This window comes from Synechococcus sp. CCY 9618, assembly GCF_019038415.1.
In the GTDB taxonomy this organism is placed as follows: domain Bacteria; phylum Cyanobacteriota; class Cyanobacteriia; order PCC-6307; family Cyanobiaceae; genus Cyanobium.
Genome location: NZ_JAFKRG010000042.1, coordinates 1 through 45,909 on the forward strand (window position 1 = coordinate 1; position 45,909 = coordinate 45,909).

The following is a 45,909-nucleotide window of genomic DNA, read 5'->3' on the forward strand; positions in this document are numbered from 1 at the left end:
CGACGTAGAGACGGTTGTTGGTGGAGGTGACCCACTCGCAGAACTGGTTCCACACCGAAGCGCCGGAGCGCTGTTGGAGAGTGGCGGTCATGAGTGCAGAGAAAGTTGCCGTCAGCTGGTCACGCCGGGGCGTGGTCTGGGGCGTAAGTAATGGCGATGGTTCGCCTTCAGCCACTGTAACACAATGTTGCGGTACATGAGCGCCACTTCATGAAGACAAGCCAAGGCACTTCCCTGGCCTGCCCCCCTCGCCCCTGCTAGGAGGTGAATTGCCCCCGGTCATCCCGCCTGCCGCCGATGGTCCTGCGTTCGCCGCTCCACCCCCAGCACCGGCGGCCAGCCGGCTTCCGCCTGGGCCGGCTGATCCCCGCTCTCCTGATCGCGCCCCTGGTGCTGGCCGGCTGTCAGAACCGTCCGAACGCCGACCGCCAGCGCATCAACCAACTGGAGCTGAAAGTGCAGCAGCTCGAGCAGCGCCTCAACCAGCCTGACCTGCGCCCCGATCCGGCGGACAAGGCGGGCAACCCCCCCGCAGGTGTGGTCAAGTCGCTGACCCTCCGCACCGAAAGTGAAGACGACCGGTTGCGGATCTACTGGGCCGACGGCAGCAAGACCGATCTTCCCTGCACCAAGGAACAGACCACCCTCGTCTGCGGATGACCATGACGCTCTCCCGATTCCGGCCCCTGCTCGGATGCCTCACCCTGCTGCTGGCCGCGCCCCTGGCGGGCCCGCTTCCCGCCCAGGCCCAGATCACCCAGGAGCAGGCCTACCAACGGGGCCGCGCCGCCAACCTGGCCCGCATGCGGGCCGAGGCGCTCAACGGCGGCCTGGGCGTCTACCGGGCCGCGGCCTGCATGTACCAGCTGAGCGGAGGCCCCTGCCTGGTGGGGTCCGCTCCGAACGGCCTGCTGTTCCGCTTCTACGGCGGTCCCCCGGGAGCCGAACAGCAGGGCAAGCCGCCGACGCTGGAAACCGAGATCCTGATCTCTCCGGACGGCCGCCAGGTGGTGGAGGTCCTCTACAACGGCCCGCCCCGCTCATCCGCCACCCCAGCGGGTTCCTGAGCCGCGCTCAGCCGGCGGACTGCAACCCCCGGGCCAGGTCCCGCAGGGCCCGACCCCACGCCGGCTGCACCGGCCAGACCTCGCGCCGGGTGAGGCTCAGGGCGATGCCCTTCTCGCCGTACGCAGCTTCGTTGATGAACACCGCCCAGACCGGTTGATCCGCCAGATCCCCCTCGGGATGAAAGCCGATCGTCGTACCCTCCGCCGTCAGGAACAGGGGCTCGCCGGCGCCGATCCGATGCCAGTCGCGATGCTGCCGCTGGGGATGCACCACCGCCGCCGGGGAGCCATCGCCATGACGGGGCAGATCAAGGCTGCCCAGGTGACGATGCACCACCAGCTCCTGCGGCTGCTGCAGCTCGCCCGCCCGGGCCCCCGCCAGCACCGCCAGGGCCGCCTCCAGGGCCAGCTGGGTCTGGCGGCAGATGGTGGCATTGATCACGCCCTGGGGCACCGGACCGACTTCCAGCACCAGGCCACAGGGCCAGGACTCCACCAGGTAACCGGTCTGGGCCGCATCGTGCTCATGCAGGTAGACCGGCAGACCCAGGCGCTGCTGCAGCCCCGCCGCCAGCGCCAGATCCGCCGGCCGACGGCCGTAGACCACCAGGCTGTTGCCCATGGCGGCCGTGGTGCTGTGCAGGTCAAGGGCCACCAGGCAGGGGGCGGTCCCCTCCGGACCATGACGATGCAGCAGCTCCCTGGCCCGCCGGAGCTCCCGGTCGCCCGGTTCCGCCGCGGCCAGCAGGGACGGGACGAAACTGCGGTTGAGATCCCGATCCAGATAGCGATGGCCGGCGGCGTGGGCCTCGGGGTTGCCCAGCACCAGCTCCAGGGCGAGGCCGCTGCTGCGCAGCAGTGTGGGGTGTCGCTGCCAGGCCCCCAGCAACCAGGGCGCGTTGCGCTCGTTGCCGTGGGTGCCGCCCACCACCATCACCCGCCCCGCCGCCATCGTCAGCCAGATCACGCCGGCACCAGCCTGGCGCAGAGTCGTGGCAGGACACGCTGACTCCCATGGCCCCTCCAGCCCCCCTGGTGCGCTCCGCCCGGCAGCTCTGGCAGTGCCAGTGGCGCCTGCTGATGGGCGGGCTCGGTCCGGCCGACCGGCAGGGCCGCTACCGGCGCCCCGCCGCGGCCTTCACCGCCCTGCCGCCCCTGCCCGAGGACGCCGCCGAGCCGGGGGGGCATGTGCTGATCGTGGGCCGCAGCTGCCCCTGGGCCCACCGGGCCTGGCTCACCTGGAGCCTGCGGGGGCTGGCGCCGACGATCGAGACCCTGATGGTGGTGCCCGACCCGGCCGCCGGCCGCTGGCGCTTCAGTCAACCGTTTGAGGGCTGCGACACCCTGATCGAGCTCTACCGGCGCAGTGGGGCCGATCCCCGGGCCCGGGCCACCGTGCCGGCCCTCTATTCGCGGCGCCAGGGAAAGATCCTGGTGAACGAGAGCGCCCGCCTGATCGAGCTGCTCAATGGCTGGCCGGCACCGGCCGACGCGCCGGACCTGGCCCCTGACATCGACAGGGCCGCCATCGCCGCCTGGCGGGAGAGGCTGCAGGGAGACGTCAACGACGGGGTGTATCGCTGCGGCTTCGCCCGCACCCAGGCGGCCTATGACGAGGCCGAGACGGCCCTGTTCGCCGCTCTGGATGCCGTCGAGGCGAGCCTGGCCGACCAGAAGGGAACCGGCTGGCTCTGCGGCGGCCCGGTGCCCAGCCTGGCGGATGTGGTGCTGTTCCCCACACTCATACGGCTGGAACTGGTCTACGCCCCCCTGTTCGGCTGCAGCCGGACGCCCCTGTGGCAGCTGCCCCACCTGTGGGAATGGCGGCGCCGTTTCCACGGCCTGGAGGGGGTGGCGGCCACCTGCTTCCCGGCCGCCTGGCGGGCCGATTACTTCGGGGCCCTGTTTCCCCTGCACCCCTCCGGCATCGTTCCGGCGGGACCCGACCTGGCCACACTGGTGGCAGGCCCGTTTCCTGCCGCCCCCGGCGGCCGCCCCCGATGAGCAGCACCCTGGCCACCCCCTCCGACCCCGTTTTCGAGGGGGTGTACGGCCACTTCACGATCACCGCGCTGGATCGCCGCGAGGTGCTCGGCTACCGGCTCGCCCTCACCGCCGTGGCCGTGGCCCAGCTGGCCCTGCTGGTGCAGTGGCGCCAGCTCGGTCCGCAGCTGCTCTGGCCCTGGCTGCTGGTCATGGCGGCGGGGCTGGGCCTGGCCCTGCGCTGGATCCACATCTACCTGCGGCCCCTGCACCGGGCCCTGCAGCTGTTCTGGCTGGCGGGCTGCCTGGGCGGTGTGATCCTGGCGGTGCAGGTGGGGCCCGGCGCCATGCTCACCACCCTGGTGGACCAACCCCTCTGGATCCTGGCGGTGGGTCCCTTCTTCGCCGCCCTGACCGGCATCGGCTTCAAGGAGTTCGTCTGCTTCCAGCGGGCCGAGGCGATCGGCGTCACCCTGCTGCTGCCGCTGGCCCTGCTGGGGCGGCTCGCCGGCCTGCTGAGCCCGGCCGCCACCGCCAGCCTGCTCAGCGCCGAAGCCCTGCTGCTGCTGCTGCTCTGCCTGCGCAAGTTCCCGATGCCGGCGGCGGCGGACGTGGGTGACAAGAGCGTCTTCGCCCATCTGGAGCGGCAGCGCCAGGGCCAGCCGGTGGAGGCCCCATGAGCCTGATCAGCCTGGTGGGAGCGGCCAAGGACTTCGGCCTGCGCAGCCTCTTCGCCGACCTCGACCTGCACGTGGGCGAGCGGGACCGGCTGGGGCTGATCGGCCCCAACGGCGCCGGCAAGAGCACATTGTTACGGGTGCTGGCGGGCCTCGAACCCCTGGATCGGGGCGAGCGCCGCTGCTCGGCCCGCACCCGGGTGGTGCTGCTCGACCAGGAACCGCGGCTGGATCCGGATCTCACCGTGCTGGAGCAGGTGTTCGCCGGCGACGGCGAGGCCATGTCCCTGCTGCGGGCGTTCGCCGGGGTGAGCCACCAGCTGGCCGCCCAGCCGGAGGATGGCCAGCTGCTGGCCCGGCTCAGCGACCTGCAGCACCGCATGGATGGCTGCCAGGCCTGGGACCTGGAGCGACGCTGCCGGGAGGTGCTGGAGCGCCTGGGCATCGACGCCGCCAACCAGGAGCGGACCATCGGCGAACTCTCCGGCGGCAACCGCCGCCGGGTGGCCCTGGCGGCGGCCCTGGTGGCCGAGCCGGAGCTGCTGCTCCTGGATGAGCCCACCAACCACCTGGATGCCGAAGGGGTGGAGTGGCTGCAGAGCTACCTGGACCGCTTTCCCGGCGCCCTGGTGCTGGTCACCCACGACCGCTACCTGCTGGATCGGGTCACCCGCCGGATCGTGGCGGTGGAGCGGGGCGAGGCCCGCCCCTACGAGGGCAACTACGGCACCTACCTGGCCCTCAAGGCGGCCGAGGAGGAGGCCGAGGCCTCCAGCGCCGCCAAGCTGCGGGGCACCCTGCGGCGGGAGCTGGCCTGGCTGCGCCAGGGCCCGAAAGCCCGCAGCACCAAGCAGAAGGCCCGGCTGCAGCGCATCGACGCCCTGATGGAGGCCCCCGCCCGCCAGGGCCGCGCCAGCCTGACCATGGCGGCCACGGCCCGGCGCATCGGCAAGCGGGCGATCACCGCCGAGGGGCTGGGGGTGGCGGTGGGCGAGCGCTGGCTGCTGCGCGACTTCAGCTACGACTTCAGCCCCGAGGACCGGGTCGGAATCATCGGGCCCAACGGGGCGGGAAAATCCAGCCTGCTGGAGGTGATCGCCGGACGGCGCCCCCCCAGTGCCGGCGCGCTGGAGCTGGGAGCCACGGTGAAGCTGGCCTACTTCGACCAGCACAGCGACGTGCTGCTGGCCCGGGATGGCAAACGCAAGGTGATCGAGGTGGTGCAGGAGGCCGCCAGCCGGGTGCAGGTGGATGGGGTGGAGCTCACGGCCTCCCAGCTGCTGGAGCGGTTCCTGTTTCCGCCGGCCCAGCAGCACCAGCCGGTGGCGAAGCTCTCCGGCGGCGAACGGCGGCGTCTGCACCTCTGCCGGCTGCTGATCGAGGCCCCCAACGTGCTGCTGCTGGATGAGCCCACCAACGACCTCGACGTGCACACCCTGGGTGTGCTGGAGGAGTTTCTCGACGACTTCCGCGGCTGTGTGGTGGTGGTCTCCCACGACCGCTGGTTCCTGGACCGGACCGTCGACCGCCTGTTTCACTTCGAAGCGGGCCGGCTGGAGCGCTTCGAGGGCAACTACAGCACCTGGCTGGAGCGCCAGGCGACGGCCCCCCTGCCTGCCCCGACCCTGGAGCCGGCCGCGGCCCGGAAGCAGGCGCCGGCCGGCCCCCGCCGGCGCAGTTTCAAGGAAGGACGCGAGCTGGAGCGCATCGAAGCGGAACTGCCCGACCTGGAGCAGCGGCGGCGGGAGCTGGAGCAGCAGCTGGCAGCCCCCTCCGGCGGCACGTACGCCAGGCTCGAAGACCTCACCAGCGAACTGGCGGCCCTGGTGGAGCGGATCGCCGCCGCGGAGGAGCGCTGGCTGGTGCTCAGCGAGCTGGCGGCCTGAGCCTGAGCGCCGCCGCCGGTGGGGGTGGGGCACCTCCAGCAGGCCTGTCGCTGCGGCGGCGCGAGGGGGCTGACCGCACACCGGGCCCACGGGCTCCGGCCTGACGCATCGCCGTGGGTTTGTAGTCGTCGACACAGCGATGGGCGGCCAACTGGTCGCCCATGCGGCGCAGGTAGAGATCCTGGAACCATTGCACCGCATCGCTCTGGAAGGCCCGCAGGGCCTCGTCGAGGCTGGCGAAGCGCTGGCTCACCAGAGCGCTGGGAGCGCACTGCTTCCAGAGGAGCACCTGCTCGAAGCTCAGTCCCGGGCGCCAGCGGCGCTGCTCCGAGAGGTAACCGTGGTCGTCGATCCGTGGTCGTCGATGAAGTGCCGCTCCCGCCGCTTGCTGATGCGCGTCATGGGCCAACCGGGGAATTGTCCATCCCGCGCTGAGCTACGGACCCGTGGCGCACGCAGCACGGATCGGCAGAATTACCGCGGAGCAGGTCGGCGCCGGCCCATGTGCGGGATCCCACAGGAAGCAGCGCCTCCGTGGCCACGACCGTATGGTGTCTTCGGTGAGTTCCGGTTGGTCACGGCCGGTTTTTGCATGAAGACGATCGACGATCACATCGAGAAGGACAAGGTTGAAATCGAGTCGGCCAAGGCCGACGGCAACCTGGGCAAGGTGCGCCATCTCGAGGAGGAGCTCAAGGCCCTCAACGAGTACAAGGAGCACCATCCCGAGGACAGCCACGACCCCAGCCCTCTTGAGGTGTACTGCGACCTCAACCCCGAGGCGCCCGAATGCAGGGTCTACGACGACTGAGGGCCAGCCGTCCCCAGTGCTTCTGACTCCAGTTCAGACGATGCCCAGCTGCTGCCATACGGCGGCCAGCAGGGCATCAAGACCCCGGTTGGTAGCAGCAGAAATCACCAAGGGCTTCTGGCCGGTGTGCTCTTCGAGCTGCGCGACCAGGCTCTCCAGCCGGCCCTCCTCACACAGCTCCCTCTTGGTGAGCACCACCAGACGGGGTCGTTCCACCAGTCCGTGGCCGTAGGCGGACAGTTCGGTCTCCACCACCTTCAGATCCCCAGCCACGTCCTCGGCGCCCGCATCCACCAGGTGGAGCAGCAGCCTTGTCCGTTCGATGTGGCGCAGGAATTCATGGCCCAGGCCCGCGCCCCGGGCAGCTCCGGCTATCAGGCCGGGGATGTCGGCGAACACGGTGCCATCCCCACTGGGCCTGCGCACCACCCCCAGATTGGGCACCAGGGTGGTGAAGGGGTAGTCGGCGATCTTGGGACGGGCGGCGGAGAGCACGGCAATCAATGTGCTCTTGCCCGCGTTGGGCAGGCCAATGATGCCCACCTCGGCCAGCAGCTTGAGCTCCATCTGCAGCAGCCACTCCTCCCCCTCCTTGCCCTCGGTGAACTTCTCCGGGGCCCGGTTGCGGTTGCTCAGGTAGTGGGCATTGCCCAGCCCCCCCCGGCCGCCGGCCGCCACGAGCAGTTCCTCCCCGGGAGCGGTGAGGTCCCCCAGCAGGATGCCGGTGCGGCGGTCGCGCACCTCCGTGCCGCAGGGAACCCGGATCGTGAGCGTGTCGGCGCTGGCCCCTGTGGAGCGGTTCGGGCCGCCGCGACGGCCGTCGTCGGCGGCGAACAGGCGCCGGTATTTGAAGTCCAGCAGGGTCTGGAGATTGGCGTCGGCCACCAGCAGCACATCGCCGCCGCGGCCGCCGTCGCCGCCGGAGGGACCGCCGGCAGGGACGTACTTCTCACGACGGAAGGCCACGATCCCATCGCCGCCGCGGCCGGCGCGCACGGCGATGCGGGCCTGATCGATGAACTGCAAGGGGGGGTGTCGGCCGGGGCGCGGATGAAGGTCAACCCTAGGATCCTCCGGTTGCAGCGCTGGATTGGCCGACGTCCGCTTCCACCAGGTCAGCAAGACCTACCCTCCCCGCCGTGGCGGCAGCCCGGTGCAGGTGCTGCGGCAGCTCGATCTTCACATCGAGGATGGTGAATTCCTGGTGCTGGTGGGCCCCTCCGGCTGCGGCAAGAGCACATTGTTACGGCTGCTGGCGGGCCTGGAGGCCACCACCAGCGGCGAGATCTACGTGGGCGATCGGCCCGTCAGCCACCTGCGGCCGGCCCAGCGCGACGTGGCGATGGTGTTCCAGAGCTACGCGCTCTACCCCCACCTGAGCGTGGCCGACAACATCGGCTTCGGCCTGCGGCGCAGCCGCCCCCGCAGCCTGCCCCAGCAGCTTCAGGACGGCCTGCACCGGGCCAGCCGCCGTCTGCCGGCGGCCCTGCGCATCGACTCCGAGCGGGAGCGGCGCATCGAGCAGCGCATCGCCGAGGTGGCCACCACCCTGGAACTGGAACCGCTGCTGGAGCGCCGACCGAAGGAACTCTCGGGAGGCCAGAAGCAGCGGGTGGCCCTGGGCCGGGCCATCGCCCGTCAACCGGCCGTGTTCCTGATGGATGAGCCGCTCAGCAACCTCGACGCCAAGCTGCGCACCGGCACCCGCACCCAGATCGTGGAACTGCAGCGGCGCCTGGGCACCACCACCCTCTACGTCACCCACGACCAGGTCGAAGCGATGACCATGGGTCACCGCATCGCCGTGCTCAACGAGGGCCATCTGCAGCAGCTGGGCACGCCGATGCAGCTCTACCAGTGGCCGGCCAACCTGTTCGTGGCCCAGTTCATCGGCAGCCCGGCGATGAACCTGCTGCCGGTGGAGGTCGCCGGAGCGGGCCAGCTGCTGCTCGGGGGGCGGCGTTTCCCGGTGGAGGGGCCGATGGCTGAACTGCTGGGAGAGTGGACGGGCCACCGGATCACCGGCGGTCTGCGGCCCGAACACCTGCGTCTGGCCCCCGCCACCAACCGCAACCTGCCGGCTGAGGTGAGCCACTGCGAGGCCCTCGGCAACGAGCAGCTGGTCACCTGCCGGCTGCTGGAGGGAAGCCACCTGGTGCTGTTGCGGGCGGAGCCGGACCAGAGCGTGAGTGCGGGCCAGACGGTGCACCTGGAGGTGGATCCCACGGGCTGGCGCCTGTTCGACGGCCTCGGCGCGGCCCTGCTGCCGGCGGAGGTGCCGGCGTCGCCGCGGCCGGAGCCCCAGCTGCCGACGATCAGCCTCTGAAGCACCCATCCCAGCCCCCGCACACTCACTTCACCCAGATCACGCTGCAGCCCGGACCTCCGTCCCCCTGCTCGGCATCGCTCACCCGCTCCACCCAGGCCAGGCCGGAGAGCCACTCCCGCAGGCCCCGCTTGAGCTTGCCTGTGCCGATGCCGTGGATCACCCACACCGGCCCGTTGGCCCCCCGCAGGCGCTCTTCCACCGCGGCCTCGGCCTCGTGCACCCGCAGGCCACGCACGTCCACCGTGTTGCCCTCGGTGCGCACCTCCGGTCCTCGGCTGCCGGGGGAGCGACGGCTGCGGATGCGCACCTGGGGCGGCGGTTCGGGCAGCGCCGGCTTCTCGCCGTGCAGGCCCTCAATGGCCGCCAGCTCCACGGTGAGCCGCAGCACGCCGCAGCGCACCGTGAGTTCGCTGCCATCGTCGGCGATGGCCAGCACCTCGGCCGCCTTGCCCAGGGCCAGCAGGCGGATGCGGTCACCCACCGCGGGGCGCCAGCCGCCATGGTCGCGACGCTCCGCCACCGGCCGATGCTGCCGCTCCAGGCGACGTAACCGCTGACCCGCCTGCCGGGCCGTCTCTCCCGCGTTGCGGCCACCGGCATGGGCCTCCCGCCCCACCGCCCGCAGCCGGCGGATCAGACGCCTCACCTCCCCCTGCCCCTCGCGGATCGACACCTCCAGTCGCTGACGCCGCTGCTCCTGCAGCTCCGCGGACTGCTCCTTCTGCTGCGACCAGCGCTGCAGCAGTTCCTCGTGCAGCAGCTCGGTGCGGGCCAGCAGCGCCGCCGCCGCTTCGGCCGCCTCCTGCTGGCGCTGACGCTCCTGCTCCAGCCCCTCGATCACCCGGTTCACATCCCCCGCCCCACCGGGCTCCAGCTGGTCGGCGGCCGCCTTCAGCACGCCGGGATCGAGCCCGAGCCGCGACGCGATCGCCAGGGCACTGCTGCGGCCGGGGATGCCCCACTGCAACCGGTAGGTGGGGGAGAGGGTCTCGACATCGAAGGCCACCGAGGCGTTCTCGAAGCGGGCATCGGCGTACTTGAGCGCCTTCAGCTCGCCGAAGTGGGTGGTGGCCACGGTGAGCCGGGCCCGATCGGCCAGATGGCGCAGCAGGGCGGCGGCCAGGGCGCTGCCCTCGGTGGGGTCGGTGCCGGCTCCCACCTCATCCAGCAGCACCAGGGCCGCCGGGGCCGCCCCCTCCGGCAGCGCCTCCCCTTTGGCCAAAGCCTCCAGGATCCGGGCGATGCGGCGGATGTGGCCGCTGAAGGTGGAGAGGTTCTGCTGCAGCGACTGCTCATCGCCGATGTCGGCCAGCACCTGGCCACACCAGGGCAGCCGGGGGGTACCGCTGCAGGGCAGGAACAGCCCGGCCCGGGCCATCAGGGCCGCCAGGCCCAGGCTCTTGAGGGTGACGGTCTTGCCGCCGGTGTTGGGGCCGGTGATCGCCACCACCCGCAGCTGGGGGCCGACGGTGATGGTCACCGGCACCACGGGGTGGCCCTCCTCGCGCCGTTCCTGCCACAGCAGCAGGGGATGGCGCAGATCCCGCAGTTCGAAGGGAGCATCGGCGGCCTCCGCCAGTTCGGGACGCACGGCCCCCAGCCACTGGCCGTAGCGGGCCCTGGCCAGACCGGCGTCGAGCTGCACCAGCACCTGCTGGAGGTGGGCCAGCGCCTCGGCCTCTTGCCCCACCAGGCCACTGAGCTCGCCCAGCAGCCGGCGCTCCAGCTCCCGCTCCTCCCCCTCCGCCGCACGGATGCGATTGCCCAGGGGGATCACCGCCTGGGGCTCAACGAAGACAGTGCTACCGGAGGCGGAGCTGTCGTGCACCAGGCCGCCCACCTGGCCGGCGGCGCCGGCCTTCACCGCCAGCACCGGTCGGCCAGCGCGATCGCTGATCACCGTGTCCTGGAGCAGGGGGGCGAAGCGACGCACCAGCTCCTGCAGCCGCTCCCGCCGCTCGGCCCGCAGACCCTGCAGCTGGCGCCGCACCCCCTCCAGCGGAGGGCTTGCCCGGTCCGCCACCCGGCCGCCCTCCTCGAGGCAGAAGAGGAGCCGCTGCTCCAGCTCCGGCAGGGTGCGCAGTTCGGCCACCAGGGCACTGGTCACCGGCCGCAGCTCGGGGTCCTCGATCTGGCGCCGCAGCCGCCGCGCCGCGCCCAGGGTGGAGGCCACGGCCAGCAGCTCCTCCCCTCCGGACCAGCCCCCCTTGGCGCAGAGGACCACGGTGGCCGCGATGTCCTCGGCCCCCTGCAGGCTCAGCCCGCCGTCGCTGAGTCCATCGAGGGCGAGCAGTTCGGTGGTTTCCTGCAGCAGCCGGCGGCTTTCGGCCGGGAGGTCCGGCAGGGCCAGGGCGGCGCAGTGGCGTCGGCCGGCGGCGGTGGCGGCAAAGCCGGCCAGGTGCTCGGCCAGCCGCGGCCACTCCAGCAGCTCCAGCGTGTCCTGGCGGATGTCGCTCACCCAGCCTGCTTGGCGGCGGGAGCGGGGATGGCGGCGGCGCCCACGTTGGAAGGGATGCCGGTGGCGGGCTCGTAGAGCACCTCCAGCCAGTTGCCCTCAGGATCCTGGAGGTAGAAGGAGGCGGTGCCGTCGCGGTGGTCGTGGACCGGCCCCACCGGGTGCCCCTGAGCCGCCAGCCGGTCGTGCACCGCATCCACCTCGGCGCGGTCACTGAAGTGGAAGGCGAAATGGGGGCCTGCGGCCCGGTAGGCGGGGCTGAGCAGGGCGATGCCGTCGCCGTTGTCGGGGGACTGCATGTAGGCCCAGTCGTGGGCATCCCAGGTGAGGCGCAGGCCCAGGCCCTCGTAGAAACGCTTGGCGCGCTCCATGTCCTGGACCCGCACCGCCACGTGGCCGAGACGCGTCATGGGGAGGGGCAACAACTACGGATGCCCCCATTCAAGCGGTGCGGCTCAGCCGTCGCGCAGCCAGGCGGCCGCATCACAGGCGTGGTAGGTGAGGATCAGATCGGCGCCGGCCCGCTTGAAGCACAGGAGGGTTTCCAGCACCACGGCCCGCTCGTCGATCCATCCCCGTTCGGCGGCGGCCTTCACCATCGCGTACTCACCACTGACGTTGTAGGCGGCGATGGGCAGTTCGCTCTCGCCCCGCAGGCGATGGATCACGTCGAGGTAGGCCAGGCCGGGCTTCACCATCAGGATGTCGGCCCCTTCCTGCTCGTCGAGCAGGGCTTCGGTGAGGGCTTCACGGCCATTGGCCGGATCCATCTGATAGGTGCTCTTGTTCTTGGGGATGGGCTTGCTGCTCGCCGCCCGCGGGGCGGAATCGAGCGCCTCGCGGAAGGGTCCGTAGTAGGCGGAGGCGTACTTGGCCGTGTAGCTGATGATCCCCACATGCTCGAAACCCTCCTCGTCGAGGGCCTCGCGGATGGCGCCCACCCGGCCGTCCATCATGTCGCTGGGGCCGATCAGATCGGCACCGGCCCGGGCCTGGGCCACCGCCTGACGGCAGAGCAGGCTCACGGTCTCATCGTTGAGCACCACACCCTCCTCGCTGACGATGCCGTCGTGGCCGTCGCAGGAATAGGGATCGAGGGCGACGTCGGTCATGATTGCCATCTCCGGGTGCTCCTGTTTGAGGCGGCGGATCGCCCGGGGAATCAGGCCGCCCTCGTTGAAGCACTCGCTGCCGTCCTCGGTCTTGAGGCCGTCGGCCACCTTGGGGAACAGCACCACACAGCGGATGCCCAGGTCCCAGGCGCGGCCCACCTCCGCCACCAGGCCCTCCAGGCTCCAGCGCTGGGCGCCGGGCATGGCCCCGATCGGCTCGTTGGAGGCCCCTTCGTGGACGAACAGGGGATAGATGAAGTCGGCGGCGCTGAGCTGGAATTCCCGCACCATGGCCCGCAGGGCCGGCGTGCGACGCAGCCGGCGGGGGCGATAGGTGAGCTCCATGGACCCGATCTGACTGGGCGGATCCTACGGAAAGCCCTTCCGGCGCCTGAAGGCCGCAGGGGCGGGCTCAGAGGGTGGCGGCGCTGATCCACTCCTGGCGGGGATCGACGCTGCGGATCTGACGCAACTGCTCCAGCAGGGCCCGCTCCTGAGGGCTGAGGCTCTCGGGCAGTTTGAGGGTGGGTGTGAACAGCAGATCCCCCCTTCCCTCCTTCACCGGCCAGCCCTTGCCCTTGAGCCGCAGGCTGCGGCCGAGGGTCATGCCGGGGGGCACCTGGATGGTGGCCTCGCCATCGGGGGTGGCCACCCGCACCTCACCGCCGAGGGCGAGCTCGTCGAGGCTGAGGGGGAGTTCGGCCCGCAGCTGGTCGCCATCGAGGCGCCAGACCGGATGGGGCTGGAGCTTGAGGGTCAGATAGAGATCGCCGCGGCGGCCGGTGCCGGGCTGGAGGTTGCCCTTGCCCTTGAGCCGCAGGCGGCTGCCGTCCTTCACCCCGGCAGGAATGCGCACCTGCACCCGCTCCTCGTTGACCGCCAGGGTGCGCTCACAGCCCCGGAAGGCATCGGCCACCGGCAGGCTGATGGTGGCTTCGGCATCCAGATCCACCGTTGCGGGCCGGGCTCCCGGCGTTCCGGCGAAGCCGGAGGAGAAGCCACCGGGAAAGCCGCTGCCGAAACCGAAGCCACCGGGAGCCCCGGCGGCGGCGCCACCGCCGAAACGGCCCAGCAGGTCGTTGATGAAGTCGTCGAAGTTGCCGTAGCGGCCGAAATCGACGTCAACACCGGGAGCGCCCCCGCCACCGGCCTGGTTCCAGTACTGGCCGAACTGCTCGTAGCGACGGCGCTTCTCGGGATCGGAAAGGACCTCGTAGGCCTCGCTGACCTCCTTGAAGCGGGCCTCGGCGGAAGCATCGCCGGGGTTCACATCCGGGTGGTGCTGACGGGCCAGCTTGCGGAAGGCGCGCTTGATCCCTTCAGCGTCGGTGCCCCGCTCGACACCGAGGACCTTGAAATAATCGCGATAGCCGTTCACGCTCATTTCGTCACGCTCATCTCGCCAGGGCAGCCTTCCCACATGTCCAGGGAATTGTCCCAGCCCCGATGCGGAATTCACAGTGGCGGGCAGGGCGGAAGCCCGTACGAGCCGCTCGGGCCGGCCTACATTTCAATCGTTGCCCGCCTGTCGATGCCCCCGTCGTCTCTGCCCACACCGCCGGCCGTCGGCCCCTCGGGACTGCGCCGGCTCCTGATCGCGGCCGGGGTGCCCGCCCTGCTCGGTGGGGCGCTGACCCTGGCGGCACCGGCCCAGGCCTCACCTCCCGGCGGTTCCACCACCGCCACCCTCGGGGAAGCCCTGGCTCCGTCCGGCCAGGATCAGATCCAGCTGACCGAACACCTGCGACGTATCGGTGCCCTCTTCTACGGCGCCTGGTGGTGTCCGGCCTGCTTTCGCCAGAAGAACCTCTTCGGTCAGCAGGCCGGTGATCGTCTGCCCTACGTGGAATGCGACAAGACCGACCAGGGGCGGGAACGCTGCCAGGCGGCCGGCATCGCCGCCTATCCAACCTGGGTGCTGGGAGAGCGGCGACTGGAAGGGGTTCAGAGCCTCGATGCACTGAAGCGCTGGAGCGGCTTCTCCCCCACGTCCACCAGCGTCAGCCCCTGATGCCCAGCCGGCTGGCATCAACCCCTGTGATCGACCCCATGGCAAGCGGCTGCACGACGCAAGAAGCGTGCGGAACGGTTTCTGGACGACCCGGCCGATTTTGGTAGAGTCCGGGAACTACTTCCCCAGAACACTGGAACCTTCCTGGAGTCAATCTTCCCGCTCAAGGGACATGCAGGAATCACGAATTCCTCGACGCGAACCCAGATTTTCAGCGCCTTTTTTTCAAATCCTCATCAAAGTCGAAGTCTATTATCCGGACCATTGCTATCCAGGTCACATCTGGGATGTCAGCCATTCCGGAGCCTGCATTCGCAGTTTCCAGAAGGTACCCATCGGTTTTCCATCCCAGATCCGCATTCGCGATCCCGGCGACGTCGAGGTCATCGAAACCAGCGGCGAACTGATCTGGGTCAATCAGCTGAGAGGAGCCCATTACTCCGGAGTGAAATTCGATGAGTCATTCGATATCACCAAGACATTTCTCCGACTGCTGATCAAATCGGAGCAATTCTGAAGCTGCGAGAGAATTAGCCTGAAGGACTTCGGCCGCGGCCAGAGCCACGGCACAGGGCCGGCCACACCGACGGATGGTCGTAGAAGCAGGCCAGGGCGGATGTGCTGACCGTGGCAGGGGAAGAGGTGGCTCCGGTCCCGGTGCACAAGACCTCAGTGGCCCGACCTGACCACGCGATGGAGACGGTAGTGATGACAACAGGCCCACCACCGGAGGCCTGTGAGCTGATGGAGATCGCCTTGTGCAAGGCGACCTGGCCGAGGGTCGTGAGAAGCACCTCTCAGGGTTCTCTACAGAATTTGTCCCGACGCTCATCACCCGTCCTCTCCGGGTGTGACGGTGCCTTCCTCACGGCAGGCGTTCCTGCGTCATCCCGGTGGGAAGCTGCAATGGAGAAGGGCCCTTCCAGGCCCCATGGGTCATTTGGGTGACAAGGCTGACCTCACCCCGTCTCCGTTAAGAGTGTCAGGCAGCCACAGGGGCGGCTTGACGGGAGAAACGAACGATGTTGTTCGCTGTTACGGGTTTGCTCTCACCGAGCAGGCTTCAGTCACCCTCCTCATGCCCCGTCGAAACCATTGCAGCCCCGGGAAACCGATCCGGCGGGAGGCCGGTGGTCGGGGGGAATGGAGCTGAGCGGAATCGAACCGCTGTCCGAAACACTGGTGTGGATCACCTAGTCCGCCCTAAGACGGACCTGTTCATCATCCCACCTCTCTGCCGCCGCCGGACCGAACTCCGCAGGGGGGCATGGCCGAACCGAGCCTCGCCACCCAGCAGCATGGGCTGATGGCCAGCCCTTCCTCCTTCGATGTCATCGCCGTGGTGCCCCCGGGCCTGGAGGAGCCTGCGGCTGCCGAGCTGGCGGCCCTCGGGGCCGGCGAGGTGCGGCCCCTCCGGCGCGCCGTGGCCCTGCGGGCCGATGCGGCCACCTTCTACCGGCTGCATCTGCAGGCGCGACTGCACTTCCGCTTCCTGCGGCAGCTGGCCCGCTTTCCCTGCCGCGGCCGCGAGGAGCTCTACGACGGCGTGCAGCGGGCCGCCGACTGGGAACACTGGCTGCCGCCGGAGCTGAGCTTCCGGGTGGAGGCCAGCGGCAGCCTGCCCGGTCTCAACCACAGCCACTACAGCGCCCTGCAGGTGAAGAACGCCCTGGTGGACCTGCAGCGGCACCTCTGGGGCGCCCGCTCCTCGGTGGATCTGGACGATGCCGACGTGGTGCTGCACCTGCACCTCAGCCCGGGGAGGCCCGGTGGCGCCGGCCCCGAGGCGGTGCTGAGCCTGGATGGGGGCGGCGCCAGCCTGCACCGCCGCGGCTACCGGGCCGCCATGGGTCTGGCCCCGCTCAAGGAGAACCTGGCCGCCGGCCTGATCGCCCACACCGGCTGGGACGGGCGGGTGCCGCTGGCCGATCCCCTCTGCGGCTCCGGCACCCTGCTGATCGAGGCCGCCTGCAGGGCCCTGGGCCGGGCCCCCGGCCTGGAGCGGGACTTCAGCCTGCAGCGTTGGCCCGATTTCGATGCCGCCCAGTGGAAGCAGGAGCGGGCCGCCGCCGCCGCCCTGGCACGCAGCACCCTGCCGGACGGCGCCCCCCTGGCGGCGATCGTGGGGATGGAGCGGGATCCGGCCGTGCTGGCCATGGCCCGCAGCAACGCGTCCGCCGCCGGCGTGGACAGCTGGATCTCGCTGCAGGGGGGGGACTGCCGCGATTTCCAGCCCCCACCCGGGCCGGGCATCCTGGTGTGCAACCCGCCCTATGGCGACCGGCTCGGCGCCGGCGACGACCTCGAGGCCCTCTACGCCGATCTGGGCCGGATGCTGAAGGAGCGCTGCGGCGGCTGGACCCTGTGGCTGCTGAGCGGCAACCCCGCCCTCACCGGGGCCCTGCGCATGAAGGCCAGCCGCCGGGTGCCGGTGAGCAACGGCGGCATCGACTGCCGCTGGCTCCGCTATGAGATCCGCTGAGACCGGTCGTCGCTCCCAGGAAAATGCCCCGGCCGGAGCCAGGGCGAACATGCCTGAGCTGGTCGGGAATCAGTTGGTGGGATCGCTCCACTCGACGTGGCACCGGAAGTGCGTCTCGGGGCCGAAGGACGTGCAGTCCTTACGGGTGACCACGGCACTATCCGGAACGTCCGAGAGTGTGCGTTCCAGGGCCAGCTGTTCATTGACCGCTTCATTCGTGGCACTGCCAGCCAGTGCTGGAGCCGCGGCAAGGCCGATCATGAAGGGGATCGCAAGGGCGGCTTTGAGGCGTGAAGTCATGGGAGGTCTCCCAGGGGTTTGTATCCATTAGTACAGCCGGAACTGCCGATCGGTTTGACCTGAGCGCCCTTGTTCATCGGACCATGCAGACGTGCATCATTCCTGCTGAGTGGTGATGCGGAGTGCTGCGGCTGCCGCTGACGAAGGGCAGTGAATCCAGCCCGTGAACCCAGGGCGCGGGAATGGATCGGTCAGCGCACTCGTGCTGGGAGGGGAGTGCACTGGTGAGGCAGGCAGCGGGACAGGAAAGGGGTTCGGTCCGATGGCATCGCTTGCCTGGATTGGCTGCCGCGATCTGGATCAGTCACCCGGATCGTTCCATCCGACATGACAGCGGAAGTGCGTCTCCGGGCCGAAGGTCTCACAGCCCTGACCGGTCACGGCGACTCCAGTCGGAACCTCCGGGAGGGACGAGGCACGGGCCCGTTGGAGGCCGACCGATTCCTGAGTGGCACCGGCAGCCAGAGCAGGAAAGGCGGCAAAGCCGATCCACAAGGGCAGCATGAGCGAGGCCTCAAGGGATACCGCCTGGGGGGAGCCACGCAGCCATTCCGCCGGGGCCAGAGGCCTGTTCAGCACGAACAGCGGAGCCAGCCTCACAGCAATACGTTTGTTCTTGTTCACCTGCGGCCGGCCGTACGCCTTCTCCATGCATCAGCGATTTCTTGTGCGACATCCCTATCTGAAAAGCAACGATCAGAGAGGCTTCAAGCACTGGATACCGGTGATTTCGTTGAGCCTGTTGATGGCCCCATCGACAGCCGCACGGGCAGACACAAAATTCGTCAACGCCCATTTCTATGCGTTCACGCCCACAGCCTGCCGGATGGCACTTGACCAATACGGTGCAAGCAGCTGCGACGCGGGAGCCGTATCGGTTGCCGCTGACAATCCCGACTCTGTCAACCTGCACATGCATGGCAAACTCGGCCAATGGCAGTTGTTGATCAAAGAGGCTACATCAACCAGACCGAGGGTGGATTTGGTTGTGATCAGATCCAGCGAAAGCATAGCCAAGAACCAGGCGAAACCGGATTACTTCTTCACTCGAAGCAAGGGAGAGATAACCAAGGGAAACTGCTCGCCCATCCCACTCAAGAAGGAGTCCCGCGGGCGCTGCACCGTCAGACTGAAGGACGGACGGTCGCTGGAAATGAGCTTCTCCACCCACAACCTCTCACCAGCCAACAAGGCTTTGGAGGAATCACCAGCAGTGGCTCGCATCCTTGGGCCTCGCCATCCAGCTTTCTGATGCGATCTTCATTGACGGTACAGGGCTGGGGTTGATCTTCCAGCATCCACGCGCTGGGTGGACTGGCGCTGATTCAAGGCAAAATGGACCCGTGGCTCTACAGGTCTGACCAGGCAATTCGCGACAAGCGGTGGGTACGGGCACGCGCGGACCACATGCGCTGGAGGCACCGGGATTGGAATTGAGAGGAGCATGAACGCCAGAGGCCCGCTTGAAGGGGGGCTTGGCAGGGCGTGACAACCATTGAGACAGGTCCATGCCAGCTGCTCATGGCCCCCCTGGCCAAGCATTCCTCAGCATTTCAATGCACCATGCAGGCCCCGGTGGTGGCGGTGGTCATCCATCGTTATGTCTTTCCGCGCACTGGCGCGGGCGAATGCCACAGCTGTTCGCCACCAGTGCCGCCGCCCATACGGCCAAGCTCAGGCAACGCATCAGCCTGGTGGAAACATCCGAGGTCTCCACCCCTCGCCAGGGGCCGAACAAGCCTTCGCGGCCTGTCGTGACTTCCAGGTCCCCCGCCACCGGGTCCTGCGCAGCATGTTCAGCCAGATCACTGGATCCGCCGCTCCATCTGAACGGACCCTGCCGAGCCCCGTTTCTGATGACGGTGACAACTCTGACTTCACCCGGGCCCCTGGAAGAGAGCCCTGCGGCCTTGGCTTCTGGCAGGAGTGGTTTGGGGATACCAACCCTGCGGCCGATTCCCTGCTACCGGTGGACTTCCGGACTTCGCGCGGACCAGCCGTCATGACCGCCATCTTCGAAGAACTCAAACGCCGCGTCCTGGAAACGGAGATGGATCCGGCCCAGGCCACCGGCACGGCGACGGTGGCCCTGCTGCGGGCGTGGCTGGCCAGCCATGAGCCCGCCCTGGCCGCCCGCAAGCTGGCCGCACCAACGGAATTCAACGGCACGCTGATGCAGTGGTTTCACTGGTACAGCCCCGCCGACGGCGGCCACTGGCGGCGGTTGCAGGATGAAGCGCCGGCCCTGGCCCAGGCGGGCATCACGGCCCTGTGGCTGCCGCCGGCGGGCAAGGGCGGCAGCGTCTGGGACGTGGGCTATGGCACCTACGACCTTTTCGATCTGGGTGAATTCGACCAGAAGGGCACGGTGCGAACCAAGTACGGCACCAAGGCGGAGTATCTGCAGGCCGTGGGCGCCTGCCAGGCCGCCGGGATGCAGGTGTACGCCGATGTGGTGTTCAACCACAAATTGTTCGGCGATGAGCAGGAGGACTACCTCGCCACCCCCTGCGACCCCGCCGACCGCAACCGCCCCCTGGGCGACGAACGCACCATCCGCGCCTGGACCAGCTTTCGCTTCGACGAGCGGGGCGGCCAGTACTCGACGATGCAGTGGCACTGGCACCATTTCGACGGCGTCGATCACAACAGCCTCGATCCGGATTTCAATGCCGTCTGGCGCACCCACGGGGCCAGCTTCGAGCGCAACGTGGATCTGGAGAAGGGCAACTACGACTACCTGATGGGCTGCGATCTGAACGTGAACCACCCGGAGGTGCGCGGCGAGCTGAAGCACTGGGGCCGCTGGACCCTGGAGCACGTGGGCGCCGATGGCTTCCGGATCGATGCCATCAAGCACATCTCCAGCGACTTCTTCCTCGACTGGATCACCGACCTGGAGACCCATAAGGGCCGCGATCTGTTCGTGGTGGGGGAGTACTGGAGTTACAACCTGGAGACCCTCCACTGGTACGTGGCCAACAGCGGCGGCCACATGAGCCTTTTCGATGCCCCCCTGCACCGCAACTTCCACCTCGCCAGCCGCAGCGGCGGCCACTACGACATGCGCCGCCTGCTGGACGGCACCCTGATGCAGGAGTTGCCCCTGCTGGCGGTGACCCTGGTGGAGAACCACGACACCCAGCCGCTGCAGTCACTGGAATCGGTGGTGGAGCCCTGGTTCAAGCCCCTGGCCTATGCCGTGATCCTGCTGCGGGATCAGGGCTACCCCTGCATCTTCCACGCCGATTACTACGGCGCCCACTACAGCGACACCAAGAACGGCCAGACCCACGAGATCTGGCTGCCCAGCCACCGCTTTCTGATCGATCGCTTCCTGATGGCCCGCGGCCACTGCGCCTACGGCCCGCAATACGACTACATCGACCACGTCAACACCATCGGCTGGACCCGCCTGGGCACCCCCGGCCACCCCCGGGCCATGGCCGTGCTGCTCAGCGATGGGGCCGCCGGCAGCAAGTGGATGGAGGTGGGCAAACCCCACACCCGCTTCCGGGATCTGACCGGCCACCTGGGGCAGACGATCACCACCAACGGCGACGGCTGGGCGGAATGGCGCTGTCCGGGTGGCTCGGTGTCGGTGTGGGTGGAGGAGGCGGCCCTGGCGGAGCTGGGGGTGGTGCTTCACAACGAGCGGTAGGCCCGCTGCATCAGCAGCTGCACCTCGACGCTCTCCACACCGGCCATCGCTTCCAGCCTGGAAACGCCGGCCAGGGCATCGCCGATGCTGCCGGACCGGGCCCGCAGCCAGCCGGCCCGGGGCGCATGCTCCAGACCCTCGGCCATGGGAAAGCCGGCCTGCGCCAGCTCGACACGGTGCGCCTCGACGGTGTCCCCCTCCCGGAAGCGGATGAACAGTCGCCCCGTGGGGCAGGCCAGGGAAACACCGTCCTTCGGGGCATAGACGGGGCTGACCTGCTGGCCGGGGGCCAGGGGGCCGGCGGGGGCGCCCCGCAGGATGGCGATCCCCTCGGCTTCGAACACCACAACCGCCCGTGTCGTGGGCAGGGGTTCACCGTGGAGGGCGAAATAGCCGGGCTGCCGTACATACACCAGCTCCTTCGTGGCACCCGCCCTGATCTGCGGGGGGAAGCCATCCGGAAGCGGATCATCCGTGGGCGCCACGGTGCCTCCAGCGAACAACGGAACATCCGGCCACAAGCTGTACAGGTAACTCATCCATCAGCGGGGCACCCTTGAAGAAGAATGAAGTGTTTCCCCCCATGACACCTGTTCAAGACATGGCGGCTTCGCCGTAAAGAGCAGCGCTGAGAAGGGAGAATGGCTCCAGAAATCTGATCTCCGCCTACGCCATTCCGCTGCAGCTTCGCTGAATCTCCATTCTCTCCCTGACCTTCCCCAGGAGCCCTTCCCATGGTCCAGGTTTGCTACGGCGGGAAAAACGGACAGCCCCTTGAGCTGGAGATCAGCGCCAATCACCTCGTCGTCCGCACCCGCAGCCGCCAGGCGGTGATGCCGGAGCGCCCGTTTGAAGTGTCGCCGCTGAGCGCCGAGGCCCGCCGGGTGCTGAGCCAGTTCGAGACCATCACCCGGTTCCGGGAGGCGGGCGTCGAGCTGCTGAGCACGAAAACCGGCCAGGCCGATGGCGGCCTGCGCGACACCGCCCGCCGCCTGCTGAAGGCTGAACAGGCAGTGGCCTTTGCCGGGCGGGTGCTGGTGGATGCCTTTGCCCGGCCGGTGGTCTACACGGAGAACCTGTTCATCAAGTTCCAGGACGACGCGGATGCCGAGGCCTGCCAGAGCCTGCTGCGCCGCCATGGGCTCACCCCGAAGCGGGCCCTCGACTACGCCCGCCATGCCTGGTTCGTGGCGGCCCCGGGCGACAGCGGTCTGGCCGTCTTCGCCATCGCCAGCAGCCTGCTGGCGGAAGAGATCGTCGAGCTGTGCCACCCCGAACTGGTGAGCCGAAGCCGTCAGCGCCGGCAGGCCTTCCCTCCCCAGTGGCATCTCAGGGCCACCACGGTGAACGGCCGGCAGGTGGATGCCCATGCCGAGGTGGAGGCGGCCTGGCAGCTCAGCGACGGCACTGGGGCGATCGTGGCGGTGGTGGATGACGGCATCGACATCGACCATGAGGAATTCCGCTCCTCAGGCAAGATCGTCGCCCCGCGGGATGTGACGCTGCGCAGCGGCGATCCCCGCCCGGGCCGGGGCGACGACCACGGCACGGCCTGTGCGGGGGTGGCCTGCGCCAACGGCCGGTTCGGCGCCGCCGGCGTGGCCCCCGGCGCCAGGCTGATCCCGATCCGGCTGACCTCCGGCCTGGGGTCCCAGGCGGAGGCCGATGCCTTCGTGTGGGCGGCCCGCAACGGGGCCGACGTGATTTCCTGCAGCTGGGGCCCACCGGACGGGGCCTGGTGGGACCCGAACGATCCGACGCACCTCCAGGTGGTGCCCCTGCCGGACTCCACCCGGCTGGCGATGGACCATGCCATCCAGCAGGGCCGCAGCGGCAAGGGATGCGTGATCGTGTTCGCGGCAGGCAACGGCAATGAGAGCGTCGACCATGACGGCTACGCCAGCTACCCGAAAGTGATCGCCGTGGCCGCCTGCAACGACCAGTCGACGCGCAGCGTCTACAGCGACTTCGGCCGGGCCGTGTGGTGCAGCTTCCCAAGCAGCGACGGCCGGCCGTCGCTGACCCCAGGCATCTGGACCACCGATCGCACCGGCGTGGAGGGGTACAACCAGGGCACGCTGCGCAAGGGCGATCCGGCGGGCCACTACACCAGTTCCTTCGGCGGCACCTCCAGCGCCTGCCCCGGGGTGGCGGGCGTGGCGGCCCTGATCCTGGCCCGCAATCCGGATCTGCGCTGGGACCAGGTGCGGGAGATCCTGCGGCAGTCCTGCGTGCGGATCGATCCGGCAGGGGGCCGCTATGACACCGATGGGCGCAGCCCGTTCTACGGCTACGGGCGGGTCAATGCCCGCAGGGCGGTGGAGCTGGCCCTGCCGCCCCAGCCGCAGGCGGCGGTGATCTTCCAGGTGGTGCAGGACGTGCCGATCAACGACTTCCAGACCTCCACCCTCTCGCTGCCGGTGGCCGGCCAGGGGCCGCTGACGTCGCTCACGGTGGCGGTGGATCTGGACCACACCTACATCGGCGATCTGATCCTCACGCTGCTCCCACCGGCGGCCATGGGAGCCGGCCCGATCGTGCTGCACGACCGGGCCGGCGGCGGCACCGACAACATCAAGGACACCTACGACGCCATCAACCGGCCCGCCCTTGGCAGCCTCGAGGGCAGGGATCCAACGGGCACCTGGACCCTGGAGGTGGCCGACCGGGCCGGCCAGGACAGGGGAACCCTGCGCAGCCTGCGGCTGAAGATGACCTTCTGAGGGCCCCTCAGAACTTGCCGGTCAGGGCCCGGGTGGTGCGCACCAGCCCGGCGGTGGTTTCCGGCAGGTAGGGACCCTTGAGCATCTGGCCGCCGATGCGCAGGCTGATGCCGGCCAGGAACAGATCAAGGGCCGCCACGGCGGCGGCGGCCTGCAGCCAGCTCAGGGGGAAGGCCCCCTTGATCCACAGCACCAGCATCAGCTCAGCGGCCACCAGGGCCAGGGCCATCAGGGTGAGGCCCATGCCCAGCATCACACCGCCCCCCACCAGCCGCCGCTTCTCACGGTCGGCCTCCTGCAGGGCGATGCGCACATGCAGATCCATCACCGAGCTGATCAGGGCCGTGACCCGGCCCATGGTCTTGCCGTTCATGCCGAACGCCGACCGGGGGACAGCAGCAGACCCACCAGCAGGCCCACGCCGGCGGCGATGCCGAGGGCCATCAGCGGCCGTTCCCGCACCGGCTTCTCGATCCGGGGCCGCAGGCTGGAGTTGAGCTCATCCAGCAGATGCTCCAGCTGCTCCTCCAGAGGCCGCAGCGTGTCGACCACATGGCCCGCCTGCTCGCCGGTCACGTTGACCAGATCCATCAGCTGCTGCTTCACACCGGAGGTGGTGAGACCGCTCTGGCGGCTGATCACCTCCACCACATGGTCGAGGCTGCCCCGTGTGGCCTCCAGGGTGTGGCGGGCCACCTCGGGCCATTCCTTCTGGATGGTGGGCAGCAGGCTCTCGAAGCGGTCGCGGAACTGGTTCTGCACCTGCTGTCCATCACCGGATTCGATGGCGGCACCCGACCCGGAGGACGGAGTGGTTGATGGCGCGTTGGATGGCGCGTTTTCAGTGGCGGGATGGGTGGTGTCCGTCTCCATGGAAATGCTCGCTGCACTAACTACTTACCAACAGGTTAGGGAGGGGGGCTTGTGGTCGTCGGCACCTCGGCTAAATTCGCAGTGCTCGGCGCACGGGCCTGTTGGTTCATATCAATCAGGTCGAGCTCACCCACTTCAAGTCCTTCGGCGGGTCGATCACCATCCCGCTGGAGCAGGGCTTCACAGTGGTCACCGGCCCCAACGGTTCCGGCAAGAGCAACATCCTCGATGCGGTGCTCTTCTGCCTGGGGCTGGCCACCAGCCGGGGCATGCGGGCCGAGCGGCTGCCGGACCTGATCAACAGCGCCATGCTGCGTGAAGGCAGGGCAGCCGAAACCAGCGTCACCGTCCGCTTCGACCTGGGCGACTGGCGGCCGGACGGCGCCGAGGATGGCCTGGAGGCCCCGGAGCAGGGCCCCTGGATCCAGCCCGGCCAGCGCCACTGGAGCGTCAGCCGGCGGCTGCGGGTGGCCCCCGGCGGCACCTACAGCAGCAGCTTCAGTGCCGATGGCGTCCCCTGCAACCTGCAGCAGCTCCAGACCCAGCTGCGCCGGCTGAGGGTCGATCCGGAGGGCAGCAACGTCGTGATGCAGGGCGACGTGACCCGGATCGTCTCGATGAGTGCCCGCGACCGACGCGGCATCATCGATGAGCTGGCCGGTGTGGCCCTGTTCGATTCCCGCATCGAGCAGAGCCGGCTCAAGCTCGACGAGGTGGTGGAACGGCAGGAGCGCTGCCGCATCGTCGAGCAGGAGCTCCTGGCCGCTCGCCAGAAGCTGGAGCGCGACTGCGCCAAGGCCCGCACCTACCAGGACCTGCGCGAACGGCTGCACGTGGGGCGCCTGCAGGAGCAGGTGCTGGCCTGGGAGGAGGCCCGCGCCCATGGCCTGGCCCTGGCCAGCCGCCTCGAAGGCCTCGACCGCCAGCAGGAGCGGGAACGGGAGGTGATCCTGGCCAGCGAACTGGAGGTGGCCAGCGCCGCCACCGCCCTCGAGGCCCTCCAGGCCGAGGTGAAGACCCTCGGCGAAGACCAGCTGCTGGCGGTGCAGGCGGAACTGGCCGGCCTGGAGAGCAGCGGCCGGGAGCTGGCCCGCCAGGCGGAACGCCACGGCCAGGAGGCCGAGGAGCTGCAGCGTCGCCGCCAGCAGCTGCAGCAGAACCAGGAGGAGCTGCGTCGCCAGCGCCGGGCGCTCGATGCCGGCGCGGTCGACGGGGCGATGGAGCGGGCCGAGGCCCTCTGTCGCGAGGCGGAGGCGGCGGTGGAGCTGTCCCGCCGTCGGCTCGGCGAAGTGGCGGGGCGCTCCGGCAGCTGGCTCGAGGACCAGCAGCGCCGCAGCCGTCAGCGCCAGGACCTGCAGGAGCGGCTCGCTCCCCTGCTGGCCGAACGCCAGCAGCTGGAGGAGCGGCTGCGGCAGGCCGGCGAGCGGCTCGCCGAACTCGATGACGAGGAACGGCTGGAAGGGGAGGTCCATGGGGAGGCCGCCGTCGCCCTGGCCGGCCTCGAAGCCCAGGAGCAGAAGCTCCTGGCGGACCTCCACGTGCGCCAGCAGGGGACCCAGGAACTGGCCGAGGCCCTGGCCCTGCAGCAGCGCACCCGAGCGCGACTGGAGCAGGAGCAGACCAGCCTGGAGCGGGAGATCGCCCGCCTCGACAGTCGCCGCGACACGCTCCAGGAGAGCCGCGGCACCGGCGCCCTGCGCCTGCTGCTGGAGGCGGGGCTGGAGGGCATCCACGGCTCGGTGGCCCAGCTGGGGGAGGTGGAGGAACGGCTGCGGGTGGCCCTGGAGGTGGCCGCGGGCGGGCGCCTGGCCCAGGTGGTGGTGGAGGACGACCGCATCGCCGCCCGGGCGATCGAGCTGCTCAAGAGCCGCCGCGCCGGCCGCCTCACCTTTCTGCCCCTCAACCGCATCCGCGGCGGGAGCGGCGGCTCGGGCGGTGCCGCTCTGCAGCGGGGGGCCGGCGCCGGCGGCGCGAATGGCCTGGTGGGCCGGGCCGTGGACCTGATCCGCCATGAGCCCGTCTACGCCGAGGTGTTCCGCTACGTGTTCGGCGACACCCTGGTGTTCGCCAGCCTGGCCGACGCCCGCCGCGAGCTGGGCCGCTGCCGCGCCGTGACCCTCGACGGGGAACTGCTGGAGAAGAGTGGCGCCATGACCGGTGGCAGCCTGCAGCAGCGCTCGGGCCAGCTGGGGTTCGGCCGCAGCAGCGAGGGGGATGAGGCCGAGCCGTTGCGGCAGCGGCTGCTGGAGCTCGGCGAGAGTCTGCTGGCCTGCCGTCGCCGCGAGGCCGAGCTGGGCCGTGGCCTGGAGGAGGCCCGGCCGGCCCTGCAGGCGCTGCAGCAGCGCCACGCGGCCCTGCAGGCCGAACGGGCCGCCGCCTCCCGCACCCTGGCGCCACGCCAGCAGCGCCGCGACGAGCTGGCCCGCCGGCTGGAGCAGCTGCGTCAGGCCCACGGGAACGATCACCTGCGGATGGAGACCCTCGATCAGACCCTGCCTCCCCTGCGCCAGGCCCTGGCGGAGCTGGAGGAGGCGGAGCGGGCCGCCAGCGGCAACGACGACAGCGCCCGCTGGCAGGGCCTGCAGAGCGAGCTGGAGCGGGCCGACCAGGCCCTGGTGGAGGCCCGCCGTCAGCGGGACGAGCTGGAGGCGGAGCGTCGGGAGCGGACCCTGGGCGCGGAACGGCTGGGCAGCCAGCTGGAGTCCCTGGCCGGGGAGGAGCGGCGGCTGGTGGAGGCCGTGCAGGCCCTGGTGGCCGAACGCCAGCAGTGGAAGGAACGGCAGCAGGCCGAGCAGGAGCGGCGCGAGGGGCTGGAACGGCAGCAGAGCGAGCTGCAGACCCGCTTCGGCGAGCGGCGCCGGGCCCGTGACGGGGCCGAGGCACACCTGGCCGGCCGACGCCAGGCCCTGCAGCAGCGACAGTGGGAACTGGCGCGGCGCCAGGAGGAACGGCAGGCTGTGGCTGAAGAGCAACGCAGCCACAGCCTGCGCCTGGCCCAGCTGGAACGGGACCTGCCCGAACCCCGGCCTGAGCTCCCCGAAGACGTGCGCGGCGGCGGGCTGGAGGCCCTGCAGCAGACCCTGCGCAGCCTGCAGCAGCGCATGGAGGCCCTGGAGCCGGTGAACATGCTCGCCCTGGAGGAACTGGAGCAGCTGGAGCAGCGCCTGGCGGAGCTGGATGACCGGCTCGAGGTGCTCAGCAAGGAGCGGGAGGAGCTGCTGCTGCGCATCGAAACCGTGGCCACCCTGCGTCAGGAGGCCTTCATGGAGGCCTTCCGGGCCGTGGACGGCCATTTCCGGACGATCTTCGCCGGCCTCTCCGACGGCGAGGGCCATCTGCAGCTGGAGAACCCGGACCAGCCCCTGGAGGGCGGACTCACCCTGGTGGCCCATCCCAAGGGCAAGGCGGTGCGGCGCCTGGCCTCGATGTCCGGCGGTGAGAAATCCCTCACCGCCCTCAGCTTCCTGTTCGCCCTGCAGCGCTTCCGGCCGTCGCCCTTCTACGCCCTCGACGAGGTGGACAGCTTCCTGGATGGGGTCAACGTGGAACGGCTGGCGGCCCTGATCGCCGCCCAGGCCGACCAGGCCCAGTTCATGGTGGTCAGCCACCGGCGGCCGATGATCGCCGCGGCCACCCGCACCATCGGCGTCACCCAGGCCCGCGGCGCCCACACCCAGGTGGTCGGTTTGCCGCCGGCCGCCTGAACCGGCAGCGTGGGCCACAATGGGCCGACCAGGCTGTTCCCGGCCGTGAAGCCGTTCCCGATCTCCCTGCCGTTCAGCCCCGATCTCCGGATTTGACCTCCTCGATTCCCCCCTCCACCGAGCCCGCCGCCCCCAGCGACCGCCTCTGGCTGCGCTCCGAACTGATGGGCACCCAGGTGATCACCCGGGACACCGGCCGCCGCCTGGGCGTGGTGGGCGAGGTGGTGGTCGACATCGACCGGCGCGAGGTGGTGGCCCTCGGCCTGCGCGACAACCCCCTCACCCGTTTCCTGCCGGGTCTGCCCCGCTGGATGCCCCTCGATCGCATCCGCCAGGTGGGCGACGTGATCCTGGTGGATTCGGTGGATTCCCTGGCCGAGGCGTTCAATCCCGAGCGCTACAGCAAGGTGATCAACTGCCAGGTGATCACCGAATCCGGCGCCCAGCTGGGGCGGGTGCTGGGCTTCAGCTTCGACATCGAGACCGGTGAACTCACCACCCTGGTGATCGGTGCCCTCGGCGTTCCGCTTCTGGGGGAGGGCGTGCTCAGCACCTGGGAGATGCCGGTGGGGGAGGTGGTCAGCAGCGGACCCGACCGGATCATTGTCTACGAGGGGGCTGAAGAGAAGCTCAAGCAGCTGGGCACCGGCCTTCTGGAGAAGCTCGGCATCGGTGGCACCAGCTGGGAGCAGGAGGAGCGCGAACGGTTCCGCTCCGGCGCCGTGCCCGCCGAGAACCAGCTCCCCGCCGGCCAGCCCGCCGCCCAGGAGCAGCGCCGGATCCAGCCCGCCGTCAGCCGAGCCTTCCAGCCCGCCGATGAACTGGAGTACGTGGAGCTGGAGGAGCGGCGGGAGCGGGAACCCCTGCGCCAGCGCCGCTATCTCGATGACGACGAGGTGGCCGAGCCGCGCCGGCGCCCCGAACCCCGTCCGGCCCCGGCCGAGCCCTACGGGCGGGAGCCCTACGAAGACGACACCTACGGGCGTGAGCGTTACGGGCAGGAGAGGGGACGCCGCGAGCGCCCCCCCGGGCCCTACGACAAGCCGGCCTACAGGGAGGACTTGCCCTACAGCAGCGAACGGCCACCCCTGCGGGAGCCGCTGCAGGAACAACCCGCCGACCCACCGGCTCCCCGCCGCCGGGAGCCGGTGGACGTGGAGCCTGAGATTCTCGACGATCCCTGGTGAGCAGAGGGTTTCCCTGCTCAGCCCTGTTCGAACTGCAACGACGCTGAGTTGACGCAGTAGCGCTGACCGGTGGGCGCCGGCCCGTCGTTGAAGACATGGCCCAGATGGGCCTCACAGTTTGCGCAACGGATCTCCGTGCGCTCCATGCCGTGGGAGCGGTCGGTGTGGGTGGTGATCGCCCCGTCCCTCACCCCCTGCCAGAAGCTGGGCCAGCCGGTGCCGGAATCGAACTTGCTGGTGGAGCTGAACAGCTCGCTGCCGCAGCAGACGCAGTGGTACATCCCGGTGGCCTTGTTGTTCCAGTAGGCACCGCTGAACGCCCTCTCGGTCCCCCCCTGGCGCGCCACCCTGTACTGCTCCGGTGTGAGCCGGGCCCGCAGTTCGCTGTCGTCGAGAACCGCTTCCGAAGTCGGGCCGGGGGTGGTGGTGTCGCTCTGCTGCATGGTCAGAATCCTCTGCACGGCATGGTTGGGAAAATCCTATCCACATCGGAGGGGCCGTCCCGAGGGCTCAGACGGGCGGCAGCAGGCCCCGCACCATCTCGGCCACGGCGGCCACCGCCCCCGGTGCCCCCCGCAGGCTGCGCAGGTCGTCGGCCATGGCCGTCAGCCGCTCGGGGTGGTCCAGCCAGTCGGCGGCCTCGGCGGCGATCTGGGCCGGTTCGATCGGCCCCACCCGCTCCGGCACCACGGCCCGGCCGGCGGAGATGTTGGGCCAGGCCAGGAAACCGCGATGGCGCATGCGCCAGGCCGTCAGGGCCACCCCCACGAGGCGCCGCAGCAGGGGCAGTCGGGCCAGCAGCCCCATCCAGCCGTCCCAGGCCTGCATCACCTCCAGGTGCTGGGTGGGCACCAGCACGATCATCGGCACCCCCAGGGCCCCCAGCTCGGCCGTGTTGGCGCCCACCGTGGTGAGCGCCAGGGCGCACTGGCTCAGGGCCGCATGGGCGGGGTGGCGCTCCAGCAGACGAATGCGGGTGCCGGCGGCCGTGACGATCTCCCCGTCCTGGAGCTGGGGCTCACCGCTGCCCCGGCCGCGGACCAGGGGATTGGCGGGACCGGCGTAGGCCAGCAGTTCCCGCACCGAGGTGGTGGGGGCCACCGGCAGCAGGAACCGGCAGCCGGGCCGCAGGCCCGCCAGCCGGTCGGCCGTCTCGAACAGGAACGGCACACCCACCAGCAGCTTCGCCCGCTTCGAGCCAGGCAGCAGGGCCACCCAGTCGCCGGCCGGCAGGGGCTCGTCCTGGCGGGCCAGGCTGGAGAGGTCGGCCATCAGATCGCCCACCACCGTGGCCCGGCCCCGCCAGCGGGGGGCGAGGCGATCGGCGGCCGCGGATCCCATCAGGGCGATGCGGTCGTTCCAGCGCGGCCAGCGGGCCACCCACTCCGCATAGGTGAGGTGGCGGTAGCCCAGCCGCGCCGACAGCAGCACGGTCCAGAACTGGTCGCCCCCCAGAAACACCACCACCCCCCGGGGGGGCCAGGGGCCATGGCGGCGGGGACGCAGCAGCAGCCACCAGAAGCGGGAGGCCGGCAGCACACGCTCGAACAGTCCCCAGTCCCGGGCCACCCGGTGCTCCTGGCCGGTGGCATTGGGACAGGGCACCACCACCAGCTGAAGGGAGCAGGGAGCCCGCGGATCCCGGGGTCGCAGGGGCAGCATGGCGTTGAGGTGCTCCGCCAGGGGACGCACCCAGGTGCTCAGTTCCCCGGGGCCGTTGCTGACCAGCACGATGGTGCTGCCGGCGGGATCGGAGACCGGCGACGCTTGGGACAACGGGACCGCTGGATCCGGGGGACGGGAGCCGAAAAGGAAAATGCGGATGGCGAGACTTGAACTCGCAAGGCCGAAGCCACACGCCCCTCAAACGTGCGTGTCTACCAATTCCACCACATCCGCGTGGCTGGCTCGGGGTGATGCCCCTCACCGACTGAGCAATATACGCATGAGCTGCCCCGCCGGTGAGCACTGATACAGTCCGCCCCGGCACGGCCGCACCTTCGCCTGCCCCCATCGCCCGGACCTGAGCGGATGCCCATCGGCAAACTGCTGATCGCCAACCGTGGCGAGATCGCCCTCCGCATCCTGCGCAGCTGCCGGGAGCTCGGCATCGCCACGGTGGCCGTCTACAGCACTGTCGACCGCAACGCCCTGCACGTGCAGCTGGCCGACGAGGCGGTGTGCGTGGGGGAAGCGCCCAGCAGCCGCAGCTACCTGCACGTTCCCAACATCCTGGCGGCTGCCACCTCCCGGGGCGCGGACGCCATCCACCCCGGCTACGGCTTCCTGGCGGAGAACGCCGACTTCGCCGAGAAATGCCTCGACCACGGGCTGATCTTCGTGGGCCCTTCGCCGGCCTCGATCCTGGCCATGGGTGACAAATCCACCGCCAAGATCACCATGCAGCGGGTGGGGGTGCCCACGATCCCCGGCAGCGAGGGGCTGCTGGAGGATCCCGCCGCAGCCGCGGCCCTGGCCGAGATCATGGGCTACCCGGTGATGATCAAGGCCACCGCCGGCGGTGGCGGCCGGGGCATGCGGCTGGTGCCGGAGGCCGGCCAGCTGGAGAGCCTGTTCCGGGCGGCCCAGGGGGAGGCGGAGGCCGCCTTCGGCAACCCTGGCCTCTACATGGAGAAATTCATCGCCCGGCCCCGCCACGTGGAGGTGCAGGTGCTCGCTGACCGCCACGGCAACGTGGTGCACCTGGGGGAGAGGGACTGCTCGATCCAGCGCCGCCACCAGAAGCTGCTGGAGGAGGCCCCGAGCCCGGGCCTGGATCCGGAACTGCGCCGCCGCATGGGCGACGCGGCGGTGGCGGCGGCCCGCAGCATCGACTACGAGGGCGCCGGCACGGTCGAATTCCTGGTGGACAAGAAGGGCGGTTTCTACTTCATGGAGATGAACACCCGCATCCAGGTGGAGCATCCGGTCACCGAGATGGTGACCGGCATCGATCTGATCGCCGAGCAGCTGCGCATCGCCGGTGGTGAGCCGATCTCCTTCACCCAGGAGCAGATCCACGTCACCGGCCACGCCATCGAGTGCCGCATCAACGCGGAGGATCCCCGCCACAACTTCCGCCCGGCCCCGGGCAGGATCACCGGCTGGCTGCCACCCGGCGGACCGGGCGTGCGCGTCGACAGCCACGTCTACACGGGCTACGAGATTCCACCCTTTTATGACTCCCTGATCGGCAAGCTGATCGTCTGGGGCGTCGACCGGGACCATGCCCTGCGGCGCCTGCGGCGGGCCCTCTCGGAGTGCGCCATCACCGGGATTCCCACCACCATCGAGTTCCACCTGGCCCTGCTGGATCGGCCGGAATTCCAGCGGGGTGAAGTGTGGACCAAGTTTGTGGAAGAGGAGATGCTGAACGGCTGATTGCCGCGAGCGCGGCGGATCAGCCGATCGCCTGACTGCGCAGCAGCGCCAGGGTGAGCAGGCCCTGCTGGCCCACCAGCAGCTCCCTCAGAAGACTGATCAGCCCCACCCACACCACCGGCGTCACGTCCACCCCGCCGATGGGCTGGATCAGCCGGCGGGTGGGAGCCAGAAAGGGTTCGGTGGGCGCGCCGACCAGACGCATCACGCCACGGCTGAGGTCCACCTGGGGGTACCAGGTGAGCACGATCCGGAACAGGAACAGCAGGGTCCAGCCCGCCAGGACCAGCCCCAGGGCCAGGTGCAGCAGGGGCAGCGGCGCCAGTGCGGGAAGGGCCAGGGCCGTCACAAAGCTCTAAGCGGGTGGAGTCCGATCGTAGGAAGCCGCCGCCCCTGCCTAGGATCTGCCGAGCTTTCCGCGCGAACGCCCGCCATGACCCCTTCCCTCGCCAACTTCCTCAGCAGCCTCGCCTGGGGTGCGGTGATCGTCGTGGTTCCCATCTCCATCGCCCTGGTGCTGATCAGCCAGAACGACCAGGTGGACCGGAAGCTCTGAGCCCCCTGTGATCGACCTGGTGCGGTCCCTACAGTGGTGGCCGTCGCCCGGGTGAACCGCCGTGGTCAATGCCAGCCTCAACTGGGCCAGCATCGTCGGCATTGTGCTGGCGGTGGGAGGAGCCTTCCTCTACTTCATGAGGAGTTTCAAGCCGGCGCTGGCCCGTGACTACGACGTCTTCTTCGCCGCCATCGGCCTGCTCTGCGGCGGCATCCTCTTCTTTCAGGGCTGGCGTCTCGATCCGATCCTGCAGTTCGGGCAGTTCCTCCTGGCCGGCACCACGGTGTTCTTCGCCTACGAGAGCGTCCGCCTGCGCGGAGTGACCACCGAACAGGCCCGCCGCTCCTCCTATTTCGACGACGAGGAGCCTGCCGCCCCCTTCCGGCCCCGGGGGGGCCTCGGCGGCGGCCGCAGCTGGGAGGATGAACCAGACCGCTTCGACGAGCCGGAACCCCTGCGACGCCGCATTCCGTCCCGCGAGGAGCCTGAGGACGACTTCTACCGTCCTCGCCGCCCCAGCCGGGCCGCGATCCCCGAGCGGGCCGCCAGCCGCCGCGACGAACCCGAGACATGGGACTCGCCCCGCCGTGAGCGCCCTTCCGGCCGGCCGGAGCGGGATGTTCCCCCCGACGACCTTCCCGGCCGAGTGGCCGGTCGCTACAGCGCCGGTGGCAGCGGCCGATCCCAGCCCGCCGATTTCGGAGCCCGTCGCCGCGAACGGGACAGTGGTCCGGAAACCCGCCGCGGCACCCGACCGGTGGCCAGCGCCGACACTCTGCCCCGCTCCAGCCGCCGGGGAAGCACCCCCCCGGGTGAGACGACGCCTTCCCCTCGTGACGCCGCATTCTCGTCACCCCAGGGAACACCGATGGGCACGCCGATCCGCTCCAGCGGCCGCCGCAGCGAGACCGACGAGGTCAGCGATGCCGACTTCTCACCCATGGCTGGAGGCCGCCCCCGGCCCCCGTCGGCGGACGCCCGTCCCCCGGCGGCCGAGCCCCCCGCCAGCCGGCCCTCGGCACGGGACAACAGCTCCCGTTTCGACGACTGATCCGCTGAACTCCCAGCTCTGGCCCCGGGCCCATCGCAGCGCCGCTCGCCCGTCCCTTTCAAGGGTCCTGCTGCCCCTGGGCCTGCTGGCTCTGCTGCTTGCCGGCTGCGGCAGCTGGGGATGGGGACGACGCAGCGCCGGCCCTGTGGGGTGGGGCAGCAGCGACCGTCAGGATCCCGCCCTGAGCGGCAACGGCCGGGTGCTGGCCACCGTCGTGCGTCGCGACGGCCGCGACACGGTGCTGCTGCAGGAGCAGCCCTCCGGATCGGTCCTGCCCCTGCGCCACCTGCAGCGGCAGCAGCCCCACCGCTCGCCCTCCCTGAGCTGGAACGGCCGCTACCTGGCCCTGCTGGTGCAGCAGGGCCCGGAGCGTCTGGCGGTGATCGAGGACCGGGCCACCGGCCGCCTGCATCGCCTGCGCCTGCCCGGCGATCTGGTGCCGGAGAGCCTCAGCCTCGCCCCCGACGGCCGGCGCATCGCTGTGAGCCTGGAGGGCAGCGGCCGCTCGCGGGTGCAGCTGTTCGACCTCACGCCGCTGCTGGAGCCCGACCTGCCCGCCGGTCTGCCGGTGCCGGGGGCGGGGAGCACCACGCCGTGAGGCTCCTGCCAGAGGCTCTGGTCAGGGCCGGAGCTCTCACCGGGGCCGTCAGCCTGCCCCTGCTGCTGGCCGCCTGTCTGGCGCCCCTGCCCCAGCCGCTGACGGGCCTGAACCAGCGCCTCGAGGCAGCCGGGCCGGCGCGGGCCCCTTCCCTGGCAGGCGACTGGCTGGCCCTGATCGTCAGCCGGGACGGCCGCGACCGGATCCAGCTGGTGGACCTGAACCGCCGGCAGCCGGTCCCCCTGCCGGGCCTGGAGCGGCCCGACGCCCAGCCCCTGAGCGTGGCGGTGGACGCCCGCGGCGAGCGGCTGGCCCTGGTGCGCCAGCTGGAGGGCCGCACCGAACTGCTGCTCTACCGGCGCAATCTGATGGCCCTGCAGCCGGTGGCGCTGCAACCGCCGGGGGTGCCGCGCCGGGTGGCCCTGCGGGCCGACGGCCGGGAGCTGGCGGTGGAGGTGAGCCGCCAGGGCCAGTGGCAGGTGGACCTGATCGCCGTGCCCTGATCAGGGCACCAGTCCGGCCCAGTGCAGGAAGGTGTCGTGGCTGAGGGCCTCGATCACCAGCACGGCGGTGAAGCCGAGCATGGCGAAGCGGCCGTTGACCCGCTCCGCATAGCCACTCCAGCCGAAGGCCGGGGCGTCAGCGGTGGTGGCGCTGGTGGGGGGTGGCGCCGGGTTGGTTTGGGGGGCGTCGGCCGATGGGGTGGAGGTGGGGTCGCTCATCGGATCAGTCCTGGCGGCCAAAGGTATAGCCCTCCGCCGGAAGCAGGCGCCAGCCGGCGTTGCCATCGAGCTCCAGAACGGTGTCGTGGTAGGCGGTGAGGGTGGGCCTGTGGCCAACGCTCACAAAGGCGATTTCCCGCTCCACCAGCAATTCGTAGAGGGCCTTCTCGGTGGTGATGTCGAGGGCGCTGGTGGCCTCGTCAAGCACCACGAACCGCGGCGAGTTGAGCAGCAGCCGGGCGAAGGCCAGCCGCTGCTGCTCCCCCAGGGAGAGCAGCCGGGGCCAGTCCTGCTTGATGTCCAGGTCGGGGTAACGGTGCACCAGTTCGGGCAGACGCACCTGCTCGAGCACGTGGCGCAGCTGCTCGTCGCTGAAGCGATCGGGGGGCTGGGGGTAGCAGAGCTGCTCCCGCAGGCTGCCCAGCAGCATGTAGGGCTTCTGGGGAATGAACATCAGTTCCCCCACCGGTGGCCGCTGCACGCTGCCGGCGGCCGGCGGCCAGAGGCCACTCACCAAGCGCAGGAAGGAGGTCTTGCCGCAGCCTGAGGGCCCCACCACCAGCAGGCGCTGGTTGGCGGTCACCTCCAGGCTGAGGTCGCTCACCAGCAGGCGGTTGGTGCGGGGCGGCACCAGGTTCACGTGGCTGACCAGGATCGATTCAGGGCGCACGGCACCGGCCCCCGCGCCCATGGCGCCACCGGCGGAGGCCTGCTCGGCGGCGACGAACTCCGCCATCTCGGCACTGATCGATTCCACCTTGCCCTGGAAGCCCTCGAGACGGCTGATGGAGGCGGAGAAGGCGGCCAGCCGGTCGATGTTGTTGACGATGTAGCTGACCGAAAACAGCACCTGGGAGAAGGCGATGCTGGCCTGGCCGAAGACACCGAAATCCACCTCCTTGGCGAAGTAGATCGGCGCGATCACCAGCCAGGGCAGGAAGCGGGAGAAATAGTCGTAGGAGCGCTGGATCACACTGATCAGCGCCTCCCAGATGATCAGCCGGTTGTAGTTGACAATCACCCCATCAAGGCGGCGTTCGCCTTCCTTCTGCTCCTGGCGCTCGCCCCGATAAAACGCGATCGATTCAGCATTGTCACGGATATGAACCAGGCCGTAACGGAAATCGGCCTCCAGCTTGAGCTGCTGATAGTTCAGATTCACCAGCTTGCGACTGGCGAACACGATCAGGGCTGTGCCGCCCACCGAATAGGCCAGCAGCCAGAGGGCCAGGGTCTGGTTGATGCTCCAGAGAACGATGATGAAGCTGAAGAAGGTGAGCAGGGCGGAGATGATCTCCACCGTCACGCTCAGGCTGGTGGCGGTGAAGCTGGCGGCGTCCTGGGAGATCCGCTGGTCCGGGTTATCGATCTCTTCGGCGCTTTCGTCATTGGAATTGAGAACGTAGTAGGCCCGGTTGGTGAGATAGCGGCCCAGCATGCGGCCGCTGAGCCATTCCCGCCACAGCAGGCCGAGCTTGGGAATCAGGTAGCTCTGGATGGCACGGATCGGCAGGGCCAGCACCAGGCAGAAGGCGTAGATCGCGACGATCTTCCAGAACTCCTCCGCCTTGTACGCCACCAGGGCGTTCTCGATGTTGCGGGCGATGTAGCTGATGCCGACGTTGATGCCGTTGATCACCAGGATCAGCAGGGCGATCACCCCGAGCAGCAGCCAGGGCAGCCAGCGCCCCTGGCGCAGCTTGGCCCTCAGGCTGATGAAGGCGCCCAGGCCGGCGGCGAACAGCACCATGATCACGAGACCGATCGGCCCTTTCCAGACCGCCGCCACCTGCTCGGGCACCCCGGGCAGGAAGCGGTTGCGCAGTTCGGGGATCCAGGCGCCGGCGGCGGCCACCACCCCGGTGAGCAGCAGCAAGGTGAAGCCCACCACCACCGCCAGCAGGGCTACCACCAGGAGCAGGAACTGGCCGCTGCCACCGCCACCTTCGTCGAGGGGCAGGAAGTAGGGCTGGGCCAGGCGCTGCAGCTTGCCCAGCTGCTCGCGAAGGGCCTTCAGGGGGGTCATGGGAGCGGGCGGATCGGGCCATTCTCACCGTCGGGGCCGTCCCGTGGAGGCCACGGTGTGAAGCCCGCCATCCCGGCGCCCGGATCAGCGAAGGGAATCAGCCGGGGGGCCAGGCCAGGGGCCGGCCGCCGATCACGTGCAGATGCAGGTGGAACACGGTCTGGCCCGCTTCGGCGCCGCTGTTGATGACCGTGCGCCAGCTCTCGAGCCCCTCCTGGCGGGCCACCCGGGCGGCCACCAGCAGCAGGTGGCCCAGCAGGTCCTGGTGCTCGGCGGTGGCCTCCGCCAGCTGGGCGATCGGCTCGCGGGGAATCACCAGCACGTGGACCGGAGCCTGGGGATTGACATCCCGGAAGGCCAGGCAGAGGTCGTCGGCGTAGACCTCCTGGCAGGGGATCTCGCCCCTCAGGATGCGGCCGAAGATCGTGTCGCTGCTGGCGGCCATGGCCTGGCGGGGGCGGAGGACAGGGGGTGGAGGCCACTGGAGGAGCGGGGCGGCCGGTGGCGCTGGACGGCCGGTGGCACTGGACGCTCAGTGAGCCCCTGGCGTGATGTTGGCACGGTGCAGCAGCGGCGCCCTGCGGGGCCTGGAGGCCCAGGCGGTGACGGTGGAGGTGGACATCGCCCCAGGACTTCCAGGGCTGCTGATGGTGGGCCTGGCCGATGCGGCGGCCCAGGAATCCCGGGAGCGGGTGCGGGCGGCGCTGCGCAACGCCGGCCTCAAGGTGCCCCTCACGCGGGTGGTGGTGAACCTGGCCCCCGCCGATCTGCCCAAGGCCGGCCCCGGCTTCGACCTGCCCATCGCCCTGGGGCTGCTGGTGGCCAGCCGCCAGCTGGCAGCGGAGCGGGTGGAAGGGGTCTGGAGCGCCGGGGAGCTGGGGCTGGACGGGGGCCTGCGGCCGATCCGCGGGGTGCTGGCCCTGGCCCTGGCGGCCCATCGCCACGGCGCCCGGGCCCTGGTGGTGCCGGCGGCGAACGCCGTCGAGGCCGCCCTGGTGGCAGGGCTGAGGGTGTGGGGGGCCGACCACCTGAGCGAAGTGGTGACCCTGCTGCGGGATCCCTGGCCGGCCAGGGTCCCGACCCCCCCGAGGGCCCTGGCCCCCGCGCCGGGGGCCAGGGCCGATCTCGCGGAGGTGTGCGGCCAGCACCATGGGCGGCGGGCCCTGGAGATCGCCGCGGCCGGCGGCCACCACCTGCTGCTGGTGGGGGCACCGGGCAGCGGCAAGACGATGCTGGCCCGGCGGCTGGCCCCCCTGCTGCCACCCCTCGCCCACCGGGAAGCTCTGGAGGTCACCCAGCTGCACTCGGTGGCAGGCCTGCTGGGCGAAGGGGCCGGCCTGCGGCAGGAGCGTCCCTTCCGCAGTCCCCACCATGGCTGCTCCGCCGCGGCCCTGATCGGCGGCGGTGCCCTGCCCCGTCCCGGGGAACTGAGCCTGGCCCACCACGGCGTGCTGTTTCTCGATGAGCTGGCCGAATTCCGCCGCGAGGTGCTCGATCAGCTGCGCCAGCCCCTCGAGGAGGGGGAACTGTGGATCAGTCGCGCGCGCCAGCGCTGCCGGTTCCCCTGCCGGGTGCTTCTGGTGGCCGCCACCAACCCCTGTCCCTGTGGCTGGTACGGCGATCCCTCCCAGAGCTGTCGCTGTGGCGAAGCCCAGCGCCGCCGCCACTGGGGGCGCCTTTCCGGGCCGCTGCTCGACCGGATTGATCTGCAGGTGGTGATGCGCCGCCCCGAGGCCCGCGACCTGGGCAGCCCCTACCGCGAGGGCACCCCAGCGGCAGGGGAGACGAGCGCCGTGGTGGCGGGGCGGGTGGCGGCAGCCCGGCAACGGATGGAACGCCGCAATCGGGAGGGACTGGCCAACGGTCAGCTGACAGGCCAGGCCCTGGCCGGGGTGGTGGCTCCGGAGCCGGACGCCCTCCGCCTGTGGGAGCGGGCCCTCAGCCAGCGACGGCTGTCCGCCAGGGGAGCGGAGCGGGTGCTGCGGGTGGCGCGCACGATCGCGGATCTGGCCGGTCAGGCCAGGGTGTCGACGGCGGCGATCGCCGAAGCGCTCGGTTACCGCTCCTTCGACCGGGTGGACTGAGTCTGCGTTGAAGACTCAGAGGCGGCGACGGCGACGGCGACGCTCGTCGCTGTAGGGCTGAACGCCGATGGAAGGAGGACGGTGGAGGGCTTCCTCGCCGGGATTGCCCCAGGCATGGTTGATGGTTTCCGCCAGCCAGTGGCCAATCCGCTGGAGGAGGAAGGCAAGCCTTGACTGGCCTGCCGCTGGTGCGACCGGATGGTCCATGGACCCTGGTGCGATGACCCTTTCACCCTGCTCCCGCAGGTGTGCCCTGCGCAACAGGTACAAGTGCTCGCCGGGGGAAGCCGGACCCAGGGTTCAGCGGCGGCGACGGCGCTGCTGGGCCTTGCGCTTGTACTTCTCGGTGGGGGTTTCGTGGTGGCGCAGCCGCTTCAGGTCGGCAAAGATGCCCGCCTTGGACACCTGGCGCTTGAACCGGCGCAGGGCCGATTCAATGCCTTCGTTTTCGCCGACGGTGACCTGGGTCATGAAGTACTGCAGAGACGATCGCAGCCATGCACCTTAGCAAGCGGTCCTGCAGGGGCTGCTCAGAGCTTGGTGGCGGGAAGCGAGGGCGGCGGCAGGGGCCTCTGGGCGGCAGTGGGGGCCTCCTGCTCCGATGGAGGCTGGGCGGGGGCGGCCTTGACGGACTTCACCTTGCCGGACTTCACCTTGCCGGGGGTCGCCTTGATGGGGTTGGCGGCGGCGGGTTGGAGCGACGGCGAGGCTCCCGGGGCCGGAACCGGAACGGCGGGTGCCGGCTGGGCGGCGGTGGCCGCCGTGCCGGGCCAGCTGTCGGTGTAGACGTAGAGATGGCCGAGGTTGCGGCCACCGAACTGACGCCGCATCAGCCGCCAGCCCGGCTCCAGTTCGAACTTCAGGAAACCGGGGGCGCTGCCGCGGGTGCGGGCCACCACCATCTCCGGGCCAGCCCCGGCCTTGGTGGGGAAGGCCAGCAGCAACATGTCCCCGGCGCTGCGGGTGACCATCAACCGGTAGGAGCTGGCCAGATCCTGGCCGCCCACGCGCAACGAATAGCCGTTGGCGTCGATGTAGCGGCTGCAGATGCCGGTGAAGTCGAAGGTGGCCAGCAGAGGATTCACGTAAGCCGGCTGGCCCTGACCCACCTCGAAGCAGGGGCGGATGGGCTTGAGCTGCTCGTAGATGTTGAGCTGTGACCTCTCTCCGCTGGTGCCGATCGGGGCCGCCACCAGGAGGAAACTCTGCTGATCCACCTCGGCGGCGGCGAACAGCGCGGACGCACGGACGGAGGCGGGACTGGCGACGGTCAGGGCAGTCGCCACCCCGACCAGGGTGGCGAGGCCACCGCGGGGAAGAACGGGAAGGATCACGGCGTTCATCGAAGCGATCTGAATCGTATGAACGGCAACAGCCAAGCACCAGGCCTGATGGCCCAATCGGCCGGCCGGTTGTCAGGCCGGCATCAGGCGGGCTTGTTGATGCGGATCGCCACGAGCAGCGCCAGCACGGTGCCCGGCAGGCTGCCGGCCAGGATCCAGCGGGTGGTCTGGATGCCGAGGTCGGGATCGCCGTAGGACAGCTCGAAGATCGATCCGGTGGCGGCGATGCCGAGCAGGCAGGCCAGGCCGAGGAACAGGCCGGCCAGGGGTTTCATCGGCATGGGGTCAGCGGATCGACTGGACATCGGAGCGGTGGAAGCCCCGCTGCTGCAGACCCTCGTTGAGGCTGAGCTCATCGGTGACCCGGTCGACGAACAGCACACCGTTGAGATGGTCCATCTCGTGCTGGATGCAGCGGGCCAGCAGGCCGTCGGCCTTCATCCGCCGGGGGCGGCCGGTCTCGTCGCGGAAGCTCACCTCCACCACCGAGGGACGCACCACGTCGAGGTAGACACCGGGGATGCTCAGACAGCCCTCTTCGTAGGTGTTGAAGGAGGCGCCGGCGGCGGTGATCTCCGGGTTGATCAGGACAAGGGGCGGTGTGGCGGCCTCCTCCAGATCCAGGTCGATCACCAGCAGCTGGCGGTGCACGCCCACCTGGGGGGCCGCCAGGCCGATGCCCTGGGCGGTGTACATGCTGCGCAGCATGTCGCGGGCCAGATCGCGGATCGAGGCATCCACCTTGCTGATGCGCCGGGCCGGGGCCCGCAGCTCCTTCGAACCCAGCTTGTGGATCTCAAGGGGCGGCCTCTCCACCGGGACCTTCGGCACCAGCACGGAATGACCGCCCTGTTCGGCCGATCGTGCCATCTGGGCGAAGCTGCGGGCCAAGGCGTCACCTGAAACGATGGTCGAATTCTAGGAGCAGCCGGCGGAGGACTCGGGTGGGGACGCAGTCTGGGCCTGGAACGCAGCCGTTGCCCGCCGCGGTGGCGGTGGGCCGCACCACCGGGGTGGCCGAACCCCTGCTGGAGGGGGGTCGGCTGTTCTGGCTGGAGCAGCGGCCCGAGGAGCAGGGCCGCTGCACCCTGATGCAGCGACGCCGCCCTGGTGGGGAGGCCGTGGAACTCACCCCCGGCCACTGGAACCTGCGCACCCGGGTGCATGAATACGGCGGCGGAAGCTACGCGGTGGCGGGAGACCAGCTGGTGTTCGTCGACGACGGCGACCGCTGCCTCTGGCAGCTCACCATGGGCCGTGCCGATGATGCCGCTCCCGAGCCGATTGCCCATGGGAGCCCGCGCCGGCTCACCGCCCCCCCCGACCCCTCTCGGCCGCGGGCCTTCGCCGATGGCCTGATCGACCGGCACCACGGGCGCTGGATCGGCGTGATGGAGCAGGACGGCACCGACCGGCTGGTGGCCGTGCCCCTGGCCGGGGGTGAACCCGCGCTGCTGCACCAGCCCGCCGACTTCTGCGGCTATGCGGTGCTGGCGCCGGGGGGCAGCCACCTGGCCTGGGTGGAGTGGCAGCAGCCGTTCATGCCCTGGCAGCGCAGCCAGCTCTGGCTCGCCGCCATCGACCCGGCGGGGCAACTGCAGCAGGCCCGAGTCATTGCCGGCGCGACGGCCGCCGATCCCCTGGGGATCTCGGTGTTTCAGCCCCTCTGGCTCGACGACGGATCCCTGGTGGTGGCCAGCGACCGCAGCGGCTGGTGGAACCTGGAACGGCTGGCCGACGCCACCGGCCTGGCCGCGGACGCCGCGCCGGAGTGGGAGCCGCTGCTGCCGATGCAGGCGGACTTCGGTGCCCCCCAGTGGGTCTACGGCCTGCGCACCCTGGCCTTCGACGGCCAGAAGCTGGTGGCGGCGGCCTGCCGCGCAGGTGTCTGGGAGCTGGGCCGGCTCGACCCCGGGGGGGGTGGCTGGGAGCCGGTCCCGCTGCCCTTCGACGACCTTTCCGCCCTGACGGCCGAAGCCGGCCGGCTGGTGGCCGTGGCCGGCGCGCCCACCATCGGGGCCGGGCTGCTGGAGCTCGACACCGCCAGCGGCCGCTGGCAGCACGCACCGGCCTCACCGGCACCGCTGGCGGCCGGGGCGATCAGCCGGCCCGAACCCCTCTGGTTCGAAGGCCACGGCGGCCGTCCCACCCATGCCTGGTTCTATCCCCCCTGCGGCGGGGGTGGGGCCGATGCGCCCCTGCTGGTGAAGGGGCACAGCGGCCCCACCGCCATGGCCGCCACGGCCCTGAACCTGACCATCCAGTTCTGGACCAGCCGCGGCTGGGGGGTGGTGGATGTGAACTACGGCGGCTCCACCGGCTTCGGGCGGGCCTACCGGGAGCGGCTCGACGGCCAGTGGGGGGTGGTGGACGTCGCCGATTGCGCCGCCGCCGCCCGGGCGCTGGTGGCGGCGGGCCGGGCCGATCCGGCCCGGGTGGCCTTCGAAGGAGGCAGCGCCGGCGGCTTCACGGTGCTGGCGGCCCTCTGCTTCACCGACGTCTTCGCCGCCGGCGCCTGCCGCTACCCGGTGGCCGATCCGGCGGCTCTCCTGAACGTGGATCACCGTTTCGAGGCCCGCTACACCGAGAGCCTGATCGGCCCCTGGCCCGAGGCCCGGGACGCCTACGAAGCGCGCTCCCCCCTGCAGCATGCGGACCGCATCCGGGTGCCGGTGATCTTCTTTCACGGGCTCGACGACAAGGTGGTGCCCGCCAGCCAGAGTGAGGGGATGGTGGAAGCCCTGCGCGCCCGCGGACTGGAGACGGAACTGCACCTGTTCGACGGCGAGGGCCACGGCTTCCGCGACAGCGCCGTGCGCACCACGGTGCTCGAAACCACCGAAGCCTTCTTCCGCCGCCGGTTCCGCCTGTGATCGCCGCGCTGGCGCCCGGTGCGCTGGAGAGCCTGGAGTGGGGGGGCCTGGCCCTGGCCGATCTGACCGTGCTGCTGGTGATCGGCGGCAGCATCGGCGGCCTGCTGGGCATGAAGCGCTGGGGACTGCCGGAGGCCCTGCTGGCCGGCGGACTGGGCCTGATGGTCGCCCCGGGCGGACTGGTGCCCCTGCTGCCGGAGCGGGTGATCGACCTGTGGGACCAGCTGCCCCTGCCCCTGCTCACCCTGGTGTTCGCCACCCTGCTGCTGGGCAAGCCGCTGCCGAAGCTGGGGGGCCTGTGGCGCCCGCTCTCGGCCCAGGTGCTGCTGGCCCTCACCCTCGCCTTCGGCCAGTTCGTGGTTGGGGGGCTGGCGGTGCTGTTCGTGCTCCAGCCCTGGCTGGGGGTGAGTCCGGTGATGGCCTGTCTGATCGAGGTGGCCTACGAGGGCGGCCATGGCTCGGCCGCCGCCATGGGGCCCACCTACGAGCGGCTGGGGCTGGAGGGGGCCCAGGCCCTCGGGCTGGCCATGGCCACCGTGGGCCTTCTGGCCTCCACGGTGGTGGGCGGACTGGTGGTGGTGCTGGGCCGGGCCCGGGGCTGGCTGATGTTCGCCGAGGCCCTGCCGATCGAGGAGGTGGTGGCGATCGTGGAGGAGGAGACCCCTCCCCTGGAAGAAGTGCCGATGGATCTGCCGCTGGAGGTGGGCACGGTGGAGGTACCGGCCCTGTGGCGACAGTTGGCTGACTGGGCCGTGAACATGGCCCTTGCGGGGGTGGCGGTGCTGATCGGCTGCGGCCTGCTGGCGGGGCTGCGCTGGGCGGCCGACGGATCCGGAGGCGTCTTCGCCATGGTGATCGATGCCCTGCCGGTGTTCCCCCTGGCCCTGGTGGGCTCGCTGCTGGTGCGGCTGATCCTGGAGAAGACCGACCAGACCCAGTGGGTGTCGACCACCATCCAGGGCCAGACCGGCACCATCTCGGCCGATCTGCTGATCACCGCCGCCACCGCCTGCCTGGATCTGAGCCTGCTGGCCCACGACTGGATCCCCCTGACCGTGCTGGCCCTGGCGGGCCTGTTCTGGAACCTGGCGGTGATCCTGCTGCTGGCGCCACGGATCCTGCCCCCCGACTGGTTCGAGCGGGCGATCATCGAGTTCGGCCAGGCCACCGGCGTGGCCGCCAGCGGCCTGCTGCTGCTGCGCATGGCCGACCCGGGCGACCGCAGCCGGGCGGTGACGGCCTTCTCGATCAAGCAGCTGCTCCTCCAGCCCCTGCTGGCTGGCGGCGTGATCACCGTGGTGGCGCCCCTGGTGGTGGACGGCTGGGGGCTGCCCGCCTGGACCGGCCTCTGCCTGGCCCTGCTGCTGCTCTGGATCGGCCTGGGCCTGTGGCTGGCGGCCCGGGCCAGGGCGGCCAGCTAGCTCAGCGGACCGTCGCGCCGAAAGGCGCGCTCAGCGGACCATCGCCGCCACGTTGCCCCCATCGACGGTGAGCACGGCGCCGGTGGTGCGCTGCAGCAGGGCCAGGGCCACGAAGGCGTCGGCCACATCGGCGGCGCGCACCTCGGCCCCCAGCAGGTTGCCGGCCATGTAGAGCTCCTCGCTCAGGCCCCGGGCGGCGGAGCGCTCCCGTATCAATCTGTCGTCGAGCAGGCCGGAGCGGATGCGGTCGGCGTTGATGGCGTTGACCCGCACCCCGGCCTCGCCCTCCTCCAGGGCGTACTGACGCACCAGGGCCAGCAGGGCTGCCTTGCTGATGCCGTAGGCGCCGAAGTTGGGGCCGGGATTCAGGGCCTGCTTGCTGACGTTGAACAGCAGCTGGCCGCCCAGACCCTGGGCATGGAACACCGCCAGGGCCGCCTGGGCGACGGCCTGGTGGGCGAAGAAGTTGAGCTCGAAGCTGGCCCGCAGATCGGCCTCGGCCAGGGTGGCCATCGGGCCGGTCCAGGCGGCGCCGGCGTTGCTCACCACGATGTCGAGGCCGCCGAAGCGGGCGGCCACCGCGGCGGTGGCCG

Annotated in this window: 47 protein-coding genes and 1 tRNA gene; 23 read left to right on the forward strand and 25 right to left on the reverse strand. The window is 70.3% G+C overall.

What is annotated here, in order from left to right; translation table 11 throughout:
* The first annotated feature begins 297 nt into the window (after nucleotides 1–297).
* Entirely contained in the window at nucleotides 298–660 is a 363-nt protein-coding gene (locus tag KUG41_RS10050; RefSeq protein ID WP_254217109.1) for a hypothetical protein, read from the forward strand.
* Nucleotides 661–662: 2 nt separating this feature from the next.
* Nucleotides 663–1,067 carry a hypothetical protein gene (locus tag KUG41_RS10055; protein WP_216903771.1) on the forward strand — a complete coding sequence of 135 codons (405 nt, stop codon included), beginning with the start codon at nucleotides 663–665 and terminating at the stop codon, nucleotides 1,065–1,067.
* Nucleotides 1,068–1,074: 7 nt separating this feature from the next.
* Here KUG41_RS10055 and KUG41_RS10060 read toward each other — a convergent pair whose 3' ends face one another.
* Entirely contained in the window at nucleotides 1,075–2,019 is a 945-nt protein-coding gene (locus KUG41_RS10060; RefSeq protein WP_216903845.1) for an aspartoacylase, read from the reverse strand.
* Between the two features lie 62 nt (nucleotides 2,020–2,081).
* On the opposite strand from KUG41_RS10060, the gene KUG41_RS10065 reads away from it, so the two are divergent.
* From KUG41_RS10065 to KUG41_RS10075, 3 genes are read left to right on the forward strand one after another with little or no spacing between them, the layout of a single operon-like run.
* Entirely contained in the window at nucleotides 2,082–3,071 is a 990-nt protein-coding gene (locus tag KUG41_RS10065; protein ID WP_216903773.1) for a glutathione S-transferase C-terminal domain-containing protein, read from the forward strand.
* Nucleotides 3,068–3,730: a DUF2301 domain-containing membrane protein gene (locus tag KUG41_RS10070; RefSeq protein ID WP_216903775.1), complete on the forward strand. Its 663-nt coding sequence runs from the start codon at nucleotides 3,068–3,070 to the stop codon at nucleotides 3,728–3,730. The genes KUG41_RS10065 and KUG41_RS10070 overlap by 4 nt, the downstream gene beginning before the upstream one ends.
* A complete protein-coding gene (locus KUG41_RS10075) occupies nucleotides 3,727–5,613 on the forward strand; it encodes an ABC-F family ATP-binding cassette domain-containing protein (RefSeq protein WP_216903777.1) in 1,887 nt (628 codons plus the stop codon). Before KUG41_RS10070 ends, KUG41_RS10075 begins: the two co-directional genes overlap by 4 nt.
* Here the strand turns inward: KUG41_RS10075 and KUG41_RS10080 are convergent.
* Entirely contained in the window at nucleotides 5,594–6,022 is a 429-nt protein-coding gene (locus KUG41_RS10080; RefSeq protein ID WP_216903779.1) for a hypothetical protein, read from the reverse strand. The genes KUG41_RS10075 and KUG41_RS10080 overlap by 20 nt on opposite strands.
* 183 nt (nucleotides 6,023–6,205) lie before the next feature.
* Between KUG41_RS10080 and KUG41_RS10085 the strand changes: the two genes are divergently transcribed.
* Complete coding sequence (locus KUG41_RS10085) at nucleotides 6,206–6,424, forward strand: Calvin cycle protein CP12 (protein WP_094586564.1); 219 nt, start codon at nucleotides 6,206–6,208, stop codon at nucleotides 6,422–6,424.
* 33 nt (nucleotides 6,425–6,457) lie between these two features.
* On the opposite strand, the gene cgtA is transcribed toward KUG41_RS10085, so the two are convergent.
* Entirely contained in the window at nucleotides 6,458–7,450 is a 993-nt protein-coding gene (cgtA, locus tag KUG41_RS10090; RefSeq protein WP_216903781.1) for an Obg family GTPase CgtA, read from the reverse strand.
* 64 nt (nucleotides 7,451–7,514) lie between these two features.
* On the opposite strand from cgtA, the gene KUG41_RS10095 reads away from it, so the two are divergent.
* Complete coding sequence (locus tag KUG41_RS10095) at nucleotides 7,515–8,750, forward strand: ABC transporter ATP-binding protein (protein WP_216903783.1); 1,236 nt, start codon at nucleotides 7,515–7,517, stop codon at nucleotides 8,748–8,750.
* A 25-nt stretch (nucleotides 8,751–8,775) separates the two neighbouring features.
* Here the strand turns inward: KUG41_RS10095 and KUG41_RS10100 are convergent, their stop codons facing one another.
* The 4 genes from KUG41_RS10100 to KUG41_RS10115 form a co-directional block, all read right to left on the reverse strand.
* Nucleotides 8,776–11,211 carry an endonuclease MutS2 gene (locus KUG41_RS10100; protein ID WP_216903785.1) on the reverse strand — a complete coding sequence of 812 codons (2,436 nt, stop codon included), beginning with the start codon at nucleotides 11,209–11,211 and terminating at the stop codon, nucleotides 8,776–8,778.
* Entirely contained in the window at nucleotides 11,208–11,618 is a 411-nt protein-coding gene (locus tag KUG41_RS10105) for a VOC family protein (RefSeq protein ID WP_216903787.1), read from the reverse strand. Before KUG41_RS10105 ends, KUG41_RS10100 begins: the two co-directional genes overlap by 4 nt.
* Nucleotides 11,619–11,663: 45 nt before the next feature.
* Nucleotides 11,664–12,665, reverse strand: coding sequence for a porphobilinogen synthase (hemB, locus tag KUG41_RS10110; protein WP_216903789.1), 1,002 nt, complete (start codon nucleotides 12,663–12,665; stop codon nucleotides 11,664–11,666).
* A 67-nt stretch (nucleotides 12,666–12,732) separates the two neighbouring features.
* A complete protein-coding gene (locus tag KUG41_RS10115; RefSeq protein WP_216903791.1) occupies nucleotides 12,733–13,704 on the reverse strand; it encodes a DnaJ C-terminal domain-containing protein in 972 nt (323 codons plus the stop codon).
* A 147-nt stretch (nucleotides 13,705–13,851) separates the two neighbouring features.
* Here KUG41_RS10115 and KUG41_RS10120 point away from each other — a divergent pair, with 147 nt between their 5' ends.
* The 3 genes from KUG41_RS10120 to KUG41_RS10135 all read left to right on the forward strand — a co-directional run bounded on the left by KUG41_RS10120 (nucleotide 13,852) and on the right by KUG41_RS10135 (nucleotide 16,813).
* Complete coding sequence (locus KUG41_RS10120) at nucleotides 13,852–14,331, forward strand: hypothetical protein (RefSeq protein WP_216903793.1); 480 nt, start codon at nucleotides 13,852–13,854, stop codon at nucleotides 14,329–14,331.
* A gap of 172 nt (nucleotides 14,332–14,503) precedes the next feature.
* Nucleotides 14,504–14,848, forward strand: coding sequence for a PilZ domain-containing protein (locus KUG41_RS10125; protein ID WP_216903795.1), 345 nt, complete (start codon nucleotides 14,504–14,506; stop codon nucleotides 14,846–14,848).
* Between the two features lie 789 nt (nucleotides 14,849–15,637).
* Nucleotides 15,638–16,813: a class I SAM-dependent RNA methyltransferase gene (locus KUG41_RS10135; RefSeq protein WP_216903847.1), complete on the forward strand. Its 1,176-nt coding sequence runs from the start codon at nucleotides 15,638–15,640 to the stop codon at nucleotides 16,811–16,813.
* A gap of 69 nt (nucleotides 16,814–16,882) precedes the next feature.
* On the opposite strand, the gene KUG41_RS10140 is transcribed toward KUG41_RS10135, so the two are convergent.
* Nucleotides 16,883–17,113, reverse strand: a complete 231-nt coding sequence (locus KUG41_RS10140) for a hypothetical protein (protein ID WP_216903797.1) — start codon at nucleotides 17,111–17,113, stop codon at nucleotides 16,883–16,885.
* A 300-nt stretch (nucleotides 17,114–17,413) separates the two neighbouring features.
* Nucleotides 17,414–17,764 carry a hypothetical protein gene (locus KUG41_RS10145; RefSeq protein WP_216903799.1) on the reverse strand — a complete coding sequence of 117 codons (351 nt, stop codon included), beginning with the start codon at nucleotides 17,762–17,764 and terminating at the stop codon, nucleotides 17,414–17,416.
* Here KUG41_RS10145 and KUG41_RS10150 point away from each other — a divergent pair.
* Together KUG41_RS10150 and KUG41_RS10155 are read left to right on the forward strand one after the other, a co-directional pair.
* Nucleotides 17,763–18,365: a hypothetical protein gene (locus KUG41_RS10150; protein ID WP_216903801.1), complete on the forward strand. Its 603-nt coding sequence runs from the start codon at nucleotides 17,763–17,765 to the stop codon at nucleotides 18,363–18,365. The two genes, KUG41_RS10145 and KUG41_RS10150, sit on opposite strands and share 2 nt — an antisense overlap.
* A 750-nt stretch (nucleotides 18,366–19,115) precedes the next feature.
* Nucleotides 19,116–20,774: an alpha-amylase gene (locus KUG41_RS10155; RefSeq protein WP_216903803.1), complete on the forward strand. Its 1,659-nt coding sequence runs from the start codon at nucleotides 19,116–19,118 to the stop codon at nucleotides 20,772–20,774.
* On the opposite strand, the gene KUG41_RS10160 is transcribed toward KUG41_RS10155, so the two are convergent.
* The gene (locus KUG41_RS10160) at nucleotides 20,759–21,259 is read right to left on the reverse strand and encodes a hypothetical protein (RefSeq protein ID WP_216903805.1); all 501 of its coding nucleotides are present in this window, start codon (nucleotides 21,257–21,259) and stop codon (nucleotides 20,759–20,761) included. The genes KUG41_RS10155 and KUG41_RS10160 overlap by 16 nt on opposite strands.
* Nucleotides 21,260–21,508: 249 nt before the next feature.
* Here KUG41_RS10160 and KUG41_RS10165 point away from each other — a divergent pair, with 249 nt between their 5' ends.
* A complete protein-coding gene (locus KUG41_RS10165; protein WP_216903807.1) occupies nucleotides 21,509–23,497 on the forward strand; it encodes a S8 family serine peptidase in 1,989 nt (662 codons plus the stop codon).
* Nucleotides 23,498–23,504: 7 nt separating this feature from the next.
* On the opposite strand, the gene KUG41_RS10170 is transcribed toward KUG41_RS10165, so the two are convergent.
* Both KUG41_RS10170 and KUG41_RS10175 read right to left on the reverse strand, forming a co-directional pair.
* A complete protein-coding gene (locus tag KUG41_RS10170) occupies nucleotides 23,505–23,870 on the reverse strand; it encodes a phage holin family protein (protein WP_216903809.1) in 366 nt (121 codons plus the stop codon).
* Entirely contained in the window at nucleotides 23,867–24,259 is a 393-nt protein-coding gene (locus tag KUG41_RS10175; RefSeq protein WP_371734111.1) for a hypothetical protein, read from the reverse strand. Before KUG41_RS10175 ends, KUG41_RS10170 begins: the two co-directional genes overlap by 4 nt.
* A 212-nt stretch (nucleotides 24,260–24,471) precedes the next feature.
* Here KUG41_RS10175 and smc point away from each other — a divergent pair, with 212 nt between their 5' ends.
* Entirely contained in the window at nucleotides 24,472–28,074 is a 3,603-nt protein-coding gene (gene smc / locus KUG41_RS10180) for a chromosome segregation protein SMC (RefSeq protein WP_216903810.1), read from the forward strand.
* Between the two features lie 92 nt (nucleotides 28,075–28,166).
* On the forward strand, nucleotides 28,167–29,261 hold the full coding sequence (locus tag KUG41_RS10185; protein WP_216903812.1) for a PRC-barrel domain-containing protein: 1,095 nt from the start codon (nucleotides 28,167–28,169) through the stop codon (nucleotides 29,259–29,261).
* Nucleotides 29,262–29,278: 17 nt separating this feature from the next.
* Here KUG41_RS10185 and msrB read toward each other — a convergent pair whose 3' ends face one another.
* The 3 genes from msrB to KUG41_RS10200 all read right to left on the reverse strand — a co-directional run bounded on the left by msrB (nucleotide 29,279) and on the right by KUG41_RS10200 (nucleotide 31,160).
* Nucleotides 29,279–29,704 carry a peptide-methionine (R)-S-oxide reductase MsrB gene (gene msrB / locus KUG41_RS10190; RefSeq protein ID WP_216903851.1) on the reverse strand — a complete coding sequence of 142 codons (426 nt, stop codon included), beginning with the start codon at nucleotides 29,702–29,704 and terminating at the stop codon, nucleotides 29,279–29,281.
* 67 nt (nucleotides 29,705–29,771) lie between these two features.
* Nucleotides 29,772–31,037 (reverse strand): glycosyl transferase, encoded by a 1,266-nt coding sequence (locus tag KUG41_RS10195; protein ID WP_216903814.1) that lies wholly within the window; start codon nucleotides 31,035–31,037, stop codon nucleotides 29,772–29,774.
* A 41-nt stretch (nucleotides 31,038–31,078) separates the two neighbouring features.
* Nucleotides 31,079–31,160 (reverse strand) — tRNA-Leu (locus KUG41_RS10200).
* Nucleotides 31,161–31,292: 132 nt separating this feature from the next.
* Here KUG41_RS10200 and accC point away from each other — a divergent pair.
* Nucleotides 31,293–32,642, forward strand: coding sequence for an acetyl-CoA carboxylase biotin carboxylase subunit (gene accC / locus KUG41_RS10205; RefSeq protein WP_216903816.1), 1,350 nt, complete (start codon nucleotides 31,293–31,295; stop codon nucleotides 32,640–32,642).
* Nucleotides 32,643–32,661: 19 nt separating this feature from the next.
* Here the strand turns inward: accC and KUG41_RS10210 are convergent, their stop codons facing one another.
* Nucleotides 32,662–32,991, reverse strand: a complete 330-nt coding sequence (locus KUG41_RS10210) for a YggT family protein (RefSeq protein ID WP_216903817.1) — start codon at nucleotides 32,989–32,991, stop codon at nucleotides 32,662–32,664.
* Between the two features lie 84 nt (nucleotides 32,992–33,075).
* Between KUG41_RS10210 and psbX the strand changes: the two genes are divergently transcribed.
* From psbX to KUG41_RS10230, 4 genes are all read left to right on the forward strand, one after another.
* Nucleotides 33,076–33,198 (forward strand): photosystem II reaction center X protein, encoded by a 123-nt coding sequence (psbX, locus tag KUG41_RS10215; RefSeq protein WP_216903819.1) that lies wholly within the window; start codon nucleotides 33,076–33,078, stop codon nucleotides 33,196–33,198.
* Between the two features lie 61 nt (nucleotides 33,199–33,259).
* The gene (locus KUG41_RS10220) at nucleotides 33,260–34,249 is read left to right on the forward strand and encodes a Ycf66 family protein (protein WP_216903821.1); all 990 of its coding nucleotides are present in this window, start codon (nucleotides 33,260–33,262) and stop codon (nucleotides 34,247–34,249) included.
* Between the two features lie 76 nt (nucleotides 34,250–34,325).
* Nucleotides 34,326–34,847 (forward strand): Tol biopolymer transporter periplasmic protein, encoded by a 522-nt coding sequence (locus KUG41_RS10225; RefSeq protein WP_216903853.1) that lies wholly within the window; start codon nucleotides 34,326–34,328, stop codon nucleotides 34,845–34,847.
* A gap of 5 nt (nucleotides 34,848–34,852) precedes the next feature.
* Entirely contained in the window at nucleotides 34,853–35,350 is a 498-nt protein-coding gene (locus KUG41_RS10230; RefSeq protein WP_216903854.1) for a hypothetical protein, read from the forward strand.
* Here the strand turns inward: KUG41_RS10230 and KUG41_RS10235 are convergent, their stop codons facing one another.
* The 3 genes from KUG41_RS10235 to KUG41_RS10245 form a co-directional block, all read right to left on the reverse strand.
* Nucleotides 35,351–35,569, reverse strand: coding sequence for a chlorophyll a/b-binding protein (locus tag KUG41_RS10235; protein ID WP_216903823.1), 219 nt, complete (start codon nucleotides 35,567–35,569; stop codon nucleotides 35,351–35,353).
* 4 nt (nucleotides 35,570–35,573) lie between these two features.
* Nucleotides 35,574–37,595, reverse strand: coding sequence for an ABC transporter ATP-binding protein/permease (locus KUG41_RS10240; protein WP_216903824.1), 2,022 nt, complete (start codon nucleotides 37,593–37,595; stop codon nucleotides 35,574–35,576).
* A gap of 97 nt (nucleotides 37,596–37,692) precedes the next feature.
* Nucleotides 37,693–38,040, reverse strand: coding sequence for a histidine triad nucleotide-binding protein (locus KUG41_RS10245; protein ID WP_216903826.1), 348 nt, complete (start codon nucleotides 38,038–38,040; stop codon nucleotides 37,693–37,695).
* Nucleotides 38,041–38,146: 106 nt separating this feature from the next.
* Between KUG41_RS10245 and KUG41_RS10250 the strand changes: the two genes are divergently transcribed.
* Nucleotides 38,147–39,679 carry a YifB family Mg chelatase-like AAA ATPase gene (locus KUG41_RS10250; protein ID WP_216903828.1) on the forward strand — a complete coding sequence of 511 codons (1,533 nt, stop codon included), beginning with the start codon at nucleotides 38,147–38,149 and terminating at the stop codon, nucleotides 39,677–39,679.
* A 15-nt stretch (nucleotides 39,680–39,694) separates the two neighbouring features.
* On the opposite strand, the gene KUG41_RS10255 is transcribed toward KUG41_RS10250, so the two are convergent.
* From KUG41_RS10255 to def, 5 genes are all read right to left on the reverse strand, one after another.
* Nucleotides 39,695–39,886 carry a hypothetical protein gene (locus tag KUG41_RS10255; protein ID WP_216903830.1) on the reverse strand — a complete coding sequence of 64 codons (192 nt, stop codon included), beginning with the start codon at nucleotides 39,884–39,886 and terminating at the stop codon, nucleotides 39,695–39,697.
* 93 nt (nucleotides 39,887–39,979) lie between these two features.
* Nucleotides 39,980–40,150: a 30S ribosomal protein S21 gene (gene rpsU / locus KUG41_RS10260; RefSeq protein ID WP_006172073.1), complete on the reverse strand. Its 171-nt coding sequence runs from the start codon at nucleotides 40,148–40,150 to the stop codon at nucleotides 39,980–39,982.
* Between the two features lie 59 nt (nucleotides 40,151–40,209).
* Entirely contained in the window at nucleotides 40,210–41,022 is an 813-nt protein-coding gene (locus KUG41_RS10265; RefSeq protein ID WP_216903832.1) for a DUF3747 domain-containing protein, read from the reverse strand.
* 83 nt (nucleotides 41,023–41,105) lie between these two features.
* The gene (locus tag KUG41_RS10270) at nucleotides 41,106–41,303 is read right to left on the reverse strand and encodes a hypothetical protein (protein WP_216903834.1); all 198 of its coding nucleotides are present in this window, start codon (nucleotides 41,301–41,303) and stop codon (nucleotides 41,106–41,108) included.
* A gap of 4 nt (nucleotides 41,304–41,307) precedes the next feature.
* Nucleotides 41,308–41,913 carry a peptide deformylase gene (def, locus tag KUG41_RS10275; protein ID WP_216903836.1) on the reverse strand — a complete coding sequence of 202 codons (606 nt, stop codon included), beginning with the start codon at nucleotides 41,911–41,913 and terminating at the stop codon, nucleotides 41,308–41,310.
* A gap of 86 nt (nucleotides 41,914–41,999) precedes the next feature.
* Between def and KUG41_RS10280 the strand changes: the two genes are divergently transcribed.
* Together KUG41_RS10280 and KUG41_RS10285 are read left to right on the forward strand one after the other, a co-directional pair.
* The gene (locus tag KUG41_RS10280; RefSeq protein WP_216903838.1) at nucleotides 42,000–43,895 is read left to right on the forward strand and encodes a prolyl oligopeptidase family serine peptidase; all 1,896 of its coding nucleotides are present in this window, start codon (nucleotides 42,000–42,002) and stop codon (nucleotides 43,893–43,895) included.
* Nucleotides 43,892–45,316 (forward strand): sodium/glutamate symporter, encoded by a 1,425-nt coding sequence (locus tag KUG41_RS10285; RefSeq protein WP_216903839.1) that lies wholly within the window; start codon nucleotides 43,892–43,894, stop codon nucleotides 45,314–45,316. The genes KUG41_RS10280 and KUG41_RS10285 overlap by 4 nt, the downstream gene beginning before the upstream one ends.
* A gap of 30 nt (nucleotides 45,317–45,346) precedes the next feature.
* Here KUG41_RS10285 and KUG41_RS10290 read toward each other — a convergent pair.
* Nucleotides 45,347–45,909: SDR family oxidoreductase (locus KUG41_RS10290; RefSeq protein ID WP_216903841.1), on the reverse strand; the 563-nt coding region annotated here is incomplete at its 5' end.

What these genes read in the sequence shown, in the direction of transcription:
- KUG41_RS10265 (WP_216903832.1), bottom strand. Translation starts at nt 41,022, where the DNA reads ATGAACGCCGTGATCCTTCCCGTTCTTCCCCGCGGTGGCCTCGCCACC.
- KUG41_RS10165 (WP_216903807.1), top strand. Translation starts at nt 21,509, where the DNA reads ATGGTCCAGGTTTGCTACGGCGGGAAAAACGGACAGCCCCTTGAGCTG.
- KUG41_RS10085 (WP_094586564.1), top strand. Translation starts at nt 6,206, where the DNA reads ATGAAGACGATCGACGATCACATCGAGAAGGACAAGGTTGAAATCGAG.
- KUG41_RS10115 (WP_216903791.1), bottom strand. Translation starts at nt 13,704, where the DNA reads ATGAGCGTGAACGGCTATCGCGATTATTTCAAGGTCCTCGGTGTCGAG.
- KUG41_RS10060 (WP_216903845.1), bottom strand. Translation starts at nt 2,019, where the DNA reads ATGGCGGCGGGGCGGGTGATGGTGGTGGGCGGCACCCACGGCAACGAG.
- KUG41_RS10135 (WP_216903847.1), top strand. Translation starts at nt 15,638, where the DNA reads ATGGCCAGCCCTTCCTCCTTCGATGTCATCGCCGTGGTGCCCCCGGGC.
- KUG41_RS10050 (WP_254217109.1), top strand. Translation starts at nt 298, where the DNA reads ATGGTCCTGCGTTCGCCGCTCCACCCCCAGCACCGGCGGCCAGCCGGC.
- msrB (WP_216903851.1), bottom strand. Translation starts at nt 29,704, where the DNA reads ATGCAGCAGAGCGACACCACCACCCCCGGCCCGACTTCGGAAGCGGTT.
- KUG41_RS10235 (WP_216903823.1), bottom strand. Translation starts at nt 35,569, where the DNA reads ATGAGCGACCCCACCTCCACCCCATCGGCCGACGCCCCCCAAACCAAC.
- KUG41_RS10055 (WP_216903771.1), top strand. Translation starts at nt 663, where the DNA reads ATGACGCTCTCCCGATTCCGGCCCCTGCTCGGATGCCTCACCCTGCTG.
- KUG41_RS10065 (WP_216903773.1), top strand. Translation starts at nt 2,082, where the DNA reads ATGGCCCCTCCAGCCCCCCTGGTGCGCTCCGCCCGGCAGCTCTGGCAG.
- KUG41_RS10070 (WP_216903775.1), top strand. Translation starts at nt 3,068, where the DNA reads ATGAGCAGCACCCTGGCCACCCCCTCCGACCCCGTTTTCGAGGGGGTG.
- KUG41_RS10140 (WP_216903797.1), bottom strand. Translation starts at nt 17,113, where the DNA reads ATGACTTCACGCCTCAAAGCCGCCCTTGCGATCCCCTTCATGATCGGC.
- KUG41_RS10255 (WP_216903830.1), bottom strand. Translation starts at nt 39,886, where the DNA reads ATGGACCATCCGGTCGCACCAGCGGCAGGCCAGTCAAGGCTTGCCTTC.
- KUG41_RS10120 (WP_216903793.1), top strand. Translation starts at nt 13,852, where the DNA reads ATGCCCCCGTCGTCTCTGCCCACACCGCCGGCCGTCGGCCCCTCGGGA.
- KUG41_RS10240 (WP_216903824.1), bottom strand. Translation starts at nt 37,595, where the DNA reads ATGACCCCCCTGAAGGCCCTTCGCGAGCAGCTGGGCAAGCTGCAGCGC.
- accC (WP_216903816.1), top strand. Translation starts at nt 31,293, where the DNA reads ATGCCCATCGGCAAACTGCTGATCGCCAACCGTGGCGAGATCGCCCTC.
- KUG41_RS10105 (WP_216903787.1), bottom strand. Translation starts at nt 11,618, where the DNA reads ATGACGCGTCTCGGCCACGTGGCGGTGCGGGTCCAGGACATGGAGCGC.
- KUG41_RS10170 (WP_216903809.1), bottom strand. Translation starts at nt 23,870, where the DNA reads ATGAACGGCAAGACCATGGGCCGGGTCACGGCCCTGATCAGCTCGGTG.
- KUG41_RS10125 (WP_216903795.1), top strand. Translation starts at nt 14,504, where the DNA reads ATGCAGGAATCACGAATTCCTCGACGCGAACCCAGATTTTCAGCGCCT.
- KUG41_RS10150 (WP_216903801.1), top strand. Translation starts at nt 17,763, where the DNA reads ATGCATCAGCGATTTCTTGTGCGACATCCCTATCTGAAAAGCAACGAT.
- KUG41_RS10155 (WP_216903803.1), top strand. Translation starts at nt 19,116, where the DNA reads ATGACCGCCATCTTCGAAGAACTCAAACGCCGCGTCCTGGAAACGGAG.
- KUG41_RS10075 (WP_216903777.1), top strand. Translation starts at nt 3,727, where the DNA reads ATGAGCCTGATCAGCCTGGTGGGAGCGGCCAAGGACTTCGGCCTGCGC.
- KUG41_RS10145 (WP_216903799.1), bottom strand. Translation starts at nt 17,764, where the DNA reads ATGGAGAAGGCGTACGGCCGGCCGCAGGTGAACAAGAACAAACGTATT.
- rpsU (WP_006172073.1), bottom strand. Translation starts at nt 40,150, where the DNA reads ATGACCCAGGTCACCGTCGGCGAAAACGAAGGCATTGAATCGGCCCTG.
- psbX (WP_216903819.1), top strand. Translation starts at nt 33,076, where the DNA reads ATGACCCCTTCCCTCGCCAACTTCCTCAGCAGCCTCGCCTGGGGTGCG.
- KUG41_RS10270 (WP_216903834.1), bottom strand. Translation starts at nt 41,303, where the DNA reads ATGCCGATGAAACCCCTGGCCGGCCTGTTCCTCGGCCTGGCCTGCCTG.
- KUG41_RS10250 (WP_216903828.1), top strand. Translation starts at nt 38,147, where the DNA reads ATGTTGGCACGGTGCAGCAGCGGCGCCCTGCGGGGCCTGGAGGCCCAG.
- KUG41_RS10245 (WP_216903826.1), bottom strand. Translation starts at nt 38,040, where the DNA reads ATGGCCGCCAGCAGCGACACGATCTTCGGCCGCATCCTGAGGGGCGAG.
- hemB (WP_216903789.1), bottom strand. Translation starts at nt 12,665, where the DNA reads ATGGAGCTCACCTATCGCCCCCGCCGGCTGCGTCGCACGCCGGCCCTG.